49 protein-coding genes and 2 tRNA genes (2 of these 51 cut by a window edge) are annotated in these 57,671 nt (G+C 43.4%); 24 read left to right on the forward strand and 27 right to left on the reverse strand.

All coding sequences use genetic code 11. The features are described 5' to 3' along the window. Positions 1-1,017, reverse strand: the 5' portion of a protein-coding gene (lptF, locus tag ACGF5R_RS04390) for an LPS export ABC transporter permease LptF (RefSeq protein ID WP_011148561.1). 84 nt of this gene lie to the left of the window's left edge; only the first 1,017 of its 1,101 coding nucleotides appear in the window; it begins with the start codon at positions 1,015-1,017; the stop codon falls past the left edge of the window. A 286-nt stretch (positions 1,018-1,303) separates the two neighbouring features. Between lptF and pepA the strand changes: the two genes are divergently transcribed. From pepA to ACGF5R_RS04425, 7 genes are all read left to right on the forward strand, one after another. Further along, entirely contained in the window at positions 1,304-2,824 is a 1,521-nt protein-coding gene (gene pepA / locus ACGF5R_RS04395; protein ID WP_112877226.1) for a leucyl aminopeptidase, read from the forward strand. A 66-nt stretch (positions 2,825-2,890) separates the two neighbouring features. Next, positions 2,891-3,340, forward strand: a complete 450-nt coding sequence (locus tag ACGF5R_RS04400; protein WP_011148563.1) for a DNA polymerase III subunit chi — start codon at positions 2,891-2,893, stop codon at positions 3,338-3,340. A gap of 13 nt (positions 3,341-3,353) precedes the next feature. Further along, positions 3,354-6,251 (forward strand): valine--tRNA ligase, encoded by a 2,898-nt coding sequence (locus tag ACGF5R_RS04405; RefSeq protein ID WP_387689903.1) that lies wholly within the window; start codon positions 3,354-3,356, stop codon positions 6,249-6,251. 437 nt (positions 6,252-6,688) lie between these two features. Continuing rightward, complete coding sequence (locus ACGF5R_RS04410) at positions 6,689-7,462, forward strand: amino acid ABC transporter substrate-binding protein (RefSeq protein ID WP_387689905.1); 774 nt, start codon at positions 6,689-6,691, stop codon at positions 7,460-7,462. Positions 7,463-7,733: 271 nt separating this feature from the next. Beyond that, a complete protein-coding gene (locus ACGF5R_RS04415) occupies positions 7,734-8,435 on the forward strand; it encodes an amino acid ABC transporter permease (protein WP_112877223.1) in 702 nt (233 codons plus the stop codon). After that, positions 8,413-9,177 (forward strand): amino acid ABC transporter ATP-binding protein, encoded by a 765-nt coding sequence (locus tag ACGF5R_RS04420; protein ID WP_112877222.1) that lies wholly within the window; start codon positions 8,413-8,415, stop codon positions 9,175-9,177. Before ACGF5R_RS04415 ends, ACGF5R_RS04420 begins: the two co-directional genes overlap by 23 nt. An 87-nt stretch (positions 9,178-9,264) precedes the next feature. Continuing rightward, positions 9,265-10,038, forward strand: a complete 774-nt coding sequence (locus ACGF5R_RS04425) for an amino acid ABC transporter substrate-binding protein (protein ID WP_112877221.1) — start codon at positions 9,265-9,267, stop codon at positions 10,036-10,038. 834 nt (positions 10,039-10,872) lie between these two features. Here ACGF5R_RS04425 and rraB read toward each other — a convergent pair. Then, positions 10,873-11,280: a ribonuclease E inhibitor RraB gene (gene rraB, locus ACGF5R_RS04430; RefSeq protein WP_011148570.1), complete on the reverse strand. Its 408-nt coding sequence runs from the start codon at positions 11,278-11,280 to the stop codon at positions 10,873-10,875. A gap of 164 nt (positions 11,281-11,444) precedes the next feature. Between rraB and argF the strand changes: the two genes are divergently transcribed. Further along, on the forward strand, positions 11,445-12,461 hold the full coding sequence (argF, locus tag ACGF5R_RS04435) for an ornithine carbamoyltransferase (RefSeq protein ID WP_112877220.1): 1,017 nt from the start codon (positions 11,445-11,447) through the stop codon (positions 12,459-12,461). 306 nt (positions 12,462-12,767) lie between these two features. Beyond that, positions 12,768-13,691 carry an aspartate carbamoyltransferase gene (gene pyrB / locus ACGF5R_RS04440; protein ID WP_112877218.1) on the forward strand — a complete coding sequence of 308 codons (924 nt, stop codon included), beginning with the start codon at positions 12,768-12,770 and terminating at the stop codon, positions 13,689-13,691. A gap of 263 nt (positions 13,692-13,954) precedes the next feature. On the opposite strand, the gene ACGF5R_RS04445 is transcribed toward pyrB, so the two are convergent. Next, entirely contained in the window at positions 13,955-14,152 is a 198-nt protein-coding gene (locus ACGF5R_RS04445; RefSeq protein ID WP_205068653.1) for a DUF819 family protein, read from the reverse strand. A 614-nt stretch (positions 14,153-14,766) separates the two neighbouring features. Between ACGF5R_RS04445 and pyrI the strand changes: the two genes are divergently transcribed. From pyrI to nrdG, 4 genes are all read left to right on the forward strand, one after another. Continuing rightward, positions 14,767-15,231, forward strand: coding sequence for an aspartate carbamoyltransferase regulatory subunit (pyrI, locus tag ACGF5R_RS04450; RefSeq protein ID WP_387689961.1), 465 nt, complete (start codon positions 14,767-14,769; stop codon positions 15,229-15,231). A gap of 217 nt (positions 15,232-15,448) precedes the next feature. Continuing rightward, positions 15,449-15,835 (forward strand): 2-iminobutanoate/2-iminopropanoate deaminase, encoded by a 387-nt coding sequence (gene ridA / locus ACGF5R_RS04455; RefSeq protein WP_036810177.1) that lies wholly within the window; start codon positions 15,449-15,451, stop codon positions 15,833-15,835. A 250-nt stretch (positions 15,836-16,085) separates the two neighbouring features. Beyond that, positions 16,086-18,224: an anaerobic ribonucleoside-triphosphate reductase gene (gene nrdD / locus ACGF5R_RS04460; RefSeq protein ID WP_387689907.1), complete on the forward strand. Its 2,139-nt coding sequence runs from the start codon at positions 16,086-16,088 to the stop codon at positions 18,222-18,224. A gap of 19 nt (positions 18,225-18,243) precedes the next feature. Next, on the forward strand, positions 18,244-18,708 hold the full coding sequence (gene nrdG, locus ACGF5R_RS04465) for an anaerobic ribonucleoside-triphosphate reductase-activating protein (protein WP_112877216.1): 465 nt from the start codon (positions 18,244-18,246) through the stop codon (positions 18,706-18,708). Positions 18,709-18,710: 2 nt separating this feature from the next. Here nrdG and ACGF5R_RS04470 read toward each other — a convergent pair whose 3' ends face one another. Both ACGF5R_RS04470 and ACGF5R_RS04475 read right to left on the reverse strand, forming a co-directional pair. Next, positions 18,711-19,142 (reverse strand): YhbP family protein, encoded by a 432-nt coding sequence (locus ACGF5R_RS04470; protein WP_113041612.1) that lies wholly within the window; start codon positions 19,140-19,142, stop codon positions 18,711-18,713. Between the two features lie 123 nt (positions 19,143-19,265). Further along, positions 19,266-19,517: a YdgH/BhsA/McbA-like domain containing protein gene (locus tag ACGF5R_RS04475; RefSeq protein WP_112877214.1), complete on the reverse strand. Its 252-nt coding sequence runs from the start codon at positions 19,515-19,517 to the stop codon at positions 19,266-19,268. A 274-nt stretch (positions 19,518-19,791) separates the two neighbouring features. On the opposite strand from ACGF5R_RS04475, the gene ACGF5R_RS04480 reads away from it, so the two are divergent. After that, entirely contained in the window at positions 19,792-20,106 is a 315-nt protein-coding gene (locus ACGF5R_RS04480; protein ID WP_387689909.1) for a GIY-YIG nuclease family protein, read from the forward strand. Here ACGF5R_RS04480 and ACGF5R_RS04485 read toward each other — a convergent pair. Both ACGF5R_RS04485 and ACGF5R_RS04490 read right to left on the reverse strand, forming a co-directional pair. After that, positions 20,075-20,578: a GNAT family N-acetyltransferase gene (locus ACGF5R_RS04485; RefSeq protein ID WP_112877212.1), complete on the reverse strand. Its 504-nt coding sequence runs from the start codon at positions 20,576-20,578 to the stop codon at positions 20,075-20,077. The genes ACGF5R_RS04480 and ACGF5R_RS04485 overlap by 32 nt on opposite strands. After that, positions 20,572-20,868, reverse strand: coding sequence for a hypothetical protein (locus tag ACGF5R_RS04490; protein WP_387689911.1), 297 nt, complete (start codon positions 20,866-20,868; stop codon positions 20,572-20,574). The genes ACGF5R_RS04485 and ACGF5R_RS04490 overlap by 7 nt, the downstream gene beginning before the upstream one ends. Positions 20,869-21,489: 621 nt before the next feature. Between ACGF5R_RS04490 and ACGF5R_RS04495 the strand changes: the two genes are divergently transcribed. The 7 genes from ACGF5R_RS04495 to ACGF5R_RS04525 all read left to right on the forward strand — a co-directional run bounded on the left by ACGF5R_RS04495 (position 21,490) and on the right by ACGF5R_RS04525 (position 31,798). Further along, positions 21,490-22,434, forward strand: coding sequence for a prenyltransferase (locus ACGF5R_RS04495; protein ID WP_387689912.1), 945 nt, complete (start codon positions 21,490-21,492; stop codon positions 22,432-22,434). A 20-nt stretch (positions 22,435-22,454) separates the two neighbouring features. Further along, positions 22,455-24,980, forward strand: a complete 2,526-nt coding sequence (locus tag ACGF5R_RS04500) for a phosphotransferase (protein WP_387689914.1) — start codon at positions 22,455-22,457, stop codon at positions 24,978-24,980. A gap of 290 nt (positions 24,981-25,270) precedes the next feature. Further along, on the forward strand, positions 25,271-28,015 hold the full coding sequence (locus ACGF5R_RS04505) for a phosphoenolpyruvate synthase (RefSeq protein WP_387689916.1): 2,745 nt from the start codon (positions 25,271-25,273) through the stop codon (positions 28,013-28,015). Next, positions 28,008-29,063 carry a hypothetical protein gene (locus ACGF5R_RS04510; protein ID WP_112877207.1) on the forward strand — a complete coding sequence of 352 codons (1,056 nt, stop codon included), beginning with the start codon at positions 28,008-28,010 and terminating at the stop codon, positions 29,061-29,063. The genes ACGF5R_RS04505 and ACGF5R_RS04510 overlap by 8 nt, the downstream gene beginning before the upstream one ends. Further along, the gene (locus tag ACGF5R_RS04515) at positions 29,060-30,646 is read left to right on the forward strand and encodes a fatty acid CoA ligase family protein (protein ID WP_112877206.1); all 1,587 of its coding nucleotides are present in this window, start codon (positions 29,060-29,062) and stop codon (positions 30,644-30,646) included. Before ACGF5R_RS04510 ends, ACGF5R_RS04515 begins: the two co-directional genes overlap by 4 nt. Continuing rightward, positions 30,643-31,266, forward strand: coding sequence for a phosphatidylcholine/phosphatidylserine synthase (locus ACGF5R_RS04520; RefSeq protein WP_162120048.1), 624 nt, complete (start codon positions 30,643-30,645; stop codon positions 31,264-31,266). The genes ACGF5R_RS04515 and ACGF5R_RS04520 overlap by 4 nt, the downstream gene beginning before the upstream one ends. Beyond that, positions 31,256-31,798 (forward strand): CDP-archaeol synthase, encoded by a 543-nt coding sequence (locus ACGF5R_RS04525; protein WP_262980384.1) that lies wholly within the window; start codon positions 31,256-31,258, stop codon positions 31,796-31,798. The genes ACGF5R_RS04520 and ACGF5R_RS04525 overlap by 11 nt, the downstream gene beginning before the upstream one ends. Positions 31,799-32,234: 436 nt before the next feature. On the opposite strand, the gene ACGF5R_RS04530 is transcribed toward ACGF5R_RS04525, so the two are convergent. Genes ACGF5R_RS04530 through ACGF5R_RS04540 form a run of 3 tightly spaced genes read right to left on the reverse strand, consistent with a single transcriptional unit; the run spans position 32,235 to position 35,474 of the window. Next, positions 32,235-33,350 (reverse strand): ABC transporter permease, encoded by a 1,116-nt coding sequence (locus tag ACGF5R_RS04530; RefSeq protein ID WP_387689919.1) that lies wholly within the window; start codon positions 33,348-33,350, stop codon positions 32,235-32,237. Beyond that, on the reverse strand, positions 33,350-34,495 hold the full coding sequence (locus ACGF5R_RS04535) for an ABC transporter permease (RefSeq protein ID WP_112877202.1): 1,146 nt from the start codon (positions 34,493-34,495) through the stop codon (positions 33,350-33,352). The genes ACGF5R_RS04530 and ACGF5R_RS04535 overlap by 1 nt, the downstream gene beginning before the upstream one ends. 7 nt (positions 34,496-34,502) lie before the next feature. Further along, positions 34,503-35,474 carry an HlyD family secretion protein gene (locus ACGF5R_RS04540; RefSeq protein ID WP_262980385.1) on the reverse strand — a complete coding sequence of 324 codons (972 nt, stop codon included), beginning with the start codon at positions 35,472-35,474 and terminating at the stop codon, positions 34,503-34,505. Between the two features lie 237 nt (positions 35,475-35,711). On the opposite strand from ACGF5R_RS04540, the gene ACGF5R_RS04545 reads away from it, so the two are divergent. The 3 genes from ACGF5R_RS04545 (at position 35,712) to ACGF5R_RS04555 (ending at position 40,101) form a co-directional block, all read left to right on the forward strand. Continuing rightward, on the forward strand, positions 35,712-37,409 hold the full coding sequence (locus tag ACGF5R_RS04545; RefSeq protein WP_387689921.1) for a LytS/YhcK type 5TM receptor domain-containing protein: 1,698 nt from the start codon (positions 35,712-35,714) through the stop codon (positions 37,407-37,409). A 2-nt stretch (positions 37,410-37,411) separates the two neighbouring features. Next, the gene (gene btsR, locus ACGF5R_RS04550; RefSeq protein ID WP_112877199.1) at positions 37,412-38,128 is read left to right on the forward strand and encodes a two-component system response regulator BtsR; all 717 of its coding nucleotides are present in this window, start codon (positions 37,412-37,414) and stop codon (positions 38,126-38,128) included. 170 nt (positions 38,129-38,298) lie between these two features. Beyond that, positions 38,299-40,101 carry a carbon starvation protein A gene (locus ACGF5R_RS04555; protein WP_387689923.1) on the forward strand — a complete coding sequence of 601 codons (1,803 nt, stop codon included), beginning with the start codon at positions 38,299-38,301 and terminating at the stop codon, positions 40,099-40,101. A 139-nt stretch (positions 40,102-40,240) separates the two neighbouring features. Here the strand turns inward: ACGF5R_RS04555 and ACGF5R_RS04560 are convergent, their stop codons facing one another. The 17 genes from ACGF5R_RS04560 to rlmE all read right to left on the reverse strand — a co-directional run. After that, positions 40,241-42,154, reverse strand: a complete 1,914-nt coding sequence (locus ACGF5R_RS04560) for a DEAD/DEAH family ATP-dependent RNA helicase (RefSeq protein ID WP_387689925.1) — start codon at positions 42,152-42,154, stop codon at positions 40,241-40,243. Further along, on the reverse strand, positions 42,144-42,224 hold the full coding sequence (yrbN, locus tag ACGF5R_RS04565; RefSeq protein ID WP_105394837.1) for a protein YrbN: 81 nt from the start codon (positions 42,222-42,224) through the stop codon (positions 42,144-42,146). Before yrbN ends, ACGF5R_RS04560 begins: the two co-directional genes overlap by 11 nt. A gap of 101 nt (positions 42,225-42,325) precedes the next feature. Next, positions 42,326-43,210, reverse strand: coding sequence for a lipoprotein NlpI (gene nlpI / locus ACGF5R_RS04570; RefSeq protein ID WP_112877196.1), 885 nt, complete (start codon positions 43,208-43,210; stop codon positions 42,326-42,328). A 124-nt stretch (positions 43,211-43,334) separates the two neighbouring features. Then, positions 43,335-45,464, reverse strand: coding sequence for a polyribonucleotide nucleotidyltransferase (pnp, locus tag ACGF5R_RS04575; protein ID WP_112877195.1), 2,130 nt, complete (start codon positions 45,462-45,464; stop codon positions 43,335-43,337). A 245-nt stretch (positions 45,465-45,709) separates the two neighbouring features. After that, positions 45,710-45,979, reverse strand: a complete 270-nt coding sequence (gene rpsO, locus ACGF5R_RS04580; protein WP_015836102.1) for a 30S ribosomal protein S15 — start codon at positions 45,977-45,979, stop codon at positions 45,710-45,712. Positions 45,980-46,101: 122 nt separating this feature from the next. Beyond that, positions 46,102-47,049 (reverse strand): tRNA pseudouridine(55) synthase TruB, encoded by a 948-nt coding sequence (truB, locus tag ACGF5R_RS04585; RefSeq protein ID WP_112877194.1) that lies wholly within the window; start codon positions 47,047-47,049, stop codon positions 46,102-46,104. Beyond that, positions 47,049-47,459 carry a 30S ribosome-binding factor RbfA gene (gene rbfA, locus ACGF5R_RS04590; RefSeq protein WP_049585104.1) on the reverse strand — a complete coding sequence of 137 codons (411 nt, stop codon included), beginning with the start codon at positions 47,457-47,459 and terminating at the stop codon, positions 47,049-47,051. The genes truB and rbfA overlap by 1 nt, the downstream gene beginning before the upstream one ends. Positions 47,460-47,524: 65 nt before the next feature. Beyond that, complete coding sequence (gene infB / locus ACGF5R_RS04595) at positions 47,525-50,254, reverse strand: translation initiation factor IF-2 (protein ID WP_112877193.1); 2,730 nt, start codon at positions 50,252-50,254, stop codon at positions 47,525-47,527. A 24-nt stretch (positions 50,255-50,278) separates the two neighbouring features. After that, a complete protein-coding gene (gene nusA, locus ACGF5R_RS04600) occupies positions 50,279-51,787 on the reverse strand; it encodes a transcription termination factor NusA (protein WP_387689927.1) in 1,509 nt (502 codons plus the stop codon). Positions 51,788-51,808: 21 nt separating this feature from the next. Beyond that, positions 51,809-52,261: a ribosome maturation factor RimP gene (gene rimP, locus ACGF5R_RS04605; RefSeq protein WP_146747889.1), complete on the reverse strand. Its 453-nt coding sequence runs from the start codon at positions 52,259-52,261 to the stop codon at positions 51,809-51,811. Between the two features lie 211 nt (positions 52,262-52,472). Beyond that, positions 52,473-52,549 (reverse strand) — tRNA-Met (locus ACGF5R_RS04610). 58 nt (positions 52,550-52,607) lie between these two features. Next, positions 52,608-52,696, reverse strand: a tRNA-Leu gene (locus ACGF5R_RS04615). Between the two features lie 57 nt (positions 52,697-52,753). Next, positions 52,754-53,092, reverse strand: coding sequence for a preprotein translocase subunit SecG (secG, locus tag ACGF5R_RS04620; protein WP_387689929.1), 339 nt, complete (start codon positions 53,090-53,092; stop codon positions 52,754-52,756). A 176-nt stretch (positions 53,093-53,268) separates the two neighbouring features. Continuing rightward, on the reverse strand, positions 53,269-54,606 hold the full coding sequence (gene glmM / locus ACGF5R_RS04625) for a phosphoglucosamine mutase (protein WP_387689931.1): 1,338 nt from the start codon (positions 54,604-54,606) through the stop codon (positions 53,269-53,271). Further along, positions 54,603-55,448 (reverse strand): dihydropteroate synthase, encoded by an 846-nt coding sequence (folP, locus tag ACGF5R_RS04630; protein WP_112877188.1) that lies wholly within the window; start codon positions 55,446-55,448, stop codon positions 54,603-54,605. Before folP ends, glmM begins: the two co-directional genes overlap by 4 nt. 83 nt (positions 55,449-55,531) lie before the next feature. Next, positions 55,532-57,493 (reverse strand): ATP-dependent zinc metalloprotease FtsH, encoded by a 1,962-nt coding sequence (ftsH, locus tag ACGF5R_RS04635; protein ID WP_192881002.1) that lies wholly within the window; start codon positions 57,491-57,493, stop codon positions 55,532-55,534. A gap of 48 nt (positions 57,494-57,541) precedes the next feature. Continuing rightward, positions 57,542-57,671, reverse strand: partial view of a 23S rRNA (uridine(2552)-2'-O)-methyltransferase RlmE gene (rlmE, locus tag ACGF5R_RS04640; RefSeq protein ID WP_112877186.1) — the 3' end only. It continues 500 nt past the right edge of the window; the window shows 130 of its 630 coding nt (coding positions 501-630); its start codon lies beyond the right edge, outside the window; its stop codon occupies positions 57,542-57,544.

Raw genomic sequence — 57,671 nt, forward strand, 5'->3', positions numbered from 1 at the left:
CAAATAAGTCCCATTAGTCAGCCACATCCAAATCATCGGGTCCAATTTGCCTTTACTACCGTTAGAACGCAGAGAGCTTTGCAATAAGAAGAAAATCAGATAAAGCAACATTGCGGGCAACATGCTTAACACTCGCCCTTGACGTGGGTTCACCACACTTAACGGTACAACCATCATAGCCATAATCAGTACCGAGAGCACCAAAGTCAAACGCCAATGGAACTCAGCGCGGGAGTCCTTATCATTATCCTGCCATAACTGGATAATAGACTTCTGTTCAACTTTATTATTATCTACGATTGAAGTCTGATGCCCGATAATCGCTTGATAATCACGGAACTCAGTGATCCTAAAATCACGCAGCATTGCAGTGCCTTCGTAACGCGTACCATGATTAAGGACGACCACCTGTTTGCCATCAGGTCGCTCCACCATATGCCCGCCATTAGAGATCACCACAGAAGGACGCTGGTTATCAACGGGGCGAAGTTGGGCAAGGAATACGTTTTCAAATTTATTGCCGTGCACGTTGCCAATATAGAGCACCAGATTACCATCCTCGGAAGGTTTGAACCTCCCTTCCATGATCGCTGCTAAACTTGGGTTAGCTTTAGCATCAGCCACCACCTGTTCTTGATATTTCGAGGACCACGGCATGACCCAAATGACATTCACTGCCGCTAACGCGGAAGTTAACAACGCCAGAATAAGCGCCGAAACCACCAGCACACGCTTGCCCAAACCACACGCATGCATAACAGTAATTTCACTTTCAGTATAGAGTTTACTGAAAGTCATCAACACCCCAAGAAACAGACTCAGGGGCAAAATCAACTGTGCCATTTCAGGCACACCTAATCCTAACAAGGATAAAACTAAATTTGCCGGGACGTTTCCTTCCACTGCGGCACCCAAAATTTCAACTAATCTCTGACAGAAAAAGATCAGTAAAAGGATAAAGAGTATCGCAACTTGGCTTTTCAGGGTTTCCCGTACCAGATATCTAATGATGATCACGCTTATTACGCCTGTGAAAACTTGTCTTTTTGCAGGAAAATCGCTAACTTCATTGTATATATACCATTTATTATGTGCATCAGTTTGGCTTCCTCACTGCTAAAATGATATCGAAGCATTCCATATTCAGGTTCCCAGTCAGAACATACTTATATAGTTAGCTAAATAATAACAAATAGTGCGTTTAGCTTAACATAAATAGTTAATTTTCTATGGGGTAGATTAATGCGAAGCGCTATATTTTAGCGATAGCATCCATCTTTGTCTTTAAGATTCAGGAGAACGCATGGAGTTTAGTGTAAAAAGCGGTAGCCCGGAAAAACAACGTAGTGCATGTATCATTGTCGGCGTTTTCGAACCTCGCCGCCTTTCCTCTATCGCTGAACAACTTGATAAAATAAGTGACGGTTACATCAGTGCATTACTGCGCCGCGGTGAACTAGAAGGCAAAGTTGGTCAATCACTGTTGCTGCATCATGTTCCCAACGTGTTATCTGAACGTATTCTGCTTATCGGCTGTGGTAAAGAGCGCGAATTGGATGAACGCCAGTATAAACAGATTATTCAGAAAACTATCAATACCCTCAATGAAACGGGGTCAATGGAAGCTGTTTGCTTCTTAACAGAATTGCATGTTAAAGGCCGCAATAATTATTGGAAAGTGCGCCAAGCGGTAGAAACAGCAAAAGAATCTCTCTATGTTTTCAACCAGCTAAAAAGTAATAAAAATGAGTTGCGCCGCCCACTGCGTAAAATGGTTTTCAATGTTCCGACCCGTCGGGAGCTAACCAGCGGTGAACGTGCAATCCAGCACGGCCTTGCCATTGCTGCCGGTATCAAAGCGGCCAAAGATCTTGGTAATATGCCTCCCAATATCTGTAATGCAGCTTATCTGGCTTCTCAGGCACGCCAGCTCGCAGATTCTGCCAATAGCCATATTACAACAAAAGTGATTGGTGAAGAGCAGATGAAAGAGCTAGGCATGAATGCCTATCTGGCGGTTGGTCAAGGTTCTCAGAATGAATCTCTGATGTCAGTCATGGAATATAAAGGCAGTCCTGATAAAAATGCCAAACCCATCATCTTGGTTGGCAAGGGGCTGACTTTTGACTCCGGCGGTATTTCAATCAAATCTGCGGGTGGCATGGATGAGATGAAATACGATATGTGTGGGGCTGCAACAGTTTATGGCGTGATGCGTGTGGTTTCTGAGCTACAATTACCGCTCAATGTCATCGGTGTCATAGCAGGCTGTGAGAATATGCCAGGAGGGCGCGCTTACCGGCCTGGAGATATTTTAACCACCCTATCTGGCCAGACTGTCGAAGTGCTCAATACCGATGCCGAAGGCCGTCTGGTTCTGTGCGATGCGTTAACTTACGTTGAACGTTTTGATCCAGAATTGGTCATTGATATCGCTACACTGACCGGTGCTTGCATAACAGCTCTTGGTAATCATTACAGTGGATTGCTATCCAACCATAATCCCCTGGCCCATGAGTTACTCAATGCTTCAGAACAATCCGGTGATCGCGCATGGCGCCTACCAATGACTGACGAGTTTCTCGAACAAATCGATTCTAACTTTGCCGATCTGGCGAATACCGGTGGCAGTGCGGGTGGTGCGATTACCGCCGCCTGTTTCCTGTCCCGCTTCGCAACAAAATATCACTGGGCACATCTGGATATCGCGGGTACGGCCTGGCGTTCAGGTAAAGCAAAAGGTGCAACAGGTCGCCCGGTTGCACTACTGTCACAATTCCTGTTAAATCGGGCAGGAAGTACCGGTATCAATAACGACGATTGATTTGATTCCTCTCTTAGTTTATCAAAAGGGCATTTGACAATGCCCTTTCTCCGTAACAGAGACATTATGAAAAGTGCCACGTTTTATTTACTGGAACAGCCATCACCTCAAGCAGATTTGCAAGCTCACGAATGGCTGGCATGCCAATTTGCGGCTGACCAATGGCGAGCAGGAAAACGGGTGCTAATTGCCTGTGAAAATCAGCAACAGGCAGAAAAGTTAGATGAAGCCTTATGGCAACGGGAGCCTCATCAGTTCGTCCCACATAATCTGGCGGGTGAAGGGCCAAGATATGGCGCACCAGTTGAGTTATGTTGGCCGCAAAAACGGGGAAACGCTCCCCGTGATATCCTAATAAATCTGTTGCCACAATTTGCAGACTTTGCCACCGCTTTCCATGAAGTGATAGACTTCGTTCCTATAGATGAAAATTTGAAACAGTTGGCGCGTGAACGATATAAATCATATCGCAGCGTCGGCTTTAATTTGACCATGGCAACGCCGCCAACATACTAAGTATCAAGATAAAATGGAAAAAACACCCGCAATTCAAACGCAAGCCGAGCCATCTCTCGATAAAACATACAATCCTAAAGAAATTGAGCAGCCTCTTTATAACCATTGGGAGAAAAGTGGTTACTTCAAGCCTAACGGCGATACCCGCCGTGAGAGTTTCTGTATTGTTATCCCGCCACCAAACGTGACCGGCAGCCTGCATATGGGTCATGCGTTTCAGCAAACCATTATGGATACCATGATCCGTTATCAACGAATGCAGGGTAAAAATACTTTATGGCAGTCCGGTACTGACCACGCAGGTATTGCTACTCAAATGGTGGTTGAGCGCAAGATCGCAACAGAAGAAGGCAAAACCCGTCACGATTATGGCCGTGATGCATTTATCGATAAGATTTGGCAGTGGAAAGCAGAATCCGGCGGCACGATTACCAATCAGATGCGTCGTCTGGGCAACTCCGTTGACTGGGAGCGCGAGCGTTTCACTATGGATGAAGGTCTATCCAACGCCGTAAAAGAAGCCTTTGTCCGTTTGTATCAAGAAAATCTCATTTATCGCGGTAAACGTTTGGTTAACTGGGACCCGAAATTGCACACTGCAATTTCCGATCTGGAAGTTGAGAACCGTGAAGTTAAGGGTTCTATGTGGCATCTACGTTATCCACTGGCCGATGGTGTCACAACCGCAGAAGGGAAAGATTACCTGATCGTTGCAACTACCCGGCCTGAAACTATGTTAGGCGATACCGGCGTAGCAGTTAACCCAGAAGATCCGCGCTATAAGGATTTAATCGGCAAAGAAATTATTCTGCCATTGATTAACCGCCGCATTCCTATTATCGGTGATGAACATGCGGATATGGAAAAAGGTACCGGTTGCGTAAAAATTACACCTGCCCATGACTTCAATGACTATGAAGTCGGTAAGCGCCATGCCCTGCCGATGATCAATATCATGACTCTTGATGGCAACATCCGCTATAAAGCAGAAGTTTTCGATACTCATGGTGAGATTTCTGATATTTACGGCTCTGATATTCCGGCTGAATATCAAGGCATAGAGCGTTTTGCTGCCCGTAAAGCTATCGTGGCAGAGTTCGAAAGACTGGGCCTGCTGGTTGAAATTAAAGCTCATGATCTAACCGTTCCATATGGCGATCGCGGCGGTGTGGTTATTGAACCCATGCTGACTGATCAATGGTATGTCCGTACTGCGCCTCTGGCGAAAGTGGCTATCGAAGCCGTTGAAAATGGTGATATCCAGTTTGTACCTAAGCAATATGAAAATATGTATTACTCCTGGATGCGCGATATTCAGGATTGGTGTATCTCTCGCCAATTATGGTGGGGCCACCGCATCCCGGCATGGTATGACGCCAACGGTAATGTCTATGTTGGCCGCAGTGAAGAAGAAGTGCGTCGTGAAAATAATCTGGGCACAGATATCTCTTTAAACCAAGATGAAGATGTACTGGATACCTGGTTCTCTTCCGGTTTATGGACTTTCTCTACCCTTGGTTGGCCAGAACAAACTGACGCGCTGAAAACTTTCCACCCAACCGATGTGTTGGTGAGTGGCTTTGATATCATCTTTTTCTGGATTGCCCGTATGATCATGATGACCATGCATTTCATCAAAGATGAAAATGGCAAACCTCAGGTTCCCTTTAAGACTGTTTACATGACCGGTCTTATCCGGGATGACGAAGGTCAGAAGATGTCCAAATCCAAAGGAAATGTTATTGACCCACTGGACATGGTTGACGGTATTTCTCTGGAAGAACTGCTGGAAAAACGCACCGGCAATATGATGCAGCCCCAGTTGGCTGAAAAAATCCGCAAACGTACCGAAAAACAGTTCCCGGCTGGTATTGAAGCGCATGGTACCGATGCCCTGCGCTTTACGTTAGCAGCGCTGGCCTCAACAGGTCGTGATATCAACTGGGATATGAAACGCCTGCAAGGTTACCGTAATTTCTGCAACAAATTATGGAACGCCAGCCGCTTTGTTCTGATGAATACAGAAGGCCAGGATTGCGGCCAACATGGCGGCGAAATGGCGCTATCGTTGGCTGATCGTTGGATTCTGGCTGAATTTAACCAGACAGTAAAAGCCTACCGTGAAGCACTGGATACCTATCGTTTCGATATAGCGGCCAATATTCTTTATGAATTCACTTGGAACCAGTTCTGCGACTGGTATCTGGAGCTCTCTAAACCGGCAATTAACAAAGGTTCAGAAGCGGAAGTTCGTGGTGCCCGTCATACGCTGATTGAAGTTCTGGAAGGATTATTGCGCCTGGCTCACCCGATTATTCCATTTATCACCGAAACCATCTGGCAGCGAGTGAAAATGGTGAAGGGAATTGAGGCAGATACCATTATGCTGCAACCGTTCCCAGAATTTGCTCAAGAAAAAACTGATGAACTGGCACTGACCGATCTGGAATGGATTAAGGAAGCGATTATTGCAGTACGTAATATCCGTGCTGAAATGAATATCGCACCGGGTAAGCCACTGGAAGTTCTGCTGCGTAATGCCGATGCTGGCGCACAACGCCGTGTAGCAGAAAATCTGAATTTTATTCAGGCAATGGGCCGCTTATCTTCTATGACTCTTCTGTCTACGGATGAAGAAGCACCGATTTCTGTCACTAAATTGATTAATGGTGCAGAAGTATTAATCCCAATGGCTGGCTTAGTCGATAAAGAAGCTGAACTAAGCCGCTTAAATAAAGAGATTGAGAAGCTGGATAAAGAGATTGGCGCCATTGAAAGTAAGCTGTCAAATGCAGGCTTCGTTAGCCGTGCGCCCGAAGCCGTTGTAGCCAAAGAGCGTGAACGTCTGGCAAGCTGCAATACATCCAAAGAGAAGCTGCTGGCTCAGAAAGAAACAATTGCCGCGTTGTAATATTTTCAAAAAGTAAATTCTCACCAAAGCCACTGACAATGAATTGCAGTGGCTTTTTAATTTAAATAGTAAACGATAAAATTAATAATAAAATATAAATTCAACTCATTCTATATAAACATCATCAAAAATATTGAAAATAACAACACCTATCTCCTTAACATAAGTTAATATTTATTTTATTCATTTTTAAATTTACATATCTTAAATGACAATATGATATAATTTTATTTTATATATAAATCATTATATTTAGCATATTATACAGAGAGTAAAATCATATAAATACATTATTACAAGTAAAAAGGAAACCAATAATGCAATTCTAGTTCAATTAAATACTCAATTATTTATTGTTATAAATAATTTATTTCAGCGGGAATTATTAAGGTAGTAATAAATTAATTCACTAATTTATAACAACCCGGAGAAACAAAATGAAAACAATCCTTACCCTATTATTGGCAAGCACTATCCAATTCAGTCTCGTATATTCAGCTAATGCAGAAACAACCCTTGATAAGATTAAATCCACCGGCACACTCAGAATAGCAACGGAAGGCGCTTATCCACCATTCACTTATCGCGATGCCTCGGGTACTTTAACTGGCTTCGATGTCGACATTGGCCGTGAAATTGCACACCGATTGAATGTCAAACCAACATTTATTGAAGGAAAATGGGACGGACTTATTGCCGGGCTGGATGCCGGACGTTCTGATGCAGTAATTAATCAAATTGCAATTACACCTGAGCGCAAGAAAAAATATGACTTCTCCATCCCCTATATCACATCGCAAGCGGTACTTATCATTAATAAAGATAATAATAACATAAAAAAATTCAGCGATTTAAAAGGCAAAACCTCAGCACATACTCTAACCAACAACTTTGCTCAAATAGCCAGAGATAATGGCGCAGAAATTATCGGCACTAATGGATTTAGTCAAGAAATCGAACTGGTTAGTACCGGTAGAGCCGATGCCACTATTAATGATAGCCTATCTTATCTGGACTATAAGAAGCATAAGCCAAACGCACCAATAAAAATTGTTGCAGCAACCCCCAATGCAGATCAAACAGCGGTTTTGCTCCGCAAGGGCGAGTCAGAACTAAAAGTTGCTATTGATAAAGCAATAACTGACATCAAAACCGATGGCACTTACCAGCGTATCTGGGCTCAATATTTTGGCGATAATCTTCCCAAATAAGTGAAAGATTATCTTATTCAGATAGACAGTTCCCTAAAAGTTGAATACAAACTCTAACCAGGGAACTTTATCATCAACCGTGTTGAATTGAGTAATCAGAAAATATTTTAGCCAAATATTATATATATTAATTTATATAATTTTTTTATATATCCAAAATAACCATATGATATAACTTTATTTTATATATATAAATTGACAGCTTGCAATATGATATTTAAAAAAATCACATATAAATATATCGTTATATTACACACAATAGGGAAAATATATGGAGCCCTCCTGGTTTAATCTAGTACTCGATTCTTTTTGGCCTATGCTTTATGCGGGCTTTACTTTCACTATTCCACTAACTCTTATTACCTTTACTCTCGGTATCATACTGGGTTTTATTGTTGCGCTCATCCGGCTTTATGGGCCGAAACCACTTATTGCTGTCGCCAAATTCTATGTATGGCTGATCCGCGGCACACCGTTGCTGGTACAACTGTTTCTGATTTTTTATGCCTTACCTAGCATTGGCATTACGTTAGGCGCATTTACCTCGGCAGTGATTGGTTTCACGTTAAATATTGGCGCCTATACCTCTGAGATAATTCGCGCCACTTTATTGTCTGTACCAAAAGGGCAGTGGGAAGCGGCTTATTCTATCGGCATGAGCTGGACACAATCATTGCGTCGGATCATTCTACCTCAAGCCGCAAGAATCGCTATCCCACCACTCTCAAACACATTTATTTCACTGGTGAAAGATACTTCACTAGCCTCAGTCATTACCGTACCGGAGCTTTTCCTTGCTGCACAACGCATTGCAGCGGTGACTTATCAACCTCTCATTCTTTATACTGAGGCAGCAATACTTTATCTGATAATCAGTTCAGTATTGTCATCACTACAAGCCCGTCTGGAAAAGAAGTTTTCGCAAAAGAGTGACACACAGGAATTAAAAGATGATTCAACTCTCCGGCATTGAAAAAAGTTTTGACGGGCAAAAAGTCCTGAAAAAAATCGATCTTACCATTGAGGAAGGCAGCCTGACCGCACTGATTGGCCCGTCCGGAAGTGGCAAAAGCACGCTATTACGCTGCATCAACTTATTAGAAACTCCCCAGGCCGGAAAGCTCCAAATCGGCAATGAAAGCATGACCTTCACCGGCAAAGGGCGGATTACTCACAAGGATATACAACGGATCCGCCAACAAACCGGCATGGTGTTTCAAAACTTTCAGCTTTTCCCTCACCTCACCGTCATTGAAAACATCATGGAAGGGTTAATCTGGGTTCAGAAATGGTCACGTGAACAGGCCAAACAACGAGCACTTGAACTACTGGAAAAGGTTGACATGTCACACAAGGCCGATGTCTTTCCAACCACACTATCCGGTGGTCAGCAACAGCGCGTAGCGATTGCCAGAGCACTGGCACCTTCACCCAAAGTGTTATTATGCGACGAGCCAACTTCCGCACTTGATCCTGAATTATCACAGGAAGTTGTTGCCGTATTAAAGCAGTTGGCCAAAGAGGGAACTACAATGTTAATGGCTACCCATGATCTGCGTTTGGCAGCAAATCTTGCCCACGACGTCATATTTTTAGAATCCGGGGAAATCGTCGAATCGGGAACGTCGAAAACGATTTTCACTCGCGCCCTTAAACAACGTACTGTGGAATTTGTTTCAACCTTAACCAATACTTTACCGGATTGGGAGATATAACCCACCGTTAAAATAACCTTGCCGTAATTGATCTGAGAATCAGTTCATTACCATCAAATAGATTTCTTAACAGTTTGGAGAAAGAAAATGAAAATGTTGCTTACCGCATTATTAGCGGGTGTCATTCAATTCGGTATTGCATATTCTGCTAATGCAGAATCTGGCCTTGATAACATTAAATCAGCAGGCGTATTCAAAATCGCTACCGAAGGAACCTATCCACCATTTACTTATCACGATGCTTCCGGAGCCTTAACTGGATTTGATATTGATATTGGCCGCGAAATCGCACGACGTCTGAATGTCAAAGCCCAGTTTACCGAAGGCAAGTGGGATGGGCTTATTGCCGGGCTTGATGCCAAACGCTATGACGCGGTACTCAATCAGGTCGCTATCACACCAGAACGCAAAAAGAAATATGACTTTTCCAACCCGTATATCATATCTAAAGCCGTACTTATCACCCGGCAAAATAATGACAGTATAAAAACGTTCAGCGATCTGAAAGGTAAAACCTCAAGCCATAGCTTAACCAGTAATTACGCCCAGTTAGCAAAACATTTCGGTGCGGAAATCGTCCCTACCGAAGGATTTAATCAGGCAATCGATTTGGTTGCTACGGGCAGAGCCGATGCCACTATCAACGATAATCTGTCCTATCTCGATTTTAGGAAACACAAACCCAATGCACCGGTAAAAGTTGTCGCGTCCGAACCCAATGGCGATCCAGTCGGTGTGCTAATTCGTAAAGGCGAGCCAGAATTACAAGCCGCTATCGATAAGGCACTAGCCGATATCAAAGCCGATGGCACCTATTTACGCATTTCCACTCAATATTTCGGTACTGATGTTTCCAAATAAGAAAATAACCACCTCTGCTTGCTAGAGGTGGTTTTCTCTTAATAATTTGTATATACCCGTTATCTTTCAAGTTGCCTCTTTGTTGGCTGCACTCGCTCACCCCGGTCACATCGTTACCTATGCTCCCGGGGATTCACTCCCTTGCCGTCGCGATCCATCTTGAAATCCATAGGGTATAGCCTTTTTGCTTTCATCCTGACGCCCAATCCACGGTACCCAAATATCACCTACCACAACATAGATTTTCTTTTGGGTATATTAATAATTTCCCTAATATTACTTACATTAGCCATTTTAAATACCTTCTCTAAATTAACATTATTTTATTGACATAATTAAGATCAATATATAAGACCTTTATATTAAGTTGATAATATAGAGTAAAAACCATGTTAATTATATGAATACATCCTAATAATCAATCATATCCATTTCCGATTAAATTAATACTTTTTACCCCATTTACCAGCATCTGGACTATAAATGATAAAAATGATTATCTAAAATTTATTTTATGTAAGAAAATTTAGGGTAATAGAAATCACCATTATCCTGCTGTCAGAACGGAATCATAATAGTAAAACAACCTTATTTACTATCAAATAAAGAGAATATACAAAAGAATAATATTTTTCCAATGTAATAATTACACCGAGGCAAACCAAATTAGGAGAGGAACTATTCTTTCAAAAGTCAGGGAACATGGTTTGATAAGATAGTCGGTTAAAATGCAATAGTCCTTATTCGCCAAAGCAGATAAGGACTATTTTGTTTTGAATCACATGCATCAGTCACGACCAGAGCTAACACAGGATTCTTAACATACTAATTATACTAATGAAGTCTACTCTCACCCTGCTCCGGCAAATCATCTTCATCTTGCTCATCAGGATCTTCGAAGTAAGTGCCCCAACCGTCATAATTAATGCCAATTTTTTCAGCCAGATTCACTAACTGTTCAACCTGGGCATCAATCAGTTCTGCATTCAATCCACACTCACTGATAACATCACAACACATCAGAATAGTACCATCTTCGACTTCCAATTCTTCCGCATCAGTCACTTCATAACCCAGTTTAAAGGCTTCAACCGCAGCCTTTTCCAACAGACTAAAATCCTCAGCAGAAAAGTGATGCTCAATGGCATAAAGTGCATCTGGATCACTACCATCTTCCAGTAATTCTTCAATAATAAGCCGCGTTTCTTCGCGTTGTTCTTCTAAGTCTCTTTGATTTGCCATACCTAATATCCTCAAGCAGTTGGCCGTCCCAATACTCATTCTCCCACACCACAGGCGGGCTAACCACTGTTTACATCAAAGAAATCTAATACGGAGTTGAAATTGCATTTTTATAGATATAGATTGAATTTAAATGCAAACAATAAATACGGAGACACCAAACAATGAATCCGTTCCATCAGCGTCATTTTCTAAGGCTACTTGATTTTTCCTCAGCAGAAATTCATGCCTTGCTAAAGCTAGCTGCTGAATTAAAATCGACTAAAAAATCTGGTACAGAAAAAGCCCTGTTAACAGGCAAAAATATTGTGCTGATTTTTGAAAAAGATTCCACCCGTACCCGCTGTTCATTTGAAGTGGCAGCTTACGATCAAGGAGCAAATATCACCTACCTCGGTTCCAGTGGCAACCAGATTGGCCATAAAGAATCGATCAAAGATACCGCCCGTATACTTGGCCGTATGTATGATGGTATTCAATATCGCGGCTATGCCCAGACAATCGTTGAATCACTGGCAAAATATGCAGGTGTTCCGGTATGGAATGGGCTAACAGATGAATTTCACCCTACTCAACTACTAGCAGATCTGCTAACTATTCAGGAACATCAACCAGAAAAACCGTTGTCAGAAATCAAATTCGCCTACTTAGGGGATGCCCGTAATAATATGGGTAATACCATGCTAGAAGCCGCGGCACTAACGGGCATGGATGTTCGGTTGATTGCCCCTGAAAAGTACTGGCCCAATGCCGCACTGGTTACTGAATGTCAGAAACTGGCTGAAAAAACAGGAGGCCAAATTACTCTGACGGAAAATATCGCCGAAGGGGTTAAAAATACTGATTTTCTTTATACCGATGTCTGGGTTTCTATGGGCGAACCAAAAGAAGTTTGGCAACAACGCATTAACCTATTAAAACCTTATCAAGTAAATATGGATGTAGTAAACATGACAGGCAATCCACAGGTAAAATTCCTGCATTGCCTGCCAGCATTTCATGATGAAGAAACGGTATTAGGCAAGCAACTCGCTGCTGAATTTAATATGTATGGAGGGTTGGAAGTTACCAATGAAGTTTTTGAATCAGAGCACAGTATTGTGTTTGATCAAGGAGAAAATCGCCTGCATACCATTAAAGCGGTAATGGTAGCAACATTAGCAAATGATCTTAAAATTTAATTAGTTGGAATATGCTCAGGATTATGTCTTTAAAGATATGATCCTGACAACATTATTTTTCTTCGGTCAAATGCTTGCTGTAGGATTTTTCACGAGTATAATGCGCCACAATTTGCCGGGAGAAATCATGAAAGACAGCGCTTATTTTTGTCATCAAGCACAACTGCCTGAAGAAAGGCAGCCAGCCGTCATTGTTTTCCCGTTGCTAAACCAATCACTTAACGCCCCTCAATGAGGGGCTTTTTTTTGCCCGGTAATCAATTCATGATCGCCACCCCGGATGTCAGCATTAGAGGAGAGTGAAAAATGGCTAATACGTTATATCGCAAACATATCATCTCAATAAATGATCTGAGCCGCGAAGATCTGGAATTGGTGTTGCAGACTGCTGCTGCACTGAAAGCCAGACCACAACCTGAATTGCTGAAACCCAAGGTTATCGCCAGTTGTTTCTTCGAAGCCTCCACCCGTACTCGCCTCTCTTTTGAAACAGCAATCCACCGCCTTGGCGCTTCAGTTGTCGGTTTCTCAGACAGCAGTAACACCTCTCTGGGTAAGAAAGGTGAAACGCTAGCCGATACTATTTCCGTTATCAGCCAATATGTTGACGCTATCGTGATACGCCATCCACAGGAAGGTGCCCCACGTCTGGCTTCTGAATTTTCCGGTGACACTCCGATTATCAATGCCGGTGACGGCGCTAACCAACATCCGACTCAAACCTTGCTGGATCTGTTCACTATTCAGGAAACTCAGCAACGGCTGGATAGTCTGAATATCGCTATGGTTGGTGATCTAAAATATGGCCGCACGGTCCATTCGCTATCACAAGCGCTGGCGAAATTTAATGGCAATCACTTTTATTTTATCGCCCCGGAAGCGTTGGCCATGCCAAACCATATTCTTCATATGCTAAATGAAAGAGGTGCGACCTACAGCCAACACGCTAATATTGAAGAAGTATTACCAGAGCTAGATATTCTTTATATGACTCGTGTACAGAAAGAGCGTCTTGATCCATCCGAATATGCCAACGTAAAAGCACAATTTGTTCTGCGCGCTTCCGATCTGATCGGAGCGAAAGATAACCTTAAAGTTCTGCATCCATTGCCACGTATTGATGAAATTACTGTCGATGTAGATAAAACGCCTTATGCTTATTATTTCCAACAGGCTGAGAATGGTATTTATGCTCGTCAGGCTCTATTATCTTTAGTTTTAAATGAATGATTAAAGCAGAGAAAGTACTGCTTTATCCATGAATATAATGGGTTATTATTTTCTTCTGGGATAGCGATTAATCAGTCTGTTTACCATTTTCGGTATCGAAGACAAACTCAATGTGATGCCAAAATACGTCTTGCCCATCCAGTGAGCAAGACAGTATCCCCGGGCAGTAAAGTGCACACAAAAACCGTCACTTTTGTCTACACACTGCCCGGCTCCCTCCTTTGACAACAAAGGAGGGAAAACAAAATTATAATTTTTTAATATTAACCTAAGAATATTATGATTAATTTCACAAAATCTCTGTAACAACAGAATAAACAATCGTCCCAATATAGTTGAATCACATATCCTACCGTTCCAATAACCATAATAGGCCCAACTAATCCTATCCAACCTCTACTAATCGCTAACGCTGCGGCAGTTGTTGGGCCACCAATATTTGCATTACATGCAAGTATAATTTCCTCAAGGTTAAATTTAAATAACTTACCAAAACCAAATGTCTAAAGGTTCATCGAAATCATTTATTAAAGTTCTATTAATAATTCTCCAACCAAGATATTTTTCAATAGAAATTGTAAACAATATATTTACTCTCTCACTATTTAAATACTTTAAAGTTTTATTCTTCATTTTATCTAATCGAACAAATCACATTATTAATAGTAATTTAATGGAAAAACATATTAATTTAAAACTAAACTTCTGACATAAATAATCTATTAACCTTTACATTACCAACAAACATTAATTAAATTTTTTAAAATCAATCTATTGTCAACCATTAATCTTAAGATATTAAATTATCTTTTAATTTGAAAACAATAGCATTCAATAAGAAAAATAATTCAAACAAAATAACCAAAATAAATAAACTCAATATAATATTATTATAACAATGACGATTAAAGCTAAATATATGGAATAACAACAGTAAGATAATATTGATTTATCTACGTTTCATCTGGATAAACAGGATGACACCACCTAAAATAGAAGACGTGTCGATTCTTAACAATATATCTGGAGGATGAATACAGAAAGTGGTCACTACAATGTATTCATACAAAACACTATGACCCAAGATCATAAACTACAAGTCGAAGCTATTAGATGCGGTACAGTGATTGACCATATCCCTGCTCAGGTCGGCTTCAAACTACTCTCTCTATTTAAGCTAACTGAAACCGATCAACGCATTACCATCGGCCTGAATTTGCCTTCTAATCGACTAGGTAAAAAAGATCTCATCAAAATCGAAAATACATTCCTGACAGAACAACAAGCTAACCAGCTTGCTATGTATGCGCCAAATGCAACGGTGAACTGTATTGAAGACTACGAGGTTGTGAAGAAACTTCCCATTAACTTGCCTGAGCGTATCAACAGCGTATTAATCTGCCCTAACAGCAACTGTATCAGCCACAATGAACCCGTAGAAAGTAGTTTTCGAGTTAAAGTAACAGCGGAAGATGTGGTGCTAACCTGCAAATACTGCGAGAAAGAGTTTGATCGCAATGTCGTAATACTCAACGATTAAACTCCCTATGTCAGTTGCTGAGGCAGAAGCGGACACTATAATAGTACCTTGATGAAATATTCATTTTATACCCTATGGATTTCAAGATGCATCGCGACGGCAAGGGAGCGAATCCCCGGGAGCATAGCAAACTATGTGACCGGGGTGAGTGAGTGCAGCCAACAAAGAGGCAACTTGAAAGATAACGGGTATAGTTATCACATTAACAGGAGAACCTATGTCATACGAGATTAATACCAATAAAGCCCCTGCTGCAATTGGTCCATATGTTCAGGGTGTTGATCTAGGCAATATGGTCATCACTTCCGGCCAGATCCCAGTCAACCCAGAAACAGGTGATGTCGCAGAAGATATCGCCGCTCAAGCGCGTCAATCACTGGAAAATGTTAAAGCTATCGTTGAGAAAGCCGGTCTCACTGTAGGTGACATTGTTAAAACAACTGTCTTCGTTAAAGACCTGAATGACTTCGGTACCGTTAACGCAACTTATGAAGCATTCTTCAAAGAACACAATGCATCTTTCCCGGCGCGTTCTTGTGTTGAAGTAGCCCGTCTGCCAAAAGACGTTAAAATCGAAATCGAAGCTATCGCGATTCGTAAATAATCCCTGCCCTGTTTTCTACAACCCCTTGGTTAGTTACTGACCAAGGGGTTGTACTTCTCACTAGACCTTAAATATTAAGTCTCCATTCTTTGTTTTAGATCAAATGAGATCGTGATTATCCCACCCAAAATTACTATATATTGTGTTTAAATATAAAAATAAAACTATATATAGCAACATCTATCTTTAAGCTAGATATCAAAACGAGAATAGTTTGCCCTTTTGGATAATATTCTCAAGGAGTCATATTGTGAAAACTGTTGTGATAAAACGGGATGGTCGCCAAGTACCATTTGATGAAACACGTATCAGAGATGCCGTAAAACGGGCCACTTCTGCCGTTGACATGACAGATGATGAGTATTGTATCCAAGTTGCATCCACAATAACGCAATCAATGGCTAACTACAGGCAAGTTGATGTACAAGATATTCAGAACGCAATAGAAAAGCAATTGATAGCAGACAACCGTAAGCACCTTGCCCATCGCTATATTCAATATCGTCACGACAGAGATACTGTCCGAGAATTACACAGCCGACTTAATCAAGAAATCCGTGGCTTAGTTGAACAGAGTAACGCTTCCCTGCTCAATGAGAACGCCAATAAAGACAGCAAAGTGATTCCAACTCAACGGGATCTGCTGGCCGGGATTGTTGCTAAAAATTATGCCAAACAATATATTCTGCCGCGTAATGTGGTATTGGCTCACGAAAGAGGCGAAATCCACTATCATGATCTCGATTATTCCCCCTTTTTCCCAATGTTTAACTGTATGCTAATCGACCTAAAAGGCATGCTAACCAGTGGGTTCAAAATGGGTAATGCCGAAATAGAACCACCAAAATCCATTTCAACCGCAACAGCGGTAACGGCTCAAATTATCGCTCAGGTTGCCAACCATATTTATGGCGGTACCACCATCAATCGTATAGATGAAGTATTGGCCCCCTTCGTTAAAGCCAGCTATGAAAAACACTTGGCCATTGCCGAACAGTGGGATATCACCAATAAAAAATCTTATGCCGAAGTACGAACAGAAAAAGAGTGTTATGACGCTTTTCAATCACTGGAATATGAAGTTAATACACTGCATACCGCCAACGGACAAACTCCTTTTGTCACTTTTGGCTTTGGTCTGGGTACATCAAAAGAATCCCGTCTAATCCAACAATCTATTCTGTGTAACCGCATTGCTGGTTTGGGTAAGAACCACAAAACAGCAGTGTTCCCCAAACTGGTATTTGCTATCCGTGATGGCCTAAATCACAAACTCGGTGATCCTAACTACGATATCAAGCAACTGGCTCTCAAATGTGCCAGTAAGCGAATGTACCCAGATATTCTTAACTATGATCAAGTGGTTAAGGTCACCGGCTCTTTTAAAACCCCGATGGGTTGCCGCAGTTTCCTCGGTGTTTATGAGGAAAAGGGGGAACAAATTCATGAAGGACGCAATAACTTAGGGGTTATCAGTTTGAACCTGCCTCGGATAGCTATCGAAGCCAAAGGAGATGAAAAACATTTCTGGCAATTACTAGACAAACGTCTGGCACTGGCAAAGCAAGCACTAATGACCCGTATTACCCGCTTGGAAGGTGTCAAAGCACAAGTTGCACCAATCCTTTATATGGAAGGGGCCTGTGGGGTTCGTTTAAAAGCCGATGATAATATCGCTGAAATCTTTAAGCATGGCCGGGCTTCTATCTCTCTGGGCTATATTGGTATTCATGAGACCATTAACGCATTGTATGGCAATCAAGTTCATCTATTTGATGATCAACAATTACGTGTAAAAGCACTCTCAATTGTTGATCATCTGCGAAAAGCCACTGATCAATGGAAAAAAGAGACAGGTTACGGTTTCAGTTTATACAGCACACCAAGTGAAAATCTATGTGACCGTTTCTGCCGCCTTGACACCGCTGAGTTTGGAGTGATTGAAGGAGTGACAGACAAAGGTTATTACACCAACAGCTTCCATCTTGACGTTGAAAAGAAGGTCAATCCTTATGACAAATTGGATTTTGAAGCCCCTTATCCACCACTAACAAATGGCGGTTTTATCTGTTACGGCGAATATCCTAATTTGCAACATAATCTAAAAGCACTGGAAGATGTCTGGGATTACAGCTACTCACGTGTCCCTTATTACGGTACCAATACCCCCATCGACGAATGCTATGACTGTGGATTCACCGGTGAATTCTCCTGTACCAGTAAAGGGTTTACCTGTCCACGTTGTGGCAATCATGAACCTTCCAGAGTATCAGTCATCCGCCGAGTCTGTGGTTATCTGGGAAGCCCCGATGCCCGCCCATTCAATGCAGGCAAACAGGAAGAAGTGAAACGCAGAGTAAAACATCTGACAAATGGGCAATTAGGCTAATTTAAGGCAGGCTGACAACGTGAATTACCACCAATACTACTCTGTTGATGTGGTCAACGGCCCGGGAACACGCTGCACACTATTTGTCGCGGGGTGCGAACATCAATGCCCCGGTTGTTATAACAAAAGTACCTGGCGGGTGAACTCCGGCCAACCATTTACTCAGAAAATGGAAGACCGTGTAATTTTTGATTTACAGGACAAACGCATTAAACGACAAGGACTATCTTTATCTGGTGGAGATCCCCTACATCCACACAACACACCCGCAATCCTGAAATTGGTAAAACGGGTTAAAGCAGAGTGCCCAGACAAGGATATTTGGCTTTGGACGGGTTATCGGCTAAAAGAACTTAGCGAAATTCAACGGGAAATTACCAGCTATATTAATGTGCTAGTGGATGGCAAGTTTATACAAGATCTTTATGAACCCGGTTTACTATGGCGTGGTAGCTATAACCAGATTATTCATAGATTAAGATAATTTTATCGCTGCCAGCAGATTTTTTTACCAAATCCAAGCGTATTATCAGTCATCTTTATTTCATTGAGATTCAGTTGCCAAATAGGTGTTTTAACAGCAATTGCCACAGGAAAACGGCGGCAATAACGTGCTCTGGCCGCTTTATCTTTTTCACCCTCAAGACGAATGACTTCTCCTTTGAACTGAATACCTTTTATCTGTGCAATATTACGAATCTGCCCGGCAATAGTACCTGCAACCTGTGGATTTACCTGTATCATTTCACCGTGGCGAGTATGACGTTCAGTCATAAACCAGAAGGCTATTTCATCGGCATTGAAAACATAGAAACAATTTGCGCACCAAATATCATCACCGGTTGCTGTACAAAGCGTTAGGACATGCTGTCTTGCGAGGTATCTGTGGATAATCTGAAAGTTTTCAGTAGCGTTCACTCTCTCTCCAATAGCAGGATTGTATCTGCCTAGAAGCCCAGAACCACGCCGGGATAAACATCATCCTACGGCGTGTTCTGATATCTCCTGACAGGGACAGGGTTCAGTATGCTCTACTATAAATTAGTTATAGATCTCAGCAACACCTGATAATTGATTCTTACCGCTGGCAGAGATAATGCGGAAAGAAGATGCGCCTGCTTTGTCAGCTTTTTTGGACAATTCGGTACTTAGGGTTTCCAAAGTATCAGCCCCCGTTACAGAAACTACACCAATTTTAGGGGAAGAAGAAGTTTGAACTTCTGTTGCCGCCATACTACCAAAAGAGATAGCACTTAAAGCTAAAGCAATAGCGATATATTTTACGTTTTTCATATTATGATCCTTGATCAATTTTTAGTGGAATGAGTTACTCTCTGTGATGTGGATCATAGTATGCTCTAAAGACCGGAATAAAAATTAGCAATTATTGCTATTTTATTTCAATTTTTTTGAACAAATAATGCGACGTATAGCAAATTGATATGTAACAGGTTTTATAAAACTGTTATATTGTAATAACTTAAACTAAATTATTCAGAAAAATGATATAGAAAAACGTTCGAGTAAAATATAAATATCAAAAATAGAAAATTCAGAAAAAAATTATATGGCTGAAAATCAATGGGTTCTTTACTTACTGAAAACAAAATCAGGAATGCTTTATACCGGGATAACAACAAATATTCACCGCCGTTTTGCACAACATAAAAACGGGAAAGGAGCCAAATCACTGAGGGGGAAAGGACCGTTACAGCTAGTTTTCAGTAGTCATGCCGGAGACCGCTCCAATGCCTCACAGCTAGAATATCAAGTAAAACAATTAAGTAAACAGCAAAAAGAGAGGCTGGTTATTTGCCAGCCCGTCTGTATAGCAGAATATTTAGCATCAATTAAAAACGGTCAAAGTGTGGGGAGTAAGTAACCAATCCCTTATGGTCAGCCAAAGAACTATCAGCTAATTCATATAGCTGAAAATAAGATTCACACGTTGGCCACTGGCAATGCAACTGATGCTCACTGGCAAGCGTAAAACCAAACCGGCGATAGTAGTGTGGATCACCTAAAACAACGACGACACCATAACCAAATTCATTCAGGCTATCCAAACCTTCATACACCAGCTTTTCACCAATCCCCTGCCGACGATATTCTTCAGCAACCGCTAACGGCGCCAGACCAACCCATTGGTGATCTTCACCATTAATATCCACCGGACTAAAAGCCACGTAACCGATTACCTGGCCTTCGTCATCAGTAGCAACCACCCCTAACGTCAATAATCCATCTTCCCGCAATTGTTGGACCAATTCCGCTTCTGCCGGGGTATCAAAAGATTTCCGTAATAACTGATCTATTCCCGCTGCATCTACAGGAATTTCTACTCTGATCAACATGATAATCGCGCAAGATCGTGCTGATCCACGCCCTCCAGCAAACTCGCTTCTATACACTCAGCCAATTGGAACAAACCCGCACAAAGAACAGCAAGCATGAACTTCAACGCTATCGTATCTACCAAATTTTTAACACACAACCCTAATTCTGTACGAATAACTCTTAGAACCAGATAATTGGCTTCGTCGCTGAAACTAACCTCTTCCTGCTTATACTGGTTGACAACTAAATGACTATCACGGACAGTAATAAACCAGTGCAGAGTAAGATTGTGGATTTTTCCTAACACAGCTCAGACTCCTTACTTGATAAAGTAACGTAGCTATCTAGCCAAAATATATCGGCATTCGCCCGATCCTACATCAAGAATCCAATACAGACCTAACTGTAAATTTTACCTTTTAACTATTAGGGTAATATCTGACTATAAACTGCGCTAAATCAAAACATCCCATCACTAATTCAATTACAATTACTAATCATTTATTACTTTATTCCGGTATTTTATATGTAGTAACTTTGCCCCCACAAAAAATTTATTTACGGAACAAAGTTGTCGTCGATAACGGAGAAGAACTTATCTATATCTGTCTGAAATATGATATTAAAGCCCATGACTCCTTAATCCAAATGGAAACAAAATCATCTCATAAACATACAGTTATAGAAAAAAATGTAAACATAAGTTGCATGCTGAAATTAAAATTTACACATACTGATTATAGCCGATTGCAAACTTTTGGCTTAATGTATGGCATCAGCCCATACGTATTTCTTAAATTATTGAGAGAGATAATGCTAAAAAGCACGCATAGGATTTATTAAGATTTGCTTCTGGATTGATTATCCTTGGGCTGAATTGTCACAAACGTATATAGTTTAATCCTTATACAATAAATAGGAAAGGTGTATGGAAGGCCAAGATATTTATTCAAAATTCATTGGTAAGAGGATAAAGCTATGGATGGATGAGCGTTTCCCGCTACAAAATGCGCCGCTTTTCTTTATCTTTTATATCATCAGCTATTCCGTAGCTTTTTATTCAATAGGGGAAAAGCCAGTTTTGTCATGGGAGATCCTTCTCGGTTGCCTGATGTCCTTCTCCTATTTTTTACTATTACGGATATTCGATGAGCATAAAGATTACCAACTGGATTGTGAACATCATCCACAACGGATTTTACAACGCGGTATTATTACGCTGAAAAATCTACGGGTACTTGGTATCTGTTGTATCGCATTACAATTAGGTGGAAGTCTATTTCTAGATCGGGGAATTGGCTCAGTTACTTTTGCCTGGCTGTTAGTCTTTATCTGGACCTGTCTTATGGGAAAAGAATTCTTTATCGGTGAATGGCTAAACCAACACCTTACTTGGTATGCCATTTCCCATATGCTGGTAATGCCTCTCATTATCTGGTGGTTAGGCAATATCGCCAGTCCTAACCTCACATTCACTTTTCCAATATGGGTTTTAATGGGGTTGTGCTTCTTTTCTGGATTCAGTTTTGAAATTACACGCAAGTGCAAAGGCCCAGATGAAGAACGTCTGGAAATACCGACCTATTCATCTATTTTCGGCAGAAAAGGAGCCGTTGCTATTATCGCGGCATTGCTCACTGTAATGTTGGCGTTACAGATTTGGCTAATCAATATCACCACTGATGGTATAGCGTTATGGGCGTTAATTATCTTGGTCGTTTGTTATGTGTTGTGTCTATGGCAATTAGGCAAATTCCTCTATAGCCCCACCATCAAGAATCGCAAACGCGATGAAGCTGTCGTGGGAATATTCATGGTGCTAGGTTATTCAGTTTGCACTGCTAGCATCTTAATAAAGCTTGGGTTTGCTTAGGCATTAAAGGAAATATAGTTATGTTGCAAAAGAATATCCAATCATATGTAAGTGATGCATCAGATAATACCACTGATCACATAGAAAACTGTGCGCGAGGTTCTATTCTAGAATTGTCACGTGACATATTCAGCATCAAAAAACACCAAGAAGCATCTGCCGTCCGTACAGATACAACCCAAGTAAAACTATTGCCCCGCCGCCACCTCTACACCTATACCGAGGAAGCGCGACAAAAGCGTCTGGATTATTTGGCAAAACATACCGGGCATGCATTGGAACACGTGGCAGATACTCATCTGGATGCGACCAAACTGACAAAAACCATTGAGGGATTTATTGGTTCAATAGAAATCCCTGTGGGGATCGCCGGCCCTCTCTTGATAAAGGGACAATACGCTCAAGGGGTATATTACGCTCCACTTGCTACCACAGAGGGCGCTTTGATTGCTTCGGTATCCCGTGGTTCTTCCGTTATTACGCAATCAGGGGGGATGACCGCGCGTGTACTCGGTCAACGCATGATACGAGCCCCTCGTTTTGAATTTCATAGCGTCTCGCATAGCATTATGTTCAGTGATTGGATCAAAGAACATATCAGCGAATTACGGTATGAAATAGGACGCCATTCCAAACATGCGCAATTGTTGGAAATAAATCCACATATCATCGGTCGCAGCGTCCATTTGCAATTTATCTACAATACAGCCGCTGCGGCAGGTCAAAACATGACCACCATTTGCACTTGGTATGCATGTCAATGGATCCAACAACAATTAGCCAAAATGGCGTTTATACCTCTACGTCACTTTATGATCGATGGTAATACATCTAGTGATAAAAAGGTGTCTTATCAACCTTTCATCGAAGGTCGTGGAACTCGTGTAGTGGCTGAGGTTTATTTAGATGCTGAATCCTGTCAGCAAATCTTGCGAGTCACACCACAACAACTTGTCACGGCTTATCATCATGTCTGCGAAGGAGCTATTGCCTCAGGGATGATCGGCATGAATATTAATGCCGCAAATGTGATTGCCGGGATGTTTACCGCTCTAGGGCAGGATATTGCCTGTGTACATGAATCGTCAGTCGCCCACCTGCACATGACATTAACTGCCGATAACCGCGTCTATTGCAGTATTACACTGCCTTCTCTGATCATCGGTACTATCGGTGGCGGAACTTATTTACCACACCAACGTGAATGTCTGAACATGTTGGGCTGCACCGATGAAAATGGCACCGCCCGCCTGGCGGAGATCATCGCCAGCTATTGTCTGGCCCTTGATATTTCAACACTGTCAGCTATTGCTGCGGATGAATTCGCTCAATCACATGAAAGACTTGGCCGCTATCGCCCTGTCACCACTAACAATATCACTGCACACACCCCACAGGAACTTGATCTCTCCTTCTTCCAGCAAGCAGATTTTAACCCTGTGTTACAAGGGGCCCATTTAACCACGATCAATCCTAAATTTTCTGGCAGTGATGAACACAGCATGCTGACGCATCTGAGCTCGAATTATGCGGAACGTTTAATTGGCTTATTTCCTTTTTCCATTACGACATCCGCACAGCATAATTTACCCGTAATGCTGAAACTGAAACCTTTGGGGACAGAGGTCGTCGAGATGGTATTGGATATTGCCAAACACTGCTCTTCCGAGTTGTTTGCCGTTTTCCAAAATTTTGCACATCAGCTTGAATTTAACCAAAGCCATAGCCGTGAGCTGGCTATTATGAATCAGCAAGATCCACGGTTGATGCGCTATATTCCAGTTGTCTATGGTGTAATTGAAAACGAAGCAACCGGAACTTATGCCCTGATTGAAGAATTGCTCCACGATATGGTGTTAATGAACAACATTAATCTGGAAACACCTTGGGAGCAGTGCCACCTTGAAGCCGCCATCCGAGGCGTAGCCGATATTCACGCTATCTGGTTGGGACAAGAAGAAGAGCTCACGTGGAAATTCCCACAACTGCAAATTCCGAATGCCGATACGGTTTCGCAAATGAAGCCCCTGTGGCAAAAACTGGGCAATTTTATCCACCAAACGTTCCCTGAGTTGTTCACTACCGAAGAACATAAAGATTTCCAGCACTGGGTAGACAATGCCTCCACCTGGTGGAAAGAGATCGAACAGATGCCTAGGACATTGATCCACGGTGATTTCAACCCACGCAATATTGCCTTCCGGCAACAGGAAACTGGGTTACGTTTATGCGCTTGGGATTGGGAGTTGTCTACTGTGCATCTACCACAACGCGATTTGGCAGAACTTCTGGCCTTTAGCTTAGACCCACAAAGTGATGCAGATAAGGTGGCTTATTATATTGAACTGCACCGGGTTGAACTTGAGCAAAAATCGGGGATCTCCCTCGATCCAATAATTTGGCATCGTGGCTATGAATTAGCGCTGCATGATTTATGGATGAGAAGGATTCCGTTTTACATGATGGCACACAATGTTGTTGGCTACCCATTTATGGAGCGCACAATGAAAACGCTCCGCTGGCTTATTTCATTAACACGGAATTAATAATCAACCGAGTATACCCTATGGATTTCAAGATGCATCGCGACGGCAAGGGAGCGAATCCCCGGGAGCATAGATAACGATGTGACCGGGGTGAGTGAGTGCAGCCAACAAAGAGGCAACTTGAAAGATGACGGGTATAAACTATTTAATTTACTCTTCCTCTAAAATAAGGGTGCAGCAATAGCTTGTAATACATTCATATCTTATTGATCTATTAACGCCAACAATATTACATACAAATAAGAGCATGATGTAAGCAAGGTATACTATTGCTGTATTGGTGGAACAATATGAAATATCTCTACACGCAAGATAACGCTATTGAATTGGCGGAACATTCCTTAGGTGGAAAAGCAGCTAATTTATTATGGCTTACGCAAAACGGTTTTCCTGTACCTAATTATTGGGTCATCAGCAGCGAGGTACTTAATAGCCTACTCATCAACGATACGTTTGCAAGCAACATCATAGAGCAGTTGGCTACCGTACCACATGATATCAGCCAGGAAAAACTCGACGCTATTGCTGCGCCATTGCGTCAGTGGCTACAGTCGATTCCATTACCTACTAAATTAGAAGAAGAATTAGCTCTCTTGTCAGAGAATCACCCAGATGAATTTTTCGCTGTTCGCTCATCAGCCATTGGTGAGGATGCCGCCAATGCTTCTTTCGCCGGGCAGATGGACAGCTACCTATTTCAGCGGGGTAAATCAGCGCTTGCCAACAGCTTACGTGCCGTGATGGCCTCAGCTTTTAACACGCGTGCATTACAATATCGCCTACACAAACGGCTACCGATGGGCAATATCAGTAGTGCTGTCATCATTCAGAACATGGTTGCCGGTGAGGTTTCTGGTGTCATGTTTACTGCACACCCTGTTACGGGTAGCAGGCAACATTGCCTAATCTCATCCGCCTGGGGCACCGGAGAAGGCGTAGTTTCCGGCGAATGCGATACCGATGAATTTTCAGTTCATCTCACCACACCTGAGATCGAACGTCATATCACACAAAAAGAGACAGCAACTGTTTTCAATACCACCAACGGCAGCGGTACAGTAACAATACCCGTCGCGAAAGAAAAACAGTGGGAACCGACCTTACTCGATAATAAAATCTATGCATTACGAGATATTGGCAAAGAAATTGCGGCAGCTCGAGGGTGTCCACAAGATATCGAATGGACGATTCAAAACCATCAAATCTTTATTCTACAGACCCGGCCAATAACCCGATTGCCACGTCTGGATGATAAAAGCGAACGTCATATTATTTTCGATAATTCCAATATTCAGGAATCTTATTGTGGAATAACAACACCACTGACTTTCTCTTTTGCCCGGGCAGGTTATGCCACCGTTTATGAACAGACAATACGTGCTTTAGGTTGCTCAGATAAACAGGTTAACCAGCATCGTTCCATGTTGGAAAATATGCTCGGCTTAGTTAAAGGTAGGATCTATTACAACATCAATAATTGGTACAAAGGACTACTATTACTTCCCTCTTTCCAAACCAATAAAAAAGATATGGAAAGAATGATGGGGCTGGAAGACCCGGTTGATTTTATTGAGGATAAGACACTTTCACTGGGCGATAAAATAAAGAAACTGCCAAAAATGGGGTGGGCACTCCTGCGCTTGCTATATGCCTTTAGGACTATGGATCAACGGGTAGAACTATTCTTAGAGCAGTTTAAATGGCATGCTGCCGCCATAAAACAATCAGAGTTGCATACTTGCAACAGCGGCCAACTGATCGAAAAATTAAAATATCTGGATGAACATCTGCTACAACGCTGGACGACGCCGATCTTAAACGATTTCTACGTGATGATGTTTAATGGCCGGGTACATCGAGGGCTAATTGCTGCCGGTATTGAAAACTCATCTGCATTATTAGGTGATCTTCTTTCTGGGGATGAAGATATCGAAAGTACCCAGCCGACCAAAGTGCTATTAAAAATGTGCCAATATGCACGCCAGCACCCTGAGTTATGCAACCTGTTGACCCTCGGTGATGCGCGTACCCTGCTGACCCAAATACGCCCACTCGATGAATCATTCCACCAGCAGTGCATTGATTATATTAAAAAATATGGCGATCGTACGATGGGTGAATTGAAGCTGGAAACCATCACACTAAAACAAGATCCCAGTTTTTTATTTCTGATACTAAAAAACTACCTTGCTATCGATACCCTCACACCAGAGACGTTATCCAGCCGGGAAAGAAAGTTGCGTACTCAGGCCGAAAATACCGCATTTCAGCAAATACAGGAGCGACTTGGCTCCAAGCGTATGAACGCCTTTAAAAAGAATTTGCAGAAATTACGTCAAGCGATACGTCACCGGGAAAATATGCGTTTCACCCGAACTCGTATGTTTGGGCTGTATCGAGATATCTTCCTACAACTTGGTCAGGCATATGCATTAGAAGGGATACTCGCTGAACCCCGCGATATTTTTTATCTCACGTTAGAGGAGATCTACAGCGGCTACGAAGGAACAGCAATACAGACCCAACTTGAGCCTTTAGTTGCTATACGCAAGCAAGAATATGCCAACTACGAAACAGAGGATGAACCAGCTCATCACTTTTTCATTAGAGGCTCACTGTATCAACAGCAAGATTACAGCTATCCCTATCAGGAACAACAAGCCCCAACCGATAGCAGCATGCTACAGGGCATAGGTTGCTACCCAGGGCAAGTTGAAACAACTATCCGATTAATTAAAAACCCACAAGATGAAATGTCGCTGGCAGGGCAGATCCTGTGTACTATACGCACCGATCCCGGTTGGGTGCCGTTATTCCCTACAGCAGGCGGATTACTAATCGAGCGCGGTTCCACACTTTCACATTCCGCCGTTGTTGCTCGTGAACTGGGGATCCCCGCCATCGTCGGCATTCCCGCCGTCACACAAATTTTGAAAGATGGCGATCGGGTACACATGGATGGAGCAACTGGGACTGTTGTCCGCTTGCACGACACCACTGTAGAAGAGCTGACATCAAGGAGTGAACATGTCTAATATCTTCATGGGAGAGTGGTCTCCAGCCAATCCACTACCTGAAGGTTTTCTTGACCTTCCGCCCAGTATTTATCGCGATTGGCCGCTATGGCCTGGTGAAGACCGGGAAAAAGTACAACAGCAGTTCAGCCCGAAGAATTCTTGGTTTAATCACAGTAAAGCCTGGATTGGCTGCATTCCAGGGAAAGCTCGTCTTGTCGGCTTTTTAGTACCTCATAGAGTTGATGGCCGATCTGCTGCATTTTTCGGCTTTTGGGAAACTGATAATGACATAGCAAGCAACACCATGTTGTTTAGCGCTCTAGAACAATGGGCCAAGGAAAATGGTGCGTGCAATCTCTACGGGCCGATTAACTTTTCAACTTTCGGACACTACCGTGTTCGACTTGATCATTTTGATGTGCCTCCCTTTGAGCATGAGCCTTATAACCCTCCTTACTATCACCTTTTGTTAAAAGAGTTAGGGTTTGATATCCGTTATCGCTATACCTCGATATTCGACGATACCCAAGCAATAGCAGTCAACTTTCAACAAGCTCATCAACGCGCGCAAAAACTTCCTGATATTCAAGCAACATTATTACCATTAACACCAGAATTATGGATGCAAGAGCAAGTTAAACTTTATTCTTTTATCGACTCGGTGTTTGGTGAGAATTTCGCTTATACCACTCCATCTTGGTCAGCATTTCAACAGCACTGTGGTGAGGAGTTTATTAAACCTTTTTGCCGTTACCCTGCATCATTTCTAGCTAAAACTCCTAATGGCGAAATTGCCGGGTTAATTTTGAGTCTGTCAGTCCTGCAAAAAGGTCAGCCCGCCATCGGGCTGTTAAAAACTGTGGCAGTCGCACCGCAATACCGGGGCAGTCGGCTGTACAACACGCTGTACTGCTCATTTGAACAGAGCGCCAAACGTATTCATCCTCGTCTGGGAGGAGCCCTAATGCGTGAAGATAATACCTCGCTCAAGACCGCAGGACGGCTTTTCAACACACCGGCTGCCACCAAACATCAATACGCGCTTTATTACAGGAGGATCGCATGACAAATATTTGTCAGCCCATTGTCGATGCAGCCCAAAAGCACCCTGAGCATTTAGCGCTGCAAGCACCACATTCACTGGATCATGGTAGAGGTTTAAGCTTTCAGGAATTTTTTTCTCATGCCTCCCATTTTCAGTATCAGTTAACTCAAGCTGGGTTCGTCGCTGGCGATCGCTTGTTAGTGATTATCCAACCAAGCTTAGTACTTTATCCATTGCTTATCGCCATTCTGGGGCTAGGGCTAGTTCCCGTTATGCTTGAGCGCGGGCTTGCCAAAAAGCAACTGAGAGAGATACTGCGCCACAGTAAATTATCGGCGGTGATCACTCAACCTACGTTAGGAAAATTCTGGTTTCTGATCCCTGAACTGTGGCGACTGCGACGTTTTGTCATCGGACAACGTATCTTGGGCATGAAAGTGCTGGAAACACCCAATCAACATTTACCACTGAGTAGCTTTATCTGCCGAGATTTACCGTCGTATACAACTGGGTTAATTACCTTTACCTCGGGTTCTACCGGCACACCCAAAGGCGCAAACCGCACTCATGACAGCTTGCTAGCACAACTTTATGCCATAACAGCACTTTTTGCCGAAGGAAAGAATGAGATAGATCTACACAGTTTCCCCGTTATGGTGCTGCACTCATTATGCTGCGGCAACAGCAGTATCCTGCCTGATTTTGACTTTGCCCATCCCGCAACCGTCGATCCGCAGAAGATCGTCAAGCAAGTGCAAGACAAAGGTGTTACATGCCTCAGCGGTGCTCCCGCCTATATGAACAAAGTCACCAGTTATGCTAAGAGCAAAGGGTTGTCATTCCCTAACGTGCGAACAGTCATCGTAGGTGGTGCGCCTGCCAATAAGGCTCTGCTTGAAAACTGCCTGACAGTCTTTCCACATGCTCAGCATTTAGTGGTCTATGGTTCCACCGAGGTTGAACCGATCAGTACCGTCGAAATGACGACTCAATTAAACCACTGGGCAGCTCATGATGGTTATTTGGTTGGAAAACCGGTTACACAAGCAGAAATATGTATCCGGGAAATAACGGCTAACCCCCAACAAATTACCCCACTAGCTGCCGGTAATGTCGGTGAAATCTTGGTTGCCGGGCCTCATGTGCTCAAAGACTATATTGATAATCCTCAAGCAACGAAAGAAAACAAACTCCCACGTAAACAGGGAAGCATTTGGCACTGTACCGGTGACGTCGGCTATCTGGATACGACAGGACAGCTCTGGCTACTTGGACGGGTAAAAGATAAAGTGGTGTTAGATGATGGTCATATCATCCATCCCTACGTACTGGAAAAAAGGATCAATGAACTGCCGGGGATCACTCAAAGCGCATTCGTGTTACATCCTTTAGGTGGAGCCGCCCTGATACTGGAAAGCGCCACACTACCGACAGATTTACCCGCTATTTTAGACGAGCTGGATCTCACGCAGGTTACTCGTATTTATTGTGCTAATCCTATCCCTGTTGACATTCGTCATAACAGCAAAATAAACCGCATCGCGCTGATCAATATGCTCGGTAAAGGCCAATTATCTTCCGTTCCACACAAGGAAAAATTATGAATAATAATCATTTCATCATTCATCTAAACAGAGCAGACTATATTACTATCGTTGGGGCGGTCTTTAGCGCGCTTGCCGTAGCAGCCGCATTACAACATTGGTATTACTTAGCCATTGCGTTTTTGTATCTTGCCATGCTTGGCGACGCGCTTGATGGCATGCTAGCCAGACACTTAAATATTGCGCGCCCATTCGGTCGTTATCTTGATGGATTTATGGATCAACTTATTTACTTGATCTCTCCAGCCATTATCCTCTACCTTTCCGGTTATCAATCTTGGTATTCCCTGTTTATTATCTTAATGATCATTAGCGGTTGCCTGAGATTATCTGTATTTAATGAAGTCGGTAATATTCAGAACGAAAACCAGCTCTCCTATCTCGGTATGCCGGTATTCTGGAGCTTATTTATTATCAGTGGTTATGCTTTGGTAAGCTTGGTAGTCGAGCAATGGTTAAGCCATCTCTTACTGACATTAGCGCTCCTTACATTCAGTATCGCCATGCTATGGGATCGCCCGTTTTATAAGTTCAAGAGTCTCAATACTATCATCAGTACAACACTTGCAGGGTTTGCTTTATTTACCGGTCTTCATTTCTGGAGTCTTTATGCTCAATAGTTTTTACCACGGATGGATTCTACTGCTCCCCGTCATCCTTGGTGGTTGTTTACATATGGTGATTGTGACGAAAAACTATTTTGCCTGCTTGGCAATCCCAGTACACCAACGTTATTTCGGCCGTAACAAGACCTGGCGCGGTTTTATTGTTGTACCCATTATTACCGCGCTATTTTCGCTATTGTGGTTAGTTCTCGGCACCGGAATCCAAGACTCGATTATTCCCCAGACTATTTCCTCCTGTTTACTTACCGGTTTTCTGGCGGGTTTCGGCTATGTTCTTTTCGAATTGCCAAACTCCTGGCTAAAAAGGAAACTCGGCGCACCACCGGGACAACACCCAGAGCAAAATAAGCGATTGTTTATTTTATTCGATCAACTTGATTCCGCTATTGGCGTCACAATAGTCTATTTTATTTATCTTAATCTTACTTATATCGATGCGCTTTTCTTTTTCTTCTGTTTTTTAATCAGTGCCTTTGTTATTAAAAATACATTATTTTTGCTTTCGCTGAAAAAAACGAGATTCTAAGCGAGAAAATCAAATAGAAATATTGCAGGAAAATGGCTTCCTTTAACGGAAGCCTCTTAGAACAAGCAGATCTTAAGTATCATCACCAACGGAACACGCATTCTATAGCATTCCCAGATAGTCAGCTATCAAAGTAGATATTGAATAAAGGAGTTAATGGTGAAATTTTTATAAAAATCTGGAAAATGTAACCTCGAAGCCTAATAGAAAGAAACTATCGACAAAACGCAATTTATAGATATCTTGATGGAATCTAATCAGATTACCAGAAAGCATATACCCTATGGATTTCAAGATGCATCGCGGCGGCAAGGGAGCGAATCCCCGGGAGCATAGAGAACTATGTGACCGGGGTGAGTGAGTGCAGCCAACAAAGAGGCAACTTGAAAGATGACGGGTATAAATCATCATTTGAATAACCTACATAAATAATAGGTTATTTTCCTAAATTCCTCTGACGCACCATACCGATAAGAATCCCTAGCAGAGTATAAATCACACCAAGGACCAACATCATAGCAATATCTCCCAATACACTCTGTAATGGCAACCCCATCTGGTTAACACCAGCAATCGCTTTTGTTGCCCAAGTAGACGGTAAAGCCGAAGAGATTGCTCTTACCCAATCAGGCATTGCCTGTACCGGCCAAATGGTGCCGGAAATATAGAATACAGGCGTTGTAAGTAAAGCGATCGTCAAATAGATCATCTCTACACTGCGCATACATTCTGTCACTAATTTCCCTAATCCAAGCACTGCCAACATAAACAGAAAAGTCAGCATTAATAGCAAAGGAATAGATGCTTCCTGCCGATATCCCAATACCCACGGCCAAAGCACAAAAAAGATGATGGAAAGAAAAAGCCAAATCGGTAATAGCGCCGACAGCGCTCCCAAATAGACAGGCAATGGTGGTTTACCTTTCGGTGTACCACGTATCGTAATACTGACCCGCACACAAGATATCAATAGCGAGTGTTGTAATAACATCACTAATAAACCGGGAAAAACAATTGCGGCAAAACTGACACCAGGGTTAAATAATCCAATAGTTTCACTACGAATCGGCATTAATAATAATGTTGTCTGTTCAGGACTAAAACCATATTTCAATAATAATTTGCTGTTATATTCGTTTAGCAATTGCCGGTGAGCAGAAGTCAATTCTTGTTGAATTTGTCCATTAGCAAGACGACTGGTTGCATCGCCATAAATCGGAAAGGTGATATTTTTTCCATTAAGGATATTTTTCTCCAAGTCCGCCGGGATGATAATAATCGCAAAAATTTCACGTAGCAGTAGATCGTGACGAGCATCAGCCAGATTGTCATAACTGTGGACAGCAATTTTAGCCGTGGAGTTAAGTTGACGTATCAAAGCACGACTAGCAGAGCTGTGATCTTGGTCGATCACGGCAACCGGTAGATCCCATACTGTTGGCCGGACATATACCAAACTCATCATACACAAGGAAACTAGCATCAACATCCACATGGGCTTTTCCAACATTCCCATTAATACCCGGCGAAAAGTTTGCCAATACATCTGCATTATTCATCACCCTGTGGCAAGCCAAGCCGTTTAAATAACCGGTTTCGCACTAGCAGAAAGCAAACGACCGGATAAATAAGCAATAAAGCACAAACAGATAAAATACCCAGTAAAGAAACCTCACGCAGAAAAATATCAAACATCGCATTTAGTGCGTGCGTCAAAGGCTCAATATTGGCAATTATCCGCGCCGGCAATATCATTGATAATTCTGGCACTGACATACCTGAAAAAGTTGTCGCAATACTGACTAGCACTCCGATTAAACTGTAAGCCGTCAGTGTGCTATTAGTGAAAGTAAACAACAACAAGCCAATACTTTGAGCGGCAATGACATAGAAGAAACCCACTATCACCATATATATTGGGTTACCATTCACTTTTGCATCAAATATACCAATCAGAGCCGCCAATTCTACAATTAGCAACAAAGTAAAAAACAGGGTATAAGGCGCCAGTTTTCCCAATAGAGCAAAAGTAAACGGTTTCATTGTCATCAGCATTTTGCTGCGTGCCATGCTATAAATCGTGCAGGTTACAACAAAAAGCTGTAACAAATGGATTGTAGCCGCAAACTGCTGATAATAGATGTAACTACCGCTGGCATTAAAAAGGCTGTCATAAACGAGCGTAACATTGGCTAATGGAGGTAACTGATGGCCCATTTCTGTCGCCAATATAGAACGGTACTTCGCATTAATCTCTGCCATTAATCCACTGAGATCTTGAATAGAATAACTTCCGGCACCATAAAACAACGCGTTGTAATACATACGCACGGTCGGCTGATGTCCTGTAAGTGCATTAGCTTCAAAATCGTGCGGGATATAAAGTAAGGAGTAATCCTTAGCACTGCCAAGCCGTTCAAGAGATTCCTGCAATCCACCATCATAAGATTTAATCTGCGCATGAGAAGCCGCATTCAGGTTACGTATTAGATGACGTGACAGCGGACTCTGATCATTATCAACCACCGATACTGGCAGATTGAGCAATGTCCCTTCTGAGAAATTAGCACTGATAAGCACAAATAGCATCAACGGGAATAACCAGCTTAACCAGTGAAAAACTGGACTACGAATCACAGCCCGGATTTCTTGGCTAAAAGCACACTCGAAACCACGCCATGCAACCTTGTTCCGCATCAGTCACCTACTTATCCCAACGCCACAATGCACTCATACCAGGACGTAAACCTTCAATAGGCTGTAAGGAATACAAGCGCACTTCAAAGGTTCTTAAATCGAAATCACCGGTGGCACGAGTGGCACGTTTAGTCGCGTAATCACCCATTGGAGAGATATAACGAACTTCGGCTTCAATCTCTTTATCACCTAGCGCAGGTATACGAAGTTTGACTTTATCCCCTTTGTGCACCTTTGCCAGAATGTCTTCCCGCAGGTTATAAATAAAATAAGCTTCTGGTACACGGATTAATGCCACTAAGGGGCTATTAGCACTAAATAATTCACCAACTTCTGCCGGAATCGGCCCAACCTCCCCCGCGACAGGTGCTTTGACCTGCAAATCATTACTCTGGGTTTGTAACTCAATCAGTTGCTGTTCAGCCTGACGTAAAGCCGCTGCATATTTCTGACGCAGTTCAATCCTGTCACCATGCATACCTTCATCCAATACCGCTTTTGCACTCTGCATTTTCTGATAGGCAACATCTCTACTTCTGTGAGCATTATCTAGATCGTTCCGTGAAACATAGCCTTTAGATGCTATATTCTGAATACGATCATATTCACGTACCGCGTTATCATATTCGGCCTGAGCTTGTGCCAAACCCGCTTCCAAATTTCGAATACTTTCTTCACGTGTTCCATGAAGAGATTGTTCCAACTGCGCTTTGGCTTGATCACGAGCAGCTTCTAATGAAGCAACCTGGGCCAGTAATTCAGGGCTTTCAAGTGTAATCAGTAACTGCCCTGCCTTAACATCATCTCCTCGCTCAACGTGACGTTTAATCACTCGTCCCTTAGCTTTAGATGCCACAATTACTTCCGGTGCATCAACTTCACCTTGCAACAATAAATATTGGTTATGGGAACGAAATAACACAGCCATTGCTGTGAGCAAAATAACCAGTAAAATCGTAAAAAGTGTTCTTTTTTTCATGATGTCTTACACATCCAAAATTACCCGACTCGAAACTAACGCTATAGCTTCGCATTGTTCTACGGAAAATTTCTTATATGTTTGTGCGTATAATCACTGATAGAAAGGAAAACGCTTTATAATAGTGTCGTGGTTTATGATTCTTGTCAAATATTAACCCACTTAAACTAAACTTTTAATAATATTATTAGCTGTTTCTGTAAACTAATAACATCCATAAATCCTCCCGGAAAGTTTATGTACGAATTTAATCTTGTATTGTTATTACTACAACAGATGTGTGTTTATTTGGTTATCGCCTGGCTACTAAGTAAAACACCGCTATTTATTCCACTGTTACAAGTGACTGTACGTTTACCTCATAAGTTGCTGTGTTATGTTACTTTTTCCATTTTCTGTATTATGGGAACTTATTTTGGACTGCATGTAGGTGATTCCATTGCCAATACCCGAGCTATTGGCGCTGTCCTTGGCGGACTTCTGGGTGGACCCGGTGTCGGCGCACTGGTGGGATTAACCGGTGGACTGCACCGCTATTCTCTTGGTGGGATGACCGCTTTCAGTTGCATGATATCGACCATTATTGAAGGTTTAATCGGCGGCATTATTCACAGCTATCTGATGAAACGTGGTCAGATAAACCGACTGATTAATCCCTGGACAGCCGCTATCGTCACGTTTTGTGCTGAAATAATACAAATGGGCATTTTACTACTGCTCTCTCGTCCATACAGTGAAGCATTAGCGTTGGTCAAAAATATCGCCGCCCCCATGATCGTCACCAATAGTATCGGCTCAGCAATGTTTATACGTATCCTGCTTGACCGACGCGCGATATTTGAAAAATACACCAGTGCATTTTCTGCTCAGGCACTAAAAATCGCTGTCTATACCGAAGGTATTCTGCGAAAAGGATTTAATGAAAATAACAGTATGAAGGTAGCGAAAGTTATTTATCAACAACTGGAAATAGGCGCAGTGGCTATTACAGATAGAGAAAAACTCCTGGCGTTTATTGGTATCGGTTCAGATCATCACCTCCCTGGAACACCTATTTCTTCAGAACAATCTCATCGAGCAATTGAAAATAATGAAGTGGTTTATGCCGATGGCAATGAAATACCCTACCGTTGTTCAATCAATCCAACCTGCAAATTGGGTTCCACTCTGGTTATTCCACTACAGGGAGAAAATCAGCAAGTTATCGGCGCAATCAAACTTTATGAAGCCAAAAACCGTCTGTTCAGCTCAATCAATCGCCCCTTGGGGGAAGGTATTGCCAGTTTATTATCCGCCCAAATCCTCGCAGGGCAGTATGAACGTAACAAACAATCACTACTTCAATCAGAAATTAAGCTGCTTCATGCGCAAGTGAATCCTCACTTTTTATTTAATGCCTTAAATACCCTGCAAGCAGTGATCCGACGGGACAGTTATCAAGCAGGTCAATTAGTACAATATCTCTCAACCTTTTTCCGTAAAAACTTGAAACGGTCAGAAGAGATTGTCACGCTGTCTGATGAAATAGAGCATGTGAATGCTTACTTACAAATTGAGAAGGCGCGTTTCCGTGAACATCTGCAAATAAATATTGAACTGCCGGAATCTCTGATTCACGCCAAATTACCCGCTTTTTCTCTCCAGCCAATAGTAGAAAATGCGATCAAACACGGCACATCACAGTTATTAGAAACCGGCAGAATTACTATTCGTGCTCATCAGCAGAATCAATTGTTGATACTGGAAGTGGAAGATAATGCTGGTCTTTATAAATCGGTCTCTATGGGGGATGGACTAGGAATGAGTCTGGTAGATAAACGGCTACGACTTCGCTATGGTGAAAATTATGGCGTGCAAATAGATTGCCTGCCAGAAAAATTTACCCGCGTAATTTTACACTTGCCACTCATTAAAGAGGCTAATAAAACTGTGTGAATATGAATATATTAATTGTTGATGACGAACCGCTTGCGCGAGAAAACCTACGTTGTTTGCTAGAAGAAGAACATGATATTCAAATTATTGGCGAATGCGCCAATGCCGTTGAAGCCATTGGCGCCATACATCATCTAAAACCCGATGTTGTATTTTTGGATATCCAGATGCCACGCATCACCGGATTGGAAATGGTTGGTATGCTCGATCCAGAGCATCGTCCCTATATTGTTTTCCTGACCGCATTTGATGAATATGCAATACAAGCGTTTGAAGAGCACGCATTTGACTATTTATTAAAACCACTGGAAAAAAACCGTCTAACCAAAACCTTACAACGATTACGGCAAGGGTATCAGAAACAGGATATTTCCACCCTGAAAGCAGAAGAGCCGCTGAAATATATCCCATGCACCGGCCACAGCCGAATCTGGCTTGTGCAGCTGGATGAAATCCTTTATGTCGCCTCCCGCCCAAGTGGAGTTTATGTTATGTGTACCAATGGGCAGGAAGGATTTACTGAACTAACACTTCGCACATTAGAAACCCGCACACCAATGATGAGAAATCATCGTCAATATCTGGTCAATATGACCCATCTGCGCGAAATCCTATTTGGTGATCACGGACAGGCCGAACTGATTCTACGCAATGGCAAAACTATCCCCGTCAGCCGCCGTTATTTGAAACCATTGAAAGAGGCACTAGGATTGAAGTAACCATGACACTCATCATCTTTTCAGCGGGTTAATCTGTTCTTACTCACCGCTCACCTGCTGAATCTGACCACTTAACCCGCCATACAACCACTCACTTAGACACTCCCTTATAGCTTCCTTTACCTATGACAAGATACGAGTAAAAATTTATAACTCTCAGGAGAAGAGAAATGCAACACGCTCTCACATTTGTCATTGCAACGTTGTGTATTCTGGTTATCTGCTACCGCTTGTACGGCGTATTCTTCGTTAAAAAGGTACTGAAAGCAGATGACAGCGAGGTTACACCTTCCCATTTACTGGAAGACGGTAAAGATTATGTACCCACGAAAAAATGGGTCAATTTTGGTAGCCACTTCGCAGCAATCGCAGCCGCAGGACCTCTGGTTGGCCCTGTATTAGCAGCTCAATACGGTTATTTGCCAAGTATGTTATGGCTACTAATCGGCTGTGTTATCGGCGGGGCCGTGCATGATACGGTTGTTTTATTCGCCTCAATGAAACATAGTGGTAAATCCCTGTCAGAAGTTGCCAAAACAGAACTTGGTCCAATTGCTGGTTGGTGCACCGGCCTTGCGATGTTGTTCATCATTACGATTACTATGGCAGGTCTCTCTATGGTAGTCGTTCATGCACTAGAACGTAATCCCTGGGGAACATTTGCAGTATTTATGACCATTCCGGTCGCAATCGGAGTCGGTCTATGGGAGCGCTTCACAGGTAATATGCGCGGGGCAACTTGGGTAGGTATTATCACCATTATGGCTTGTGTGATTGCCGGCCCTTACATTCAGGCATCTGCTTTCGGTGAATGGCTGAGTCTGCGTACATCAACTGTCAGCTTGGCACTGCCAATCTATGCGTTTTTTGCCACCGCTCTGCCTGTATGGATGTTATTGACTCCCCGTGGTTATCTTTCCAGTTTTATGAAAATCGGTGTATTCGGCGCACTAGTTGTGGGAGTCATCTTTATTAACCCGGAGATCCAATTCCCGGCAGTCACTGAATTTATTCATGGCAATGGCCCTGTACTGGCCGGTCCAGTGTGGCCGTTTATCTCCATCACCATTGCGTGTGGCGCTATTTCTGGTTTTCATGCATTTATCGGCTCTGGCACAACACCAAAGCAGATCGATAAGTGGAGTGATATTCTGCCCGTGGGTTTCGGTGCAATGCTGGCAGAATGTGTCGTTGGTGTCATGGCGTTGATCGCTGCCACTTCCCTATATCCTGCTGACTATTTCGCTATTAACTCCTCCCCAGAGGTCTTTGCTACATTGGGTATGGATGTTATCCATCTACCAAAACTGAGTCAGGAAATTGGTCTGGATCTGTATGGCCGTACCGGTGGCGCAGTCACATTGGCGGTTGGTATGGCAGATATCTTCACCCGCATTCCTTGGTTCAGCCAGCTAGCATCCTACTTTTTCCAGTTCGTCGTCATGTTTGAAGCCGTATTTATCCTGACAGCGGTTGATTCCGGTACGCGTGTTGCCCGCTACCTGCTGCAAGATTTCCTGGGCGATATATGGGCACCTCTGAAACGTATCGACTGGTTACCGGGTTCCATTGGTTGCAGTATCGTTGCCTGTTTACTGTGGGGCTACTTACTAAATTCCGGCGATATCAATTCAGTCTGGGCACTATTCGGGGTATCCAATCAACTGATGGCCTCCATCGGCCTGATGATTGGTGCAACAATTATCCTACGTCTGTCTGAAAAACGCTGGTATACGCTGACCTGCCTGATACCACTCGCTTACCTGTACGTTACTGTGAACTATGCTGCTTACTGGATGGTGAAGAATGTTTACTTCAACTCCGCAACAAAAGGTTTCAGCATCTTCAACGGAACAATCTCCATTGTGATGGTTATCCTCGGCATTGTGATTATGGTCTCTTCCATTATGCAATGGCTGAAACTATGGCGCACCCGCAGTGCAGGTAATCCCGTTGAAGCATTAAGTAACTGATCTCTTTCTGCATATTAAAAGCTGCCTTTTGTATAAAAAGCAGCTTTTTTTATTATAAAAATATTGAAGCAATTAACTGGCAACAAAAACGGCTCCTGTAAAAAGAGCCGCTTTACTATTTAAATATCAGTCCAGGTGATTACTGTGCGTTACTATTGTTATAACGACGGCGTGGAGCAGATGAACCATGATCATCACCACGACCACGGAAACTGCTACGGCTTTGGCTTTCACCACGACCTTCACCACTGCGGCGTTCACCATTGAAGCGACGGCCACCACCATTGAAACTCTCACGATCACGACGGGGGCCATTACCGTTACCGTTACCATTGCCGTTACGCCCACCACCACGACGTTCGCGGCGTTCAAATGGCTGTGCATCACCCATTAACTGCATATTCATTGGCTTATTCAGAATGCGGGTACGGGTAAAGTGGGATAACAAATCACCTGGCATGCCTTTTGGCAATTCAATCGTGGAATGCGTTGCAAACAATTTGATGTTGCCAATATAACGGCTGCTGATATCACCTTCGTTAGCAATCGCACCAACGATATGACGAACTTCAACACCATCATCGCGACCCACTTCAATACGGTATAACTCCATTTCACCGACATCACGGCGTTCACGACGAGGACGATCACTACGTTCGCCACGATCATCAAAGCCACTACGACGACGATCATCACGTTCGTTGAATTCGCGGCGAGGACGACGAACCGGATCCGGAGGCAGAATCAACGGGCGCTCACCCTGTGCCATTTTCAATAATGCGGCTGCCAGCGTTTCTATATCCAAATCTTCTGCAGGTTGCAGTTTAGACAACAGAGTACGGTACTGATCCAGATCGCTACTTTCCAATTGCTGCTGTACATTAGTAGCAAATTTTTCCAGACGACGCTGACTCAGCAATTCAGCATTTGGCAGTTCAACTTCCGGGATAGTCAGCTTCATTGTACGTTCAACGTTACGTAACAAGCGACGTTCACGGTTTTCTACAAACAACAGCGCACGACCTGCACGACCTGCACGGCCAGTACGGCCAATACGGTGAACATAAGATTCCGCATCCATTGGAATGTCATAGTTAACAACCAAGCTGATGCGTTCAACATCCAGGCCACGCGCTGCAACATCAGTTGCAATCAAAATATCCAAACGGCCATCTTTCAGACGTTCCAATGTCTGCTCACGCAGTGCCTGGTTCATATCACCGTTTAGCGCCGCACTGTTGTAGCCATTACGCTCCAGTGCTTCTGCCACTTCCAACGTTGCGTTTTTGGTGCGCACAAAAATAATCGCGGCATCAAAATCCTCTGCTTCAAGGAAACGCACCAAAGCTTCATTTTTACGCATACCGTAAACAGACCAATAGCTCTGGCTGATGTCAGGACGGGTCGTTACACTCGCTTGGATACGCACTTCTTGCGGATCGATCATAAAACGACGAGTAATGCGACGAATAGCTTCTGGCATAGTTGCAGAGAACAGCGCAGTCTGATGTTCAGCAGGGATCTGGCTCATGATGTTTTCAACATCTTCGATAAAGCCCATACGCAGCATTTCGTCTGCTTCATCCAAAACTAAACCGCTCAGGTTAGACAGATCCAACGTACCACGCTTCAGATGGTCCAGAAGACGTCCTGGTGTACCCACAACAATTTGTGGCCCTTGACGTAAAGCACGTAACTGAACGTCATAACGTTGCCCACCATACAGTGCAACAACATTCACGTTACGCATATGTTTAGAAAAATCTGCGCACGCTTCGGCTACCTGTACCGCCAGTTCACGGGTCGGTGCCAACACAAGGATCTGCGGAGCTTTCAACTCAGCATTGATGTTATGCAATAAAGGCAAACTGAATGCCGCTGTTTTACCACTCCCCGTCTGCGCCATACCTAGTACGTCACGGCCATTTAATAAATGGGGAATACATTGTTGCTGAATTGGAGATGGCTTTTCATAGCCAAGATCTTCCAGTGCAGAAAGGATAGGTGCTGATAAACCCAGATCAGCAAAAGAGATTTCAGTCTCAGTGGTCATGTAATGGTGCCTCATTAGTTATGGCGGCCAGTCTACATAACGCATCGAAAAAAATTTCGGTCATTTTCATTTAAAATGTGAACTGGCTCAAAGTATTTAATTAAACGAACAAATAAGCCCTCATCGGTCAAGATGATGGACTTTGCAAATCAATCTCGAAATGTTCGTCAGCTATTGCTGGTCCGATTCTGATAGGTCATCTTGTTCCTGGCCTAACAGCGCCAATTCCAACAATGCATAGCGGTGCTCAACAAAGTTATGTGCATTGTTAGCTACCGTCAGCTTGAATAACGCAGATGCGCTATCCTTGTCCCCCAGACTTAGGTAATGTTTACCTAAATAGAAGTCAGTTTCACTGAGATGCTCAGCGAGCGAAGTGTTATCCGTTGCATTCTCTTTCAAGCGGTTCATCAATGTATATTCACTAATTTTGCCTAAATAGAATTCAACTATATTCCAGCCCCATTGCCCCCGGTTCGCTTTTTCGTAGTGTTGCGACAAGTTCACCATCGCCCCTTTAGGATAAAATTCCTTTTCCACCAGGTACAACCACAACGAACGGAAAGGATCATTTGGATCGTCTTGATAAAACGCCTGCAGATCATCCTGCGCTAACTTATACCGACCACCGTAATACAACGCGATGCCACGGTTAAGACGCGCGTAATTGTAAGTTGGATCAAGCTCTAATACAGAATCAAACGCTTCATAGGCGGCATCAAAATTGCCAACCTGTGTGAAGTAAATTCCCAGATAATTAAAAATCTCTGGAATATTAGGCCGAATAGATAAGGCAACAGAAAAATCATTCCGTGCCAAAGCCCTTAGCCCGAGACTATCATACAGCACACCTCTCTCATATAAAAGCTGTGCGTACTCATCTTCTGTCAATGACCGACTCGCAAGAATCTGTTCCATACGAGCCAGAATGACTTCTTGTTGCAATGAAGGTTGTAACGGAATAGCAAAAACTTCGTTTTTACGCCAATCCTTGCTGCTGCATCCTGCCAAAAGAAGTATTGCTACAGCATAACACCAGCGCAGAAAAAGATTCATTTCCTACTCCCGAAAGTCAGACATTGATTAAGAATGCCCTATCACCCATATTGCATTTATTGGGCCTCCTGCCCTGAGTCTATAAACGGCGCTTTTTTACAAGACGCCGTTTATAACATCAAATTTATTCTGCTGATTGTGGAGCCAGTGGTGTATCCTCGGCAATTACGCCGACTGTCGCTTCTTTAATACTCAGGCGAACACGACCCTGGCGATCAATTTCCAGAACTTTAACTGAGACTTCCTGACCAACCTGCAAATAGTCAGCCACTTTCTCAACACGCTTATCAGCAATCTGAGAAATATGTACCAGACCTTCTTTACCACCACCGATAGCAACAAACGCGCCAAAATCAACGATGCGGGTTACTTTACCAATGTAAACACGAGCAACTTCGATTTCAGCAGTGATTTCTTCAATGCGACTGATGGCATGTTTTGCTTTTTCACCATCAGTTGCAGCAATTTTCACTGTGCCATCATCTTCAATCTCAATGGTAGTACCAGTTTCTTCTGTCAGTGCACGGATAACTGAACCACCTTTACCGATAACATCTTTGATCTTATCAGGATTGATCTTAATGGTATGAATACGTGGTGCAAATTCAGAAATATCATTACGTGGGCTGTTAATTGCCTGTTCCATTACACTCAGGATATGCAAACGCGCACCTTTTGCCTGATTCAGAGCAATTTGCATAATTTCACGGGTAATGCCTTCAATTTTGATGTCCATTTGCAGCGCGCTGATACCTTCACAGCTACCCGCTACTTTAAAGTCCATGTCTCCCAAATGATCTTCATCACCCAAGATGTCAGACAGAACAACAAAATTATCGCCTTCTTTCACTAACCCCATTGCAATACCAGCAACAGCAGCTTTAATCGGCACACCCGCGTCCATTAACGCAAGAGATGCCCCACAAACAGATGCCATTGAAGACGAGCCGTTTGATTCCGTGATTTCAGAAACAACCCGAACGGTATATGGGAATTCGTTAGCTTTTGGCATAACTGCCGCCACACTACGTTTAGCCAGACGACCATGACCAATTTCACGACGTTTTGGTGAACCCATCATACCTGTTTCACCAACAGAATATGGTGGGAAGTTGTAGTGCAATAGGAAACGATCTGTACGCTCTCCCATCAACTCGTCAATGATCTGTGCATCACGTTCCGTACCCAAAGTCGCAGTAACCAAAGCCTGAGTTTCACCACGGGTAAACAGCGCAGAGCCATGAGTTCGGGGCAGAACACCAGTACGTACATCCAATGCACGCACCATATCTTTTTCACGACCATCAATACGTGGTTCACCACACAAGACTCGGCTACGAACAACTTTTTTCTCTAAGCTACCCAAAATTTCATGGATTTCAGCTTCTTCTAAAGCCTCATCCTGTTCCAACAGCGCTGCCGTAACTTCCTCTTTGATAGCATCAACCTGAGCATAACGCTCCTGTTTTTCAGTGATACGATAAGCATCACCCAGACGGCCTTCTGCCAATTCAGCTACACGGTCATGCAACGCTTGATTAACAGGTTCTGGCACCCAATTCCATTTTTCTTTGCCTGCTTCCGCAGCCAACGCATTAATGTTATCAATAACCACCTGTTGTTGATCATGGCCGAATACTACCGCACCTAACATTTGCTCTTCAGTTAAAATGTCTGCTTCAGACTCAACCATCAGAACAGCACCAGCAGTACCTGAAACCACCAGATCCAAACGGCTATTTTTCAGCTCATCACTGGTTGGGTTCAGCACATACTGATCATTAATATAACCAACACGAGCAGCGCCAATTGGGCCATTGAACGGGATACCAGATAGTGCCAACGCAGCAGAAGCACCGATCATTGCAACAATATCTGGGTTAACTTGCGGGTTAACAGAAACAACTGTTGCTACAATCTGCACCTCGTTCAGGAAACCTTCCGGGAACAGAGGACGCAGAGGACGATCAATCAAACGAGCGACTAACGTTTCTCCTTCACCAGGACGACCTTCACGACGAAAGAAGCTGCCTGGAACACGACCAGCAGCATAAGTACGCTCCTGATAGTTAACAGTCAGTGGAAAGAAATCCTGACCTTCTTTTACTTTCTTTTGGCCAACAACAGTGACAAATACAGCCGTGTCATCCATATTGACCATGACAGCAGCTGTGGCCTGGCGGGCCATCATACCTGTTTCGATAGCAACGGTATGTTGACCATATTGAAATTTACGAACAATCGGATTCAGCAAAATAATATCCTTTCGTTAATACTGCCTTTTATATTCAGCAGACAACAATGAATGATCTCTCCATGCCACATCCTCGCGACTAACGACAGGTCTTACTCCCTTAAGCACTCTCATTAGCCGCGCGAACCTCTGTAACTGAAGAGCCTTAACAAAAACCACCACCAGCATTTTTGTGCTGTTATCTATGATGGCTTCTCAGAAGAAAAGGGGCCATATATGGCCCCTTTCCACTGAAACTTGCTTGATTAGCGACGCAGGCCAAGACGCCCAATCAGCGCAGTGTAACTTGTTACATTTTTACGCTTCAGATAGTCCAAAAGTTTACGACGCTGAGAAACCATGCGCAGCAGACCACGACGGCTGTGGTGATCCTTTTTGTGCTCTGAAAAATGGCCTTGCAAGTGGTTAATTTGTGCAGTTAACAAAGCAATCTGTACTTCACTAGAGCCACTGTCATTCGCATCACGACCAAATTCAGCAATAATTTGCGCTTTTGCTTCAGTACTTAGAGACATATTACAACTCCAAAAATATATAAACTAAAATTACAGGTGCCGATCTCTAATTCAGCCACCCAACATATAACTGCGCCATTCTACGCTGCAAATAAGTTAAGCGCAAGATAACCCAAAATACCCTAATCCCGGCTTTCAACAACTAAACGGCGGGGAGCAACAAGCCCATCATCATTGATAACAGCAATGCCAATGAATTTTCGTTCATCACCTTCAGTTACACGTACCATACTTTCAACTAAAGCTGGGGATTTGGCACTGCGCACCGCCTGACCTTGTTTAAAATAAGCCGCAACTACTGGAATCAAATTAACCTCTGGGAAATGAGCAATTGCACTATCCATTGGTAATAGTAATGAATCAATTAATTCGCCCACAGGTATTTCCTGATCTTTGGCTTGCTGTTGTAATTCATATAATTGCTCAAGTGTCACCATGCGATCATTTGGATAATTCGCTACCTGTAAACGTCTTAAATAAATAACGTGGGCACCACAGCCTAATAATTCACCTAAGTCATCAATAATAGTGCGAATATAAGTGCCTTTCGAACAGTGTATTTCCAATTCCAGTTCATCATCTTCCCAACGGATAAACTGTAATTCATAGACTGTAATTGGCCGTGCTTCGCGTTCTACCTCAATACCCTGACGAGCATACTCATACAATGGTTTTCCCTGATATTTCAGTGCAGAATACATGGAAGGAATTTGCATGATATCACCAAGGAATTTATCCAAAGCTGCATCAAGTTGAACCTGACTTAGCTGGATTGCCCTTTCACTGATGATTTGCCCGTGTGAATCAGATGTGTCAGTTCGCTGACCAAGACGAGCTATCACTCGATAACGCTTGTCAGAATCAAGTAAGAACTGGGAAAACTTCGTCGCTTCACCAAGGCAAACCGGTAGCATACCGGTTGCCAGTGGATCCAACGCGCCAGTGTGACCAGCTTTGCTAGCGTTGAAAATACGTTTTACTTTTTGTAACGCATCATTAGAAGAAATATCCTGCGGCTTATCCAGTAACAACACACCATGTATATCACGACCACGACGACGATGCCCCATTACTTCTCCTCTTTGTGATCCGCAGAAGCCCGGCGCTGTTCATCATTCTTTACAACATTAGTAACCAGATTGGACATCCTCATCCCCTCTACCAGGGAATTATCGTAGGAGAAAGTCAGTTCTGGTACGACACGCAAACGCATTGCTTTACCCAACAGAGAGCGAATAAAACCAGAAGCTTCATTCAATGCCTTAATACCATTCTTTACCACATCGGAATCATGTTCTTCAGTCAACACATTCAGAAAAGTGACGAATACTTTGGCATAAGCCAAATCACGAGAAACTTCAACGCCAGAAACAGTCGCCATACCGATTCGGGGATCTTTCACTTCTCGCTGTAAAATGATGGCAATCTCTTTTTGCATTTCCTGTGCAACGCGCTGAGTACGACTGAATTCTCTTGCCATTGTTATATCTCCTGACATTTGGGGGGCAAAAGCCCCCCAATAATGAAATTAACCAGTGGTAGGAATTAAGCGATAGATCGTTTAACTTCAATAACTTCAAATACTTCGATCATGTCACCAACACGAACATCGTTGTAGTTCTTAACACCGATACCACATTCCATGCCATTACGGACTTCGTTAACGTCATCTTTAAAGCGGCGAAGGGATTCCAATTCACCTTCATAAATCACTACGTTATCACGCAACACGCGAATTGGATTATTACGTTTAATAGTACCTTCAGTCACCATACAACCTGCAATCGCACCAAATTTCGGTGATTTAAACACATCACGAACTTCTGCTAGTCCTATGATCTGCTGTTTATATTCAGGCGCCAGCATACCACTCATTGCCTGTTTAACCTCATCAATCAGGCTATAGATAACAGAGTAATAACGCAGATCCAAACTTTCATTTTCAACAACTCGGCGTGCAGAAGCATCGGCGCGAACATTGAAGCCTAGAATAATTGCATTAGAAGCAGCAGCCAGTGTTGCATCAGTTTCAGTAATACCACCTACGCCAGAGCCGATGATTTTCACTTTCACTTCATCAGTAGACAATTGTTCCAATGCTTCGCGGATCGCTTCACATGATCCCTGAACATCAGATTTCAGAACAATATTCAATTCAGAAACTTCACCTTCTTCCATGTTAGCAAACATGTTTTCCAGTTTAGATTTCTGCTGGCGAGCCAGTTTGACCTCACGGAATTTACCCTGACGATACAGAGCAACTTCACGAGCTTTCTTCTCATCACGTACAACCGTTGCTTCATCACCAGCCGCAGGTACGTTGGATAAGCCAAGGATTTCCACTGGAATAGATGGCCCCGCAGAGAACACTTCACGACCTAGCTCGTCACGCATTGCCCGAACTCGTCCATATTCAAAGCCACAAAGTACTATATCACCTTTGTTCAAAGTACCTTCCTGAACCAGCACTGTCGCGACCGGACCACGGCCTTTATCCAAGAATGATTCGATAACAACGCCGCTTGCCATACCAGAACGGACTGCTTTTAGTTCAAGAACTTCAGCTTGAAGTAAGATTGCGTCCAGCAATTCATCAATACCAATACCCGCTTTAGCGGATACATTGATAAACTGAGTTTCACCACCCCATTCTTCAGGCTGAACACCGTGCTGAGAAAGCTCACTCTTCACGCGATCCGGATCAGCTTCTGGTTTGTCGATCTTGTTAACCGCAACAACTACAGGCACATTCGCTGCTTTTGCATGCTGAATAGCTTCGATAGTCTGAGGCATCACGCCATCATCAGCAGCAACAACCAGGACCACGATGTCGGTAGCTTTTGCACCGCGTGCACGCATTGAAGTAAATGCAGCATGCCCTGGGGTATCCAAGAAAGTAATCATGCCACTTTCAGTTTCAACATGGTAAGCACCGATATGCTGAGTAATACCACCAGCCTCACCAGAAGCAACTTTCGTAGAACGAATATAATCCAGCAGAGAAGTTTTACCGTGGTCAACGTGACCCATGATGGTCACAACCGGCGCACGCGATTCAGCAACAGCTTCACCTATATCGCGGTCGCTCATCAGCGCTTCTTCCAGCTCATTCTCACGACGCAGGATAACTTTATGACCCATTTCTTCAGCAACCAGCTGTGCAGTTTCCTGATCGATCACCTGGTTGATAGTTGCCATTGCACCCATTTTCATCATGGCTTTGATGACCTGAGAACCTTTGACAGCCATTTTATTCGCCAATTCAGCAACTGTAATAGTTTCACCGATCACAACATCACGGTTAACAGCAGCTACAGGCTTATTGAAGCTTTGTTGCAATGTACTGGTTTTACGTTGCTTGCCTTTTGTACGACCAACTGCACGGGCTTCTTCACGATCTGCTTTAGATTCAGAATGTTTATTATTTTTCTTCTGGCGAGTAGCCTTACCACTACGACTGCGGGCACGACGATCACCTTCAACTTTAGCATCATTTTCGTCTTCTGCTGCACGGGCATGACGGGAGGTAGTGACATGATAATCATCGCTATCAATGGAATCTGAATCACTTGACCACTTATCCTGATTCTCTTCAGCCATACGACGAGCTTCCTCAGCAACGCGTTTAGCTTCTTCCTCTACCTTACGACGCATCTCTTCTTCTGCTTTACGCTTAAGATCGGCAGCTTCTGCTTCACGGCGTGCTTTTTCACTTTGAGTTGTTTTATCAGTCTGTGCTGGTTTTTGTTTATGTTCGGTATGTTGATTGGTCACTTTTTCATTTTCCGCTGCCGGGCGCTTAGCTTTTTCAGCTGCTTCACGTTTGGCCTTGTCTTCTGCCTCACGTTTAGCCTGCTCTTCAGCGAGTTTCTTCGCTGCTGTTTCAGCTTCGCGTTGCGCTTTTTCTTCTGCTTCGCGCCGTGCTTGCTCTTCCGCTTCACGCTTCGCCTGATCTTCCGCTTTAGCCTGTTCAACTGCATCACGGTTCACATATGTACGCTTTTTGCGGACCTCAACGGCTACCGGTTTGCTTTTACCATCGGTGCCTGAAACATTCAACGTACTACGTGTCTTACGCTGCAATGTTAATTTATCGGGTTTACCAGCTGAACCACCTTGTTCGCGGTTCAAATGTGCCAGTAAAGCTTCTTTTTCTTTCTGGGAGACAAAATCAGTTTCGGTTTTTTTAATCCCTGCATCAGCAAATTGCTGTACCAGGCGATCAACCGAAGTCTGTATCTCTTCTGCCAGTGATTTTACGGTTACATCTGTCATGCTGTTCCTTCCTGCTACGGTTTATTACGCATCATCGCCAAACCAACAGATATTTCGGGCAGCCATGATGAACTCGCCTGTTTTCTCATCATTCAAACCTTCAATATCAGATAGGTCGTCGATACCCTGCTCGGCAAGATCTTCCAGCGTATAGATGCCACGGGCAGCCAGGTCAAATGCCAGAGTACGATTCATACCAGTCAGATTTAACAACTCTTCAGTTGGTTGTTTATCACTGAGGCTTTCTTTCTGAGCCAGTTCCAGAGTAGTTAAAGCAGCTTTCGCACGTTCACGCAGGACTTCGATAGTTTCCTCATCAAGGCCTTCAATTTCCAGAAGTTCCTTAATTGGTACATAGGCCAATTCTTCCAGAGTTGAGAACCCTTCTTCGACTAGAACGGTAGCAAATTCTTCATCAATATCGAGATGCTTAGTGAATGTATCAATAGAAGCATGAGCTTCTGCCTGATGTTTTGCTTGTAACTCTTCAGCAGTCATGACATTTAATTCCCATTTGTCATCACCACGGTGTTTTTTCAACAACTGCGCCGCCAGGCGCACATTTTGACCATTACGGCCAATAGCCTGCGCTAAGTTGTTGCTTTCAACGGCAACATCCATCGTACACTTGTCTTCGTCGACAACAATAGATGCAACATCAGCCGGAGCCATAGCATTAATGACAAACTGAACAGGATTATCATCCCACAGTACGATATCGATTCGTTCGCCGCCCAGTTCACTGGAAACAGCCTGTACTCGCGCACCACGCATGCCAACGCAAGCACCTACCGGATCGATACGCTTGTCATTCGTTTTTACTGCAATCTTAGCGCGAGAGCCCGGATCTCGGGCAGCAGCTTTAATTTCAATTAGCTCCTCACCAATTTCCGGAACCTCAATACGGAACAGTTCAACCAGCATTTCCGGGCGGGAACGACTGACAAACAGTTGCGCACCTCGCGCTTCAGGACGAACATCATACAGTACACCACGCACTCGGTCACCTGGGCGGAAATTTTCCCTTGGTAACATATCTTCGCGAAGGATAACGGCTTCAGCATTATTGCCCAAATCAAGAGTGATATTCTCACGATTGACTTTCTTAACTACACTGGTGATGATCTCACCTTGCTGTTCGCGAAACTGGTCAACAACCATAGCGCGCTCAGCCTCACGTACTTTTTGTACAATAACCTGTTTAGCGGTTTGCGTTGTAATACGATCAAACGTTACTGATTCAATTTGATCTTCGGTATAGCTACCCAAATCGATTTCAGGCTCTTCAAATCTAGCCGCTTCCAGCGTAATTTCACGAGTCGGCTGAGTCACTTCTTCAACAACTAACCAACGGCGGAAAGTGTCAAAATCGCCAGATTTACGGTCAATGCTGACACGAACATCAATATCTTGTTCATATTTTTTCTTGGTGGCTGTGGCCAATGCTGTTTCCAGCGCCTCGAAGATCTTTTCGCGTGGAAGGGATTTTTCGTTGGAAACCGCTTCCACAACAGCCAGAATTTCTTTATTCATCCTAGTTGCCTCATCCGAACTTTAAAAGTGGGGTACCAGGTTCGCTTTCTGGATGTTGCTCAGTGCGAACACTTCATCTTTTCCATCCACCGTAACCGTGATAATTTCGCCGTCGACAGTTTTGATAATGCCCAGCCATTTCCGACGGTTTTGCATTGCTATACGTAAAACCAGACTGACTTCCTCACCAATAAAACGCTGGTAATGTTCAGCAGTGAACAATGGACGCTCTAAGCCAGGTGAAGAAATTTCCAGGTTATAAAGCACTGAGATAGGATCTTCGACATCCAATACCGCACTGACCTGGTGGCTAACATCAGCACAATCATCAACAGTGATACCATTCTCACTATCAATATAAATCCGCAATGTAGAAACACGTGCACGAATAAACTCCAAGCCGACTAACTCAAAGCCTAAAGCTTCAACTGGTGCTGAAATCATCGCTGTTAATTTTTGCTCTAATGTGGACAAGCCCACCCCCAAGACATAAAAAAAGGGCTAATTAGCCCAGTAGTTCTGTTGTCAAATAACAAAAAACCCCGAAATTCGGGGCTTTATGCAACTGGACCCTATTTGCTGCCAGTGGCTTCAACCACTCACTTCATGCCCCTTTAAATCAGAACCAATATTTCAAATATTGCTGAATTATTTCGTTCAAAAAGGTGCATCTTAATTTAAGAAGTGGTTGCGGGAGCCGGATTTGAACCGACGACCTTCGGGTTATGAGCCCGACGAGCTACCATGCTGCTCCATCCCGCGTTCGAAAACGTGGCAAATATTACGCCGATAGCTGCAAAAACGCAAGCTATCCGAATAATGGTACCGAGGACGGGACTTGAACCCGTAAGCCCTAGTGTGGGCACTACCACCTCAAGGTAGCGTGTCTACCAATTTCACCACCTCGGCACTACTATGAGGTTATCGCTGATTAAACAACCCCATTTCAATTCTTTCTTGTGACGATTACTGCGGAATATCACTATTTGGTACTGCTGGGGCCGTCGGAGTCTCCATCGGTTTGTCAGCTTTAACAGGCTCGCCAATGTTCTCCCATTTACTGCCTACACCCGTTTGGTTACTTGTCATATTTCCAAGCACCAAACTAATAATAAAAAACAGAGTGGCGAAAAGCGCAGTCATACGAGTCATAAAGTTACCAGAGCCCGATGAACCAAACAGCGTTGCAGAGGCACCCGCACCAAAGGAAGCACCCATATCAGCACCTTTACCCTGCTGTAGCATAACCAAGGCAATTAGCCCTATAGCAACTAGCAAGAAAACAACTAAAAGAGCTTCATACATATGTCGTACCTATGTCCTCGTGGGGTTTACCACGGTTTACGTGGCTACCTTATACTGCATCACCCACTCAAACAGGCTAATCACCTGACCGAGTGGGTCTGAATACTAACCAAACCACATCTGATACGCAAGGTTAATTTCAATAATCAGAATTACTTGAAGAAAAAAACAACAAATTAACCAGCGTGTTTCACTGCATCAGCAATACGATGGGCCAAAGCAGTGACTTGTACATCATCTTCACCCTCTACCATGACGCGAATCAATGGCTCAGTACCAGATTTACGTAACAATACCCGTCCACGGCCATTTAATTCAGCTTCAACAGATTTAGTAGTATTCATTACGCTTTCCGATTTAAGTGGATCGTGTGAACCGGAGAAACGAACATTTACCAGCACCTGCGGCAAAAGTTTCATACCACTACACAGATCGTGCAAACTCATATGGTTACGTACCATAGCACTCAGAATCTGAAGGCCAGCAACAATGCCGTCACCCGTAGTTGTTTTATCCAGTAAGATAACATGACCAGAGTTTTCGGCCCCTAAACGCCAGCCTTCTTCCTGCAATTTTTCCAGCACATAACGGTCACCCACTTTAGTACGCAAAAATGGGATACCAAGCTGCTTCAATGCTAACTCCAATCCCATATTACTCATCAGCGTACCAACAACGCCACCACGCAGTTGTCCTTGTCTCAATGCTTCACGGGCAATAATATAAAGGATCTGGTCGCCATCAACTTTCTGTCCCAAATGGTCAACCATAATAACGCGATCACCATCACCATCAAATGCCAAGCCAACATCTGCTTTCTCTTCTACAACACGTTGTTGCAACAAACGAACATCGGTAGCACCGCACTTTTCATTAATATTGATACCGTTTGGTTCACAGCCAATCGTCACAACATCAGCCCCTAGTTCTCTGAGTACATTTGGAGCAATGTGGTAAGTCGCACCGTTAGCGCAATCAAGTACAATTTTCAATCCATTAAGATTTTGCTCACTTGGAAATGTACCTTTACAGAATTCGATATAACGACCAGCAGCATCAACAATACGATTTGCGCGCCCTAACTCTGCGGATTCCACACAAGTCAGTGGCTTTTCCATTTCAGCCTCAATCGCTTCTTCCACATCATCCGGCAGTTTCGTACCATCAATAGAGAAGAATTTAATACCGTTATCATAATAAGGATTATGAGAAGCAGAGATAACAATTCCAGCTTCAGCACGGAAAGTTCGGGTCAGATAAGCAACAGCAGGTGTTGGCATAGGACCAGTGAACGAAGCAGATAAACCAGCCGCAGCTAAACCTGCTTCTAAAGAAGATTCCAGCATATAGCCAGAAATACGGGTATCTTTACCGATAATGATCTTACGAGAACCATGACGAGCCAGTACCTTACCCGCAGCCCAACCAAGCTTTAACACAAAATCTGGCGTAATTGGGCTATCGCCCACTTTGCCACGGATACCATCGGTACCAAAATATTTGCGGTTACTCATAATTTCTTTTCTTCCTTCGCTGAAAGTGTTGCTCCGACAATGTGCATTGCCTGCACGGTTTCTTTGACATCATGTACCCGGATAATTTGCGCTCCTTGCATAGCAGCGATAACTGCGCAAGCTACACTACCGATAACCCTTTCTTGTGGCGGCACATGAAGCAACTGACCTATCATAGATTTACGTGACATTCCTGCTAGCACAGGTAAACCAAATTGATGAAATTGGTTTAAATGTGCCAGTAACTGATAATTATGCGTCAAGTTCTTGCCAAAACCGAAGCCAGGATCAAGAACAAGTTTATCTTTTGTTATCCCTGCCATCACACAACGTTTAATTTGCTCAGTAAAAAATTGGTTCACTTCTATTAACAAATTTTCATAATGTGGAGCATCCTGCATAGTACGTGGTTGGCCTTTCATATGCATCAAGCAAACGGGTAAGCCAGATTTAGCTACGCTTTCCAAAGCACTAGGCTCTTGTAATGCACGAATATCGTTAATCAAATGGGCGCCAGCTTTTGCTGACTCACTCATCACCAATGCTTTCGAGGTATCAACAGAAATCCAGATATTAAATCGTTGAGCTAAAGCCTCAACAACCGGAACAACACGATCCACTTCTTCTTGTTCACTAACTTCATCAGCTCCCGGACGGGTAGATTCCCCACCGATATCAATGATCGCAGCGCCTTCATTAATCATCTTCTCAGCATGTTGTAAGGCCATATCCAGAGTATTATGAGCCCTACCATCAGAAAATGAATCTGGAGTCACATTCAAAATACCCATTACTTGTGGGCGGGAAAGATCGAGAACATTGTCTCTGGCTCTGAGTTTCATGTTAGGTTACCTTCAATGTCAAAACCCCAGGACTTACCTGGGGTTTCATGAATATCAAATCAGACTACGAAACAATGGAACAATTACTGATCTTTATTTCCTGACTGCCCTACTTGCTCACCACCTTGCGCCAATGTATTGATATCATCAGTTGGTTTTGCAGCCTGTGGAGGAGGTGTATTACCTGTTGAGCGACTGCTATTACTGCTGCCGCTATCACTTTCCCATCCTGCTGGTGGACGAACATTTGTACGATTCATTAAGTCATCAATCTGGGGAGCATCAATAGTCTCGTACTTCATCAATGCATCTTTCATCGAATGCAGAATATCAAGGTTGTTCATCAGAATCTGACGAGCACGTTGATAGTTATGATCGATAATTGCCTTAACTTCCTGATCAATAAGACGAGCAGTTTCATCAGACATGTGTTTAGCTTTAGCAACTGAACGGCCAAGGAACACTTCTCCTTCTTCCTCTGCATAGAGTAATGGGCCAAGTTTTTCCGAGAACCCCCACTGAGTTACCATGTTACGGGCAATTGATGTCGCCACTTTGATATCGTTAGATGCACCAGTAGAAACGCTGTCTGGGCCATAAATAATCTCTTCCGCCAGACGACCTCCATATAAGGTTGAAATCTGGCTTTCCAACTTCTGGCGACTAGCGCTGATCTGATCGCCTTCCGGTAGGAAAAAAGTCACACCCAAAGCGCGACCTCGCGGAATAATGGTAACTTTATGAACAGGATCATGCTCAGGAACCAGACGGCCAATAATGGCATGGCCTGCTTCATGATAAGCAGTTGATTCTTTTTGCTCTTCCGTCATCACCATAGAGCGGCGTTCTGCGCCCATCATGATTTTGTCTTTCGCTTTTTCGAATTCAACCATAGAAACTACGCGTCTGTTACCACGGGCAGCAAACAAAGCAGCTTCGTTCACTAGGTTAGCCAAATCAGCACCAGAGAATCCAGGAGTACCGCGAGCAATGACAGAAGCATCAACATCAGTATCCAGAGGAACCCGGCGCATATGAACCTTCAGAATCTGCTCGCGACCACGTACGTCTGGCAAACCAACAACAACCTGACGGTCAAAACGACCAGGACGCAACAACGCAGGATCAAGTACGTCGGGACGGTTAGTCGCGGCAATAACGATAATACCCTCATTGCCTTCAAAACCATCCATCTCAACTAGCATCTGGTTCAGAGTCTGCTCACGTTCATCATGACCCCCACCCAAACCAGCACCACGCTGACGGCCCACCGCATCAATCTCATCAATAAAGATGATACAAGGTGCTGCTTTCTTCGCCTGCTCGAACATATCACGAACACGGGATGCGCCAACACCAACAAACATTTCAACAAAGTCAGAACCAGAGATAGTAAAGAACGGCACTTTCGCTTCACCAGCAATTGCTTTTGCCAGTAAAGTCTTACCCGTACCCGGAGGCCCAACCATCAGAATACCTTTCGGAATTTTTCCACCTAACTTCTGGAAGCGGCCTGGTTCTCGCAGATATTCCACCAGTTCACCAACTTCTTCTTTCGCTTCGTCGCAACCAGCAACATCAGCAAAAGTGGTTTTAATCTGATCTTCTGTCAGCATACGGGCCTTGCTTTTACCAAAAGACATTGCCCCTTTACCGCCACCACCCTGCATCTGACGCATAAAGAAAATCCAGACCCCAATAAGCAGTAACATCGGGAACCAGGAAATGAAAATAGAAGTTAGCAGACTTGGTTCCTCTGGGGGTTCACCAACCACTTTTACGTTTTTATTCAGTAACGTATCTAGCAGTTTTTCATCCTGTACTGGTAGGTAAGTGGTGTATCTGCTGTTATCTTTCCTACTAACGTTAATTTCACGACCTGTGATACGAACTTCGCGCACCTGATCCTGGGCTAATTCATTGATGAAGGTAGAGTAATCCACCCTACGACTATTGGAATCGCTGGGACCAAAACTCTGGAATAACGACATCAGCACAACTGCGATAACTAACCAGAGAATCAGGTTTTTCGCCATGTCACTCAAGGGATTAACCTCATATTACAACTGTGTTAACAAATAGCATTCAGGGTACTATAGTTTCCGCCCTGTCGCTACAATGTATACTTCACGCGATCGGGCCCGCGAAGCGTCTGGCTTACGAATTTTCACGTTCGTAAATAGGGAGCGCATTTCCCTCAGGTATTCATCAAAGCCCTCTCCC

Source organism: Photorhabdus sp. RM71S (assembly GCF_042879355.1).
In the GTDB taxonomy this organism is placed as follows: Bacteria; Pseudomonadota; Gammaproteobacteria; order Enterobacterales; family Enterobacteriaceae; genus Photorhabdus; species Photorhabdus kayaii.

Coding starts and splice junctions, on each gene's coding strand:
- pepA (WP_112877226.1), top strand. CDS start 1,304: ATGGAGTTTAGTGTAAAAAGCGGTAGCCCGGAAAAACAACGTAGTGCA.
- ACGF5R_RS04400 (WP_011148563.1), top strand. CDS start 2,891: ATGAAAAGTGCCACGTTTTATTTACTGGAACAGCCATCACCTCAAGCA.
- ACGF5R_RS04405 (WP_387689903.1), top strand. CDS start 3,354: ATGGAAAAAACACCCGCAATTCAAACGCAAGCCGAGCCATCTCTCGAT.
- ACGF5R_RS04410 (WP_387689905.1), top strand. CDS start 6,689: ATGAAAACAATCCTTACCCTATTATTGGCAAGCACTATCCAATTCAGT.
- ACGF5R_RS04415 (WP_112877223.1), top strand. CDS start 7,734: ATGGAGCCCTCCTGGTTTAATCTAGTACTCGATTCTTTTTGGCCTATG.
- ACGF5R_RS04420 (WP_112877222.1), top strand. CDS start 8,413: ATGATTCAACTCTCCGGCATTGAAAAAAGTTTTGACGGGCAAAAAGTC.
- ACGF5R_RS04425 (WP_112877221.1), top strand. CDS start 9,265: ATGAAAATGTTGCTTACCGCATTATTAGCGGGTGTCATTCAATTCGGT.
- rraB (WP_011148570.1), bottom strand. CDS start 11,280: ATGGCAAATCAAAGAGACTTAGAAGAACAACGCGAAGAAACGCGGCTT.
- argF (WP_112877220.1), top strand. CDS start 11,445: ATGAATCCGTTCCATCAGCGTCATTTTCTAAGGCTACTTGATTTTTCC.
- pyrB (WP_112877218.1), top strand. CDS start 12,768: ATGGCTAATACGTTATATCGCAAACATATCATCTCAATAAATGATCTG.
- pyrI (WP_387689961.1), top strand. CDS start 14,767: ATGACCCAAGATCATAAACTACAAGTCGAAGCTATTAGATGCGGTACA.
- ridA (WP_036810177.1), top strand. CDS start 15,449: ATGTCATACGAGATTAATACCAATAAAGCCCCTGCTGCAATTGGTCCA.
- ACGF5R_RS04475 (WP_112877214.1), bottom strand. CDS start 19,517: ATGAAAAACGTAAAATATATCGCTATTGCTTTAGCTTTAAGTGCTATC.
- ACGF5R_RS04480 (WP_387689909.1), top strand. CDS start 19,792: ATGGCTGAAAATCAATGGGTTCTTTACTTACTGAAAACAAAATCAGGA.
- ACGF5R_RS04485 (WP_112877212.1), bottom strand. CDS start 20,578: ATGTTGATCAGAGTAGAAATTCCTGTAGATGCAGCGGGAATAGATCAG.
- ACGF5R_RS04495 (WP_387689912.1), top strand. CDS start 21,490: ATGGAAGGCCAAGATATTTATTCAAAATTCATTGGTAAGAGGATAAAG.
- ACGF5R_RS04500 (WP_387689914.1), top strand. CDS start 22,455: ATGTTGCAAAAGAATATCCAATCATATGTAAGTGATGCATCAGATAAT.
- ACGF5R_RS04505 (WP_387689916.1), top strand. CDS start 25,271: ATGAAATATCTCTACACGCAAGATAACGCTATTGAATTGGCGGAACAT.
- ACGF5R_RS04510 (WP_112877207.1), top strand. CDS start 28,008: ATGTCTAATATCTTCATGGGAGAGTGGTCTCCAGCCAATCCACTACCT.
- ACGF5R_RS04515 (WP_112877206.1), top strand. CDS start 29,060: ATGACAAATATTTGTCAGCCCATTGTCGATGCAGCCCAAAAGCACCCT.
- ACGF5R_RS04520 (WP_162120048.1), top strand. CDS start 30,643: ATGAATAATAATCATTTCATCATTCATCTAAACAGAGCAGACTATATT.
- ACGF5R_RS04525 (WP_262980384.1), top strand. CDS start 31,256: ATGCTCAATAGTTTTTACCACGGATGGATTCTACTGCTCCCCGTCATC.
- ACGF5R_RS04530 (WP_387689919.1), bottom strand. CDS start 33,350: ATGCAGATGTATTGGCAAACTTTTCGCCGGGTATTAATGGGAATGTTG.
- ACGF5R_RS04535 (WP_112877202.1), bottom strand. CDS start 34,495: ATGCGGAACAAGGTTGCATGGCGTGGTTTCGAGTGTGCTTTTAGCCAA.
- ACGF5R_RS04540 (WP_262980385.1), bottom strand. CDS start 35,474: ATGAAAAAAAGAACACTTTTTACGATTTTACTGGTTATTTTGCTCACA.
- ACGF5R_RS04545 (WP_387689921.1), top strand. CDS start 35,712: ATGTACGAATTTAATCTTGTATTGTTATTACTACAACAGATGTGTGTT.
- btsR (WP_112877199.1), top strand. CDS start 37,412: ATGAATATATTAATTGTTGATGACGAACCGCTTGCGCGAGAAAACCTA.
- ACGF5R_RS04555 (WP_387689923.1), top strand. CDS start 38,299: ATGCAACACGCTCTCACATTTGTCATTGCAACGTTGTGTATTCTGGTT.
- ACGF5R_RS04560 (WP_387689925.1), bottom strand. CDS start 42,154: ATGACCACTGAGACTGAAATCTCTTTTGCTGATCTGGGTTTATCAGCA.
- yrbN (WP_105394837.1), bottom strand. CDS start 42,224: ATGAAAATGACCGAAATTTTTTTCGATGCGTTATGTAGACTGGCCGCC.
- nlpI (WP_112877196.1), bottom strand. CDS start 43,210: ATGAATCTTTTTCTGCGCTGGTGTTATGCTGTAGCAATACTTCTTTTG.
- rpsO (WP_015836102.1), bottom strand. CDS start 45,979: ATGTCTCTAAGTACTGAAGCAAAAGCGCAAATTATTGCTGAATTTGGT.
- truB (WP_112877194.1), bottom strand. CDS start 47,049: ATGGGGCATCGTCGTCGTGGTCGTGATATACATGGTGTGTTGTTACTG.
- rbfA (WP_049585104.1), bottom strand. CDS start 47,459: ATGGCAAGAGAATTCAGTCGTACTCAGCGCGTTGCACAGGAAATGCAA.
- infB (WP_112877193.1), bottom strand. CDS start 50,254: ATGACAGATGTAACCGTAAAATCACTGGCAGAAGAGATACAGACTTCG.
- nusA (WP_387689927.1), bottom strand. CDS start 51,787: ATGAATAAAGAAATTCTGGCTGTTGTGGAAGCGGTTTCCAACGAAAAA.
- secG (WP_387689929.1), bottom strand. CDS start 53,092: ATGTATGAAGCTCTTTTAGTTGTTTTCTTGCTAGTTGCTATAGGGCTA.
- glmM (WP_387689931.1), bottom strand. CDS start 54,606: ATGAGTAACCGCAAATATTTTGGTACCGATGGTATCCGTGGCAAAGTG.
- folP (WP_112877188.1), bottom strand. CDS start 55,448: ATGAAACTCAGAGCCAGAGACAATGTTCTCGATCTTTCCCGCCCACAA.